The organism is Methylobacterium sp. E-025 (assembly GCF_022829705.1).
GTDB lineage: Bacteria > Pseudomonadota > Alphaproteobacteria > Rhizobiales > Beijerinckiaceae > Methylobacterium.
The window spans coordinates 1-55352 of record NZ_JAKSYR010000200.1 but is presented as its reverse complement, the minus strand read 5'-3'; the positions used below and the strand labels follow the sequence as shown (position 1 = coordinate 55352).

General features: G+C 71.9%; 53 protein-coding genes. 29 read left to right on the top strand and 24 right to left on the bottom strand.

What is annotated here, in order from left to right; genetic code table 11:
• Positions 1-251 precede the first annotated feature (251 nt).
• From MKK64_RS27750 to MKK64_RS27720, 7 genes are all read left to right on the top strand, one after another.
• Complete coding sequence (locus MKK64_RS27750) at positions 252-2237, top strand: acyl CoA:acetate/3-ketoacid CoA transferase (protein ID WP_243938968.1); 1986 nt, start codon at positions 252-254, stop codon at positions 2235-2237.
• 168 nt (positions 2238-2405) lie between these two features.
• Entirely contained in the window at positions 2406-2690 is a 285-nt protein-coding gene (locus MKK64_RS27745) for a hypothetical protein (protein WP_147858714.1), read from the top strand.
• 435 nt (positions 2691-3125) lie between these two features.
• The gene (locus MKK64_RS27740) at positions 3126-4004 is read left to right on the top strand and encodes an STAS domain-containing protein (protein ID WP_243938966.1); all 879 of its coding nucleotides are present in this window, start codon (positions 3126-3128) and stop codon (positions 4002-4004) included.
• 4 nt (positions 4005-4008) lie between these two features.
• Positions 4009-4410 carry an STAS domain-containing protein gene (locus MKK64_RS27735; RefSeq protein WP_147725694.1) on the top strand — a complete coding sequence of 134 codons (402 nt, stop codon included), beginning with the start codon at positions 4009-4011 and terminating at the stop codon, positions 4408-4410.
• Entirely contained in the window at positions 4391-4810 is a 420-nt protein-coding gene (locus MKK64_RS27730; protein WP_147725693.1) for an anti-sigma regulatory factor, read from the top strand. Before MKK64_RS27735 ends, MKK64_RS27730 begins: the two co-directional genes overlap by 20 nt.
• A gap of 2 nt (positions 4811-4812) precedes the next feature.
• Complete coding sequence (locus tag MKK64_RS27725; RefSeq protein ID WP_147842252.1) at positions 4813-5808, top strand: ATP-binding protein; 996 nt, start codon at positions 4813-4815, stop codon at positions 5806-5808.
• The gene (locus MKK64_RS27720) at positions 5805-7721 is read left to right on the top strand and encodes an ATP-binding protein (protein WP_243938964.1); all 1917 of its coding nucleotides are present in this window, start codon (positions 5805-5807) and stop codon (positions 7719-7721) included. The genes MKK64_RS27725 and MKK64_RS27720 overlap by 4 nt, the downstream gene beginning before the upstream one ends.
• Before the next feature lie 196 nt (positions 7722-7917).
• Here the strand turns inward: MKK64_RS27720 and gyrB are convergent, their stop codons facing one another.
• The 3 genes from gyrB to MKK64_RS27705 form a co-directional block, all read right to left on the bottom strand.
• Positions 7918-10395: a DNA topoisomerase (ATP-hydrolyzing) subunit B gene (gene gyrB / locus MKK64_RS27715; RefSeq protein WP_187274726.1), complete on the bottom strand. Its 2478-nt coding sequence runs from the start codon at positions 10393-10395 to the stop codon at positions 7918-7920.
• A 177-nt stretch (positions 10396-10572) separates the two neighbouring features.
• Entirely contained in the window at positions 10573-11532 is a 960-nt protein-coding gene (locus MKK64_RS27710) for an aldo/keto reductase (RefSeq protein WP_243938962.1), read from the bottom strand.
• A gap of 5 nt (positions 11533-11537) precedes the next feature.
• Positions 11538-12182, bottom strand: a complete 645-nt coding sequence (locus tag MKK64_RS27705) for an MBL fold metallo-hydrolase (RefSeq protein ID WP_147725689.1) — start codon at positions 12180-12182, stop codon at positions 11538-11540.
• 329 nt (positions 12183-12511) lie between these two features.
• Between MKK64_RS27705 and MKK64_RS27700 the strand changes: the two genes are divergently transcribed.
• Positions 12512-14863, top strand: coding sequence for a TonB-dependent receptor family protein (locus MKK64_RS27700; RefSeq protein WP_243938960.1), 2352 nt, complete (start codon positions 12512-12514; stop codon positions 14861-14863).
• A 57-nt stretch (positions 14864-14920) separates the two neighbouring features.
• Here the strand turns inward: MKK64_RS27700 and MKK64_RS27695 are convergent, their stop codons facing one another.
• The 4 genes from MKK64_RS27695 to MKK64_RS27680 form a co-directional block, all read right to left on the bottom strand.
• A complete protein-coding gene (locus MKK64_RS27695; protein ID WP_147725688.1) occupies positions 14921-15289 on the bottom strand; it encodes a hypothetical protein in 369 nt (122 codons plus the stop codon).
• Between the two features lie 58 nt (positions 15290-15347).
• On the bottom strand, positions 15348-17015 hold the full coding sequence (locus MKK64_RS27690) for an alpha-amylase family protein (RefSeq protein ID WP_147725687.1): 1668 nt from the start codon (positions 17013-17015) through the stop codon (positions 15348-15350).
• A 64-nt stretch (positions 17016-17079) separates the two neighbouring features.
• Positions 17080-17400 carry a BrnA antitoxin family protein gene (locus MKK64_RS27685; RefSeq protein ID WP_147725686.1) on the bottom strand — a complete coding sequence of 107 codons (321 nt, stop codon included), beginning with the start codon at positions 17398-17400 and terminating at the stop codon, positions 17080-17082.
• On the bottom strand, positions 17363-17629 hold the full coding sequence (locus MKK64_RS27680; protein ID WP_147842257.1) for a BrnT family toxin: 267 nt from the start codon (positions 17627-17629) through the stop codon (positions 17363-17365). Before MKK64_RS27680 ends, MKK64_RS27685 begins: the two co-directional genes overlap by 38 nt.
• Before the next feature lie 161 nt (positions 17630-17790).
• On the opposite strand from MKK64_RS27680, the gene MKK64_RS27675 reads away from it, so the two are divergent.
• Positions 17791-20799 carry a penicillin-binding protein 1A gene (locus MKK64_RS27675; protein ID WP_243938957.1) on the top strand — a complete coding sequence of 1003 codons (3009 nt, stop codon included), beginning with the start codon at positions 17791-17793 and terminating at the stop codon, positions 20797-20799.
• Between the two features lie 39 nt (positions 20800-20838).
• Positions 20839-21933 carry a hypothetical protein gene (locus MKK64_RS27670; protein WP_147844165.1) on the top strand — a complete coding sequence of 365 codons (1095 nt, stop codon included), beginning with the start codon at positions 20839-20841 and terminating at the stop codon, positions 21931-21933.
• Positions 21934-21969: 36 nt separating this feature from the next.
• Here MKK64_RS27670 and MKK64_RS27665 read toward each other — a convergent pair whose 3' ends face one another.
• Entirely contained in the window at positions 21970-22209 is a 240-nt protein-coding gene (locus MKK64_RS27665) for a hypothetical protein (RefSeq protein WP_147729075.1), read from the bottom strand.
• Positions 22210-22465: 256 nt separating this feature from the next.
• Between MKK64_RS27665 and MKK64_RS27660 the strand changes: the two genes are divergently transcribed.
• On the top strand, positions 22466-22714 hold the full coding sequence (locus MKK64_RS27660; protein WP_147844166.1) for a hypothetical protein: 249 nt from the start codon (positions 22466-22468) through the stop codon (positions 22712-22714).
• A gap of 221 nt (positions 22715-22935) precedes the next feature.
• A complete protein-coding gene (locus MKK64_RS27655) occupies positions 22936-23574 on the top strand; it encodes a hypothetical protein (RefSeq protein WP_243938955.1) in 639 nt (212 codons plus the stop codon).
• Between the two features lie 31 nt (positions 23575-23605).
• Here the strand turns inward: MKK64_RS27655 and trhA are convergent, their stop codons facing one another.
• Both trhA and MKK64_RS27645 read right to left on the bottom strand, forming a co-directional pair.
• The gene (gene trhA, locus MKK64_RS27650; protein WP_243938953.1) at positions 23606-24289 is read right to left on the bottom strand and encodes a PAQR family membrane homeostasis protein TrhA; all 684 of its coding nucleotides are present in this window, start codon (positions 24287-24289) and stop codon (positions 23606-23608) included.
• A 147-nt stretch (positions 24290-24436) separates the two neighbouring features.
• Positions 24437-25546 carry a COX15/CtaA family protein gene (locus MKK64_RS27645; RefSeq protein ID WP_243938950.1) on the bottom strand — a complete coding sequence of 370 codons (1110 nt, stop codon included), beginning with the start codon at positions 25544-25546 and terminating at the stop codon, positions 24437-24439.
• A gap of 371 nt (positions 25547-25917) precedes the next feature.
• Here MKK64_RS27645 and MKK64_RS27640 point away from each other — a divergent pair, with 371 nt between their 5' ends.
• Complete coding sequence (locus tag MKK64_RS27640) at positions 25918-26124, top strand: DUF2842 domain-containing protein (RefSeq protein WP_147729767.1); 207 nt, start codon at positions 25918-25920, stop codon at positions 26122-26124.
• Between the two features lie 74 nt (positions 26125-26198).
• The gene (locus MKK64_RS27635) at positions 26199-26576 is read left to right on the top strand and encodes a hypothetical protein (protein ID WP_147858710.1); all 378 of its coding nucleotides are present in this window, start codon (positions 26199-26201) and stop codon (positions 26574-26576) included.
• A 15-nt stretch (positions 26577-26591) separates the two neighbouring features.
• On the opposite strand, the gene MKK64_RS27630 is transcribed toward MKK64_RS27635, so the two are convergent.
• Positions 26592-27653, bottom strand: coding sequence for a polysaccharide deacetylase family protein (locus MKK64_RS27630; RefSeq protein WP_243938948.1), 1062 nt, complete (start codon positions 27651-27653; stop codon positions 26592-26594).
• A 298-nt stretch (positions 27654-27951) separates the two neighbouring features.
• Here MKK64_RS27630 and MKK64_RS27625 point away from each other — a divergent pair, with 298 nt between their 5' ends.
• The gene (locus MKK64_RS27625; protein WP_409568021.1) at positions 27952-29154 is read left to right on the top strand and encodes a GNAT family N-acetyltransferase; all 1203 of its coding nucleotides are present in this window, start codon (positions 27952-27954) and stop codon (positions 29152-29154) included.
• Positions 29155-29202: 48 nt separating this feature from the next.
• On the opposite strand, the gene MKK64_RS27620 is transcribed toward MKK64_RS27625, so the two are convergent.
• Positions 29203-31551, bottom strand: coding sequence for a GumC family protein (locus MKK64_RS27620; RefSeq protein ID WP_243938947.1), 2349 nt, complete (start codon positions 31549-31551; stop codon positions 29203-29205).
• A 190-nt stretch (positions 31552-31741) separates the two neighbouring features.
• Here MKK64_RS27620 and MKK64_RS27615 point away from each other — a divergent pair, with 190 nt between their 5' ends.
• From MKK64_RS27615 to MKK64_RS27605, 3 genes are all read left to right on the top strand, one after another.
• Positions 31742-32365, top strand: coding sequence for a polysaccharide biosynthesis/export family protein (locus tag MKK64_RS27615; RefSeq protein WP_147729466.1), 624 nt, complete (start codon positions 31742-31744; stop codon positions 32363-32365).
• A 183-nt stretch (positions 32366-32548) separates the two neighbouring features.
• Positions 32549-33745 (top strand): glycosyltransferase family 4 protein, encoded by a 1197-nt coding sequence (locus tag MKK64_RS27610; RefSeq protein ID WP_243938945.1) that lies wholly within the window; start codon positions 32549-32551, stop codon positions 33743-33745.
• Positions 33746-33893: 148 nt separating this feature from the next.
• Positions 33894-35426: an undecaprenyl-phosphate glucose phosphotransferase gene (locus tag MKK64_RS27605; RefSeq protein WP_243938942.1), complete on the top strand. Its 1533-nt coding sequence runs from the start codon at positions 33894-33896 to the stop codon at positions 35424-35426.
• Positions 35427-35515: 89 nt separating this feature from the next.
• Here the strand turns inward: MKK64_RS27605 and MKK64_RS27600 are convergent, their stop codons facing one another.
• The 9 genes from MKK64_RS27600 to MKK64_RS27560 all read right to left on the bottom strand — a co-directional run bounded on the left by MKK64_RS27600 (position 35516) and on the right by MKK64_RS27560 (position 44342).
• Positions 35516-35872, bottom strand: coding sequence for a hypothetical protein (locus tag MKK64_RS27600; RefSeq protein WP_147842831.1), 357 nt, complete (start codon positions 35870-35872; stop codon positions 35516-35518).
• Positions 35873-36069: 197 nt separating this feature from the next.
• A complete protein-coding gene (locus MKK64_RS27595; protein WP_409568020.1) occupies positions 36070-38622 on the bottom strand; it encodes a TonB-dependent receptor domain-containing protein in 2553 nt (850 codons plus the stop codon).
• Between the two features lie 267 nt (positions 38623-38889).
• Positions 38890-39525: a hypothetical protein gene (locus MKK64_RS27590; protein WP_243938938.1), complete on the bottom strand. Its 636-nt coding sequence runs from the start codon at positions 39523-39525 to the stop codon at positions 38890-38892.
• Complete coding sequence (locus MKK64_RS27585) at positions 39522-40427, bottom strand: ABC transporter permease (RefSeq protein WP_187274887.1); 906 nt, start codon at positions 40425-40427, stop codon at positions 39522-39524. Before MKK64_RS27585 ends, MKK64_RS27590 begins: the two co-directional genes overlap by 4 nt.
• Positions 40424-41197, bottom strand: a complete 774-nt coding sequence (locus tag MKK64_RS27580) for an ABC transporter ATP-binding protein (RefSeq protein ID WP_405044378.1) — start codon at positions 41195-41197, stop codon at positions 40424-40426. The genes MKK64_RS27585 and MKK64_RS27580 overlap by 4 nt, the downstream gene beginning before the upstream one ends.
• Before the next feature lie 17 nt (positions 41198-41214).
• Positions 41215-41451: a hypothetical protein gene (locus MKK64_RS27575; RefSeq protein WP_243938992.1), complete on the bottom strand. Its 237-nt coding sequence runs from the start codon at positions 41449-41451 to the stop codon at positions 41215-41217.
• Between the two features lie 14 nt (positions 41452-41465).
• On the bottom strand, positions 41466-41900 hold the full coding sequence (locus tag MKK64_RS27570) for a hypothetical protein (protein ID WP_147728360.1): 435 nt from the start codon (positions 41898-41900) through the stop codon (positions 41466-41468).
• A 47-nt stretch (positions 41901-41947) separates the two neighbouring features.
• Positions 41948-42931, bottom strand: coding sequence for a YVTN family beta-propeller repeat protein (locus tag MKK64_RS27565; protein ID WP_243938935.1), 984 nt, complete (start codon positions 42929-42931; stop codon positions 41948-41950).
• A 160-nt stretch (positions 42932-43091) separates the two neighbouring features.
• Entirely contained in the window at positions 43092-44342 is a 1251-nt protein-coding gene (locus MKK64_RS27560; RefSeq protein ID WP_243938933.1) for an ABC transporter substrate-binding protein, read from the bottom strand.
• A 145-nt stretch (positions 44343-44487) separates the two neighbouring features.
• Here MKK64_RS27560 and MKK64_RS27555 point away from each other — a divergent pair, with 145 nt between their 5' ends.
• From MKK64_RS27555 to MKK64_RS27525, 7 genes are read left to right on the top strand one after another with little or no spacing between them, the layout of a single operon-like run.
• The gene (locus MKK64_RS27555) at positions 44488-45039 is read left to right on the top strand and encodes a DUF3280 domain-containing protein (protein ID WP_243938931.1); all 552 of its coding nucleotides are present in this window, start codon (positions 44488-44490) and stop codon (positions 45037-45039) included.
• A 50-nt stretch (positions 45040-45089) separates the two neighbouring features.
• Positions 45090-45815, top strand: coding sequence for a (5-formylfuran-3-yl)methyl phosphate synthase (locus MKK64_RS27550; RefSeq protein ID WP_243938929.1), 726 nt, complete (start codon positions 45090-45092; stop codon positions 45813-45815).
• A gap of 2 nt (positions 45816-45817) precedes the next feature.
• A complete protein-coding gene (locus MKK64_RS27545; RefSeq protein ID WP_243938990.1) occupies positions 45818-46396 on the top strand; it encodes a uridylate kinase in 579 nt (192 codons plus the stop codon).
• Complete coding sequence (locus MKK64_RS27540; RefSeq protein WP_243938927.1) at positions 46393-47958, top strand: DUF6513 domain-containing protein; 1566 nt, start codon at positions 46393-46395, stop codon at positions 47956-47958. The genes MKK64_RS27545 and MKK64_RS27540 overlap by 4 nt, the downstream gene beginning before the upstream one ends.
• Positions 47959-47962: 4 nt before the next feature.
• Positions 47963-48586, top strand: a complete 624-nt coding sequence (locus MKK64_RS27535) for a DUF447 domain-containing protein (protein WP_243938925.1) — start codon at positions 47963-47965, stop codon at positions 48584-48586.
• Between the two features lie 17 nt (positions 48587-48603).
• On the top strand, positions 48604-49143 hold the full coding sequence (locus MKK64_RS27530) for an SRPBCC family protein (protein WP_243938988.1): 540 nt from the start codon (positions 48604-48606) through the stop codon (positions 49141-49143).
• Positions 49144-49175: 32 nt separating this feature from the next.
• On the top strand, positions 49176-50117 hold the full coding sequence (locus MKK64_RS27525; RefSeq protein WP_243939016.1) for a YncE family protein: 942 nt from the start codon (positions 49176-49178) through the stop codon (positions 50115-50117).
• A gap of 145 nt (positions 50118-50262) precedes the next feature.
• Here MKK64_RS27525 and MKK64_RS27520 read toward each other — a convergent pair whose 3' ends face one another.
• Together MKK64_RS27520 and MKK64_RS27515 are read right to left on the bottom strand one after the other, a co-directional pair.
• On the bottom strand, positions 50263-50463 hold the full coding sequence (locus MKK64_RS27520; protein ID WP_147729338.1) for a hypothetical protein: 201 nt from the start codon (positions 50461-50463) through the stop codon (positions 50263-50265).
• Positions 50460-51536, bottom strand: coding sequence for a hydantoinase/oxoprolinase family protein (locus MKK64_RS27515; RefSeq protein WP_279593405.1), 1077 nt, complete (start codon positions 51534-51536; stop codon positions 50460-50462). The genes MKK64_RS27520 and MKK64_RS27515 overlap by 4 nt, the downstream gene beginning before the upstream one ends.
• A gap of 14 nt (positions 51537-51550) precedes the next feature.
• Between MKK64_RS27515 and MKK64_RS27510 the strand changes: the two genes are divergently transcribed.
• The 4 genes from MKK64_RS27510 (at position 51551) to MKK64_RS27495 (ending at position 54640) form a co-directional block, all read left to right on the top strand.
• The gene (locus MKK64_RS27510) at positions 51551-52270 is read left to right on the top strand and encodes a HisA/HisF-related TIM barrel protein (RefSeq protein WP_243938919.1); all 720 of its coding nucleotides are present in this window, start codon (positions 51551-51553) and stop codon (positions 52268-52270) included.
• Between the two features lie 73 nt (positions 52271-52343).
• Positions 52344-52946, top strand: a complete 603-nt coding sequence (gene leuD / locus MKK64_RS27505) for a 3-isopropylmalate dehydratase small subunit (protein ID WP_147729235.1) — start codon at positions 52344-52346, stop codon at positions 52944-52946.
• 108 nt (positions 52947-53054) lie between these two features.
• Positions 53055-54260, top strand: coding sequence for a lytic murein transglycosylase (locus MKK64_RS27500; protein ID WP_243938917.1), 1206 nt, complete (start codon positions 53055-53057; stop codon positions 54258-54260).
• Positions 54257-54640: a RidA family protein gene (locus MKK64_RS27495; RefSeq protein WP_243938915.1), complete on the top strand. Its 384-nt coding sequence runs from the start codon at positions 54257-54259 to the stop codon at positions 54638-54640. Before MKK64_RS27500 ends, MKK64_RS27495 begins: the two co-directional genes overlap by 4 nt.
• A gap of 18 nt (positions 54641-54658) precedes the next feature.
• On the opposite strand, the gene MKK64_RS27490 is transcribed toward MKK64_RS27495, so the two are convergent.
• Positions 54659-54961 carry a hypothetical protein gene (locus MKK64_RS27490; RefSeq protein ID WP_243938913.1) on the bottom strand — a complete coding sequence of 101 codons (303 nt, stop codon included), beginning with the start codon at positions 54959-54961 and terminating at the stop codon, positions 54659-54661.
• Between the last annotated feature and the right edge of the window lie 391 nt (positions 54962-55352).

Below are 55352 nucleotides of genomic sequence, written 5' to 3'. Positions count from 1 at the left end.
CGTGCGGAAGCGCCGTGGGATGCCGAAGGCGCAGGGTTTGAATTCAATATTCTGCGCGTGGAAGAACGAGTTAATTTCAACGTCGCGACAAATAATGTTCGTTTGCAGGGCAGCCTTGGCTTGCCCTAACCTCCCCCCGAGCGGTCCCGCGCAGCCGAGCCGTCGCGGTCCGTCAAGAATAGAGCCTGAGCCAACAGGCGCCGCAAGGCAGTGGCCGCAAGACCGGAACGGTCGTCGGCAGGGAGAGTCGCGTGAAGAAGAACAAGATCGTCAGCGCCGACGAGGCGATCGCCCTCATCCGCACCGACGACGTCGTCACGACGACGGGCTTCGTGCAGAGCTGCATCCCCGAGGCGCTGCACGCGGCCCTGGAGAAGCGCTTCGTCGAGACCGGCGCGCCCGGCAACCTCACCCTGATCATGACCGCCGGCGCCGGCGACAGCAAAGGCCTCGGCACCGGGCGCCTCCACCACGAGGGCCTGCTCGGGCGGGTGATCGCGGCGAACTTCGGGCGGATGCCCAAGGTGGCGCAGGCCGCGCAGGACAACCGCATCCGCGGCTACAACCTGCCGCAAGGGGTGATCTCGCAGCTCTACCGGGCCTGCGCCGCCGGCCAGCCCGGCCTGTTCTCGAAGGTCGGGCTCCACACCTACGTCGACCCGCGCCACGGCGGCGGCCGCGTGAACACCCTGACGACCGACGAGATCGTCAAGGTCGTGGAGGTCGAGGGCGAGGAGTGGCTGTTCTACCGGGCCACCAAGATCGACGTCGCCTTCATCCGCGCCACCAGCGCCGACCCGTCGGGCAACCTCTGCGTCTCCAAGGAGGCGCTGACGCTGGACAACCTCGCCCAGGCGATGGCCGCCCGCAACAACGGCGGCATCGTCATCGCACAGGTCGAGCGCATCGTCGAGCAGGGCTCGATCAAGCCCAAGGACGTGCGCGTCCCGGGCATCCTGGTCGATTGCGTCGTGGTGGCGCCGCCCGAGCAGCACCGCATGAACTACGGCGTGCAGCACGACGCGGCGCTCGCCGGCGAGATCCGCGTGCCGGTCACCGGCCTGAAGCGGATGACGCTCGACGCGCGCAAGATCATCGCCCGCCGCGCCGCGTTCGAGCTGCCGCCGAACGGCGTGGTCAACCTCGGCGTCGGCGCGCCCGAAGGCATCTCCTCGATCGCCAACGAGGAGAAGGTCACCCCCTACATCACCCTGACGACGGAGGCCGGCGCCGTGGGCGGCGTGCTCGCCTCGGGCTCGAGCTTCGGCGCGGCCACCAACGCCGACTCGATCATCGACCAGAACCAGATGTTCGACTTCTACGACGGCGGCGGCCTCGACATGACCTGCCTCGGCATGGCCGAGTGCGACGGCGCCGGCAACGTCAACACCAGCCGCTTCGGCGGGCGGCTCAACGGCTGCGGCGGCTTCATCAACATCTCGCAGAACGCGCGCAAGGTGGTGTTCGCCGGCACCTTCACCTCCGGCGGCCTCGTCACCGAGATCGACGAGGGCCGCCTGCGGATCGTGCAGGAGGGCCGCTCGCGCAAGTTCGTCGGATCCGTCGAGCAGAACACCTTCAGCGGGCCGTTCGCGCAGGAGCGGCGGCAGCCGGTGCTCTACGTGACGGAACGCTGCGTCTTCAACCTGACCCAGGCCGGGCTGGAGCTGATCGAGGTGGCGCCGGGCATCGACATCGGCCGCGACATCCTCGCCCACATGGACTTCACGCCGGTGATCGAGAACCCGATCCCGATGGACCCGCGCATCTTCCGCGACGAGCCGATGGAGTTGCTCGCCGACCTCCTGAACCTCAACCTGCCCGACCGGGTGAGCTACGACCCGGCGCGCAACCTGCTGTTCGTCAACCTCGAAGGCTGGCAGGTCCGCTCGAAGGGCGACATCGACGCGCTGCGTCAGGTGCTCGAGACCGCCTGCCTGAAGGCCGGGCAGCGGGTGAACTCGGTGGTCAACCACGACGGGTTCCGCATCGGCGAGAACCTCTACGACGACTACGCCGAGATGATCGAGTACCTGTCGAAGTACCACTACCTCACGACGACGCGCTACGCGACGAGCGCCTTCCTGCGCCTGAAGATGCAGGAGGCCCTGAGCCGCCGCGGCCTCGCCCCGCACGTCTTCGAGCGCCGCTCGGAGGCGCACGCCTTCCTCGAAGCCGCCGAGCGCGAGGCCGCGCAGGCCGATGTCGGCGAGCGCCCGCTCCGCGCGGCCGAGTGATCGGAGGTCCGGCCGGACGCCGGGACGCGAGCGTCGGCGCCCGGATCCTGCGCGTCTCGGCCAAGTCGGGTCGAGCCTGAAGGCTCGGCTCATCAAGATGGCGGAAGCATCGATCGGACGCATGCCTGTCATCGAACCCGTGACGGGAACTCCGGGCGACGAGCACGCTTGGCTAAGTCTGATGTCGGGGGCTGCCGCGACGCCGGATCGAATCCGTCGATCGGGCAGGGTCGCCGGGACGCAGCCCTGCCCGACGCCGAAAGCGAGACGACCGTGCCCTTCTTCGAGAGTCGTTGGCTCTACGCCTCGCCCGTGAACGCGACCGAGCGGCATCTCGGCCGCACGTTGCGCGCGATGTACGAGGCCCTGCCGACGCCGCCGCCCTCCGAGCAGCTCTGCACGCTGTTGCGGAAGCTCGACGACGCCGTCGCGGCGGCCGATCCGACGCCCTGACGGGTCGGAGGCCGCCCTCGACCGGCGGGCCGCGCAGCGCGCCGTCGGTCTCCGCTTCGTCCGAGGCGTCACCGGGTTCCACGGGCAAGCCGCCGTCCGCCCGGACGCTGGCGCCCGACCATGAGCGCCGTCTCCTCCACGCCGGCCGGACGTCGTCGCCGACGCGATTTCTCCGGCTCTGCCAAGCGCTTGGCCAAGAGCTTGGCCAAGCTCTTCAAAGTCACGCAGCACCTCAAATCCAGGCGGCGCCTCGCCGCATCCGTCTCGCGGCGCGCGAGGACGGTCCGGGCCGATGATGGTTCCGGGCGTGGGAAATCTTTCTTTTCACTGATCCGAATGCAAGCATTGCCCCGAGAGAGACCGGACTTGGCGGCGATGCAGCCTATCGAAACGGTCACGACCCAGGTAGATGCTGGATCACGACAGGGGGAAGACATGACGCGTATCGATGGCGCCGAGGTCCTGAAGCGGACGCTCGCGGACGACGAGGCTGCCATCCTCGATGCCTGGACCGTGTCCCTCCGGGAGGGGACATCCCTTCAGAGCGGCCGCATCCGCGAGGCCGAGCTCCAGACCCAGGCCAGGGCGGTCTATCGCCAGCTTCGGGACGCTTTCGCCGCGGGCGGGCTCGACGCCGACGCGGAGGGCTTCGCCCAGCTCCGCGACACCCTCGCCGACATCTCGCGCTCGCGGGCGATCCAGGGCTTCACGCCGACCGACACGGCCAACTTCGTGTATTCTCTCAAGCCGCCGGTCTTCGAGGCCCTCGAGAAGGCCCACGCGACGGACGCGGCGACGCTGGCGGCGGGGACCCGGGCCGCGAGCAGGGTGCTCGATCGGCTCGGCCTGCACACCATGGAGGTGTTCCTGGCCAGCCGCGAGGAGGTGATCGGGCGCCAGGGCCAGGAGATCGCCGAGCTCTCGACCCCGGTGGTCCGGCTCTGGGACGGCATCCTCGCGCTGCCGCTCATCGGCACCCTCGACAGCGCCCGGACCGGCGTCGTGATGGAGAACCTGCTCCAGGCGATCGTCGACGAGGAGGCCGAGATCGCCATCATCGACATCACCGGCGTGCCGACCGTCGACACCCTGGTGGCGCAGCACCTGCTGAAGACCGTCGCGGCGGCGCGGCTGATGGGCGCCGACTGCATCGTCTCCGGCATCCGGCCCCAGATCGCCCAGACCATGGTCCATCTCGGCGTCGAGCTGAACGTTGTCTCGAAGGCGACCCTGGCCGACGCCTTCGCCGTCGCCCTGAGGCGGACCGGCCGCAAGGTGGTGCGCCAGCAGGCCTCCATCGAGGGACGCGGCTGACGCCATGGACCGCATCCCGATCCTCAAGCTGGGTGGCGCCCTCATCGTCACCATCCAGGTCGACATGCACGACCGCCTCGCCCTCGCGCTGGAGGAGGACCTCACCGCGATGATCGCGCGCACCGGCGCACGCGGCGTCCTGCTCGAGATCTCGGCGCTGGAAATCGTCGATTCCTTCATCGGGCGCATGCTGGTGAGCATCGCCGCCGTCTCGCGCGTCCTCGACGCGGAGACGGTCGTGGCCGGCATGCGGCCGGCGGTCGCCATCACCCTGGTCGAGCTCGGCCTGGAGCTGACCGGCATCAAGACCGCCCTCAACGTCGAGCGCGGCATGGCGCTGATCCAGGCGCGGCTCGCCGAGGAGGAGGACGGCTGCGGGGGCGACCGTGAAGGCCACGAAGGCTGAGCCCCCGAAGGCCGAGACCCTCGCGATCCGCTCGGGCGACGACGTCGTGCGGGTGCGCCAGCGGGTCCGCGCGCTCGCCGTCGAGATCGGCCTCGGGCTCGTCGACCAGACCAAGATCGTCACCGCCGCGAGCGAGCTCGCGCGCAACACCCTCGACTACGGCGGGGGCGGCCACGTCCACGCGGAGATCGTCCAGGCCGGGACGCGCAGGGGCCTGCGCCTGACCTTCGAGGATCAGGGCCCCGGCATCGCCGACATCGATCAGGCGATGACCGACCACTACACTTCCGGCGGCGGGCTCGGCCTCGGTCTGGGCGGCGCCAAGCGGCTCTCGAACGAGTTCCACATCGCGTCGACCCCCGGAGCCGGCACCCGCGTGACGATCGCGCGGTGGAAGTGAGCATGCACCGGATCACCGTAACGGAAGCGAGCCAGGTGGCCGAGGCGCGGCGGCGCGCCGTCGCCGTGGCGCAGGGCATCGGCTTCGACGAGACCGCGGCCGGACGCGTGGCCCTGGTCGTCACCGAGCTCGCCACCAACGTCGTCAAGTACGGCGTGCCGGGCGAGGTCCTGGTGGGCACCTACGAGGACGGGACCGGCTCGGGGGTCGAGATCCTCGCCCTCGACAAGGGCAACGGTTGCCAGGATCTCGGCCTCGCCCTGCGCGACGGCCATTCCACCGGCGGCAGCGCCGGCGAAGGGCTCGGCGCGGTGCGTCGCCTCTCCGACGCCTTCGACATCGTCTCCCGGCCCGGCCTCGGCACCGCGGTGCTGGCGCGCCTGTCGATCGACAGGACACGCACCCCGGACGGCGTGCCCGGCTTCGGCGCGGTGACGGTGCCGCTGAAGGGCGAGACCGCCAACGGCGACGCCTACGCCGTGCGCGAGCGCGACGACGGCTGGACCGCCATCGTGTCGGACGGCCTCGGCCACGGGCCGGAGGCCGCCAAGGCGTCCGAGGAGGCCCTCAAGCTGTTCCGGCGCCATCGCGACGAGCCGCCCGCGGCGATCCTCGCCGCCATCCACGCGGGCCTCTCCCACACCCGCGGCGGCGCGATCTCCGTCGCGCGCTACGCCCGGGATCGCGCCACCCTCGCGCTGGCCGGCATCGGCAACGTCGCCGGGGCGGTGGTCTCCGGCGCGGCGATGAAGCGGACGGTCAGCCTGGCCGGGACGGCCGGCCACGCGGCCCGGCGGATCCAGGAGTTCGAGTACCCGATGCAGGCGCGGGACCTGTTCGTGCTCTGCTCCGACGGCATCGCGACGGGCTGGTCCCTCGACGCCCATCCGGGCCTCGCCGGCGCCCACCCGACCCTCGTGGCCGGGGTCATCCTGCGCGACTTCGCCCGCGCCCGCGACGACGCCACCGTGCTCGTCGTGCGGGGGGATCCGGCATGAGGTGGCCGCTGCTCTCCAGCCTGGTCGAGCACGAGGACGACATCATCGCGGTGCGCCAGCGGGTGCGCGGGCTGGCCGAGCGCCTCGGCTTCGGCGTCCAGGACCAGACCCGGATCGCCACGGCCCTGTCCGAGATCGCCCGCAACGCCTACGGCTACGCCGGCGGCGGACGGGTCGAGTACGGCCTCGACACGGTGGAGGGCGGCCAGATCCTGCTGATCCGCGTCCGCGACGCGGGGCCCGGCATCCCGCATCTCGATGCCATCCTGGAGGGGCGCTACCGCTCGACCACCGGGCTCGGCATCGGCATCACCGGGTCGCGCCGGCTGATGAACCGCTTCGAGATCGAATCCGTCGTCGACCACGGCACGATGGTGACGTTCGGGATGCGGCTGCCGTTCGGCTCCGAGACCTTCACGGGGCGCCGGCTGACCACCCTGGCCGACGACGTCGCCCGGGCCCGGACGGACGAGCCGGCGACCGCCATGCGCGAGCAGAACCGCGAGCTCCTGCGCAGCCTCGCCGAACTCGCCGAACGCGAGGAGGAAGCCCAGCGCCTGAACCGGGAGCTGTCCGACACCAACCGGGGCGTGGTGGCGCTCCACGCGGAGCTGGAGGCGCAGGCCGCCCTCCTCCGCGAGGCGGGGGCCCTCCTCGAGAGCCAAGTGGCGGCCCGCACCGCCGAGCTCGCCGCGGCGAACGCCCGGCTCCTCGCCGAGGCGGCCGAGCGCGAGCGGATGGAGCAGGACCTCCGGCAATCGCAGAAGCTCGAGGCGGTCGGCCAGCTGACCGGCGGCGTGGCGCACGACTTCAACAACCTGCTGACCATCATCCGCTCGTCCGTCGACTTCCTGCGCCGGCCGGACCTGCCCGAGGACCGGCGCAAGCGCTACATGGACGCCGTCTCCGACACGGTCGACCGCGCCGCCAAGCTCACCGGGCAGCTCCTGGCCTTCGCCCGCCGGCAATCCCTCAAGCCGGAGGTGTTCGAGGTTGGGGCGTGCCTGAACGGCGTGGCCGAGATGCTCGACACCATCACCGGCGCGCGCATCCGCGTCCGGGTCGAGGCGTCGGACAGGCCGGCCCTGGTGCGCGCCGACCTCAACCAGTTCGAGACGGCCCTGGTGAACATCGCCGTCAACGCCCGCGACGCGATGGACGGCAGCGGGACGCTGACGATGCGGGTGGCGGCCGGGCAGGCCATGCCGACGATCCGGGGCCATGCCGGCTCGCGCGGGCCGTTCGCCGCGGTCTCGCTCGCCGACACCGGCTCGGGCATTCCCCTCGACGTGCTCGGGCGCATCTTCGAGCCGTTCTTCACCACCAAGGACATCGGGCGCGGCACGGGGCTCGGGCTCTCTCAGGTGTTCGGCTTCGCCAAGCAGTCCGGCGGCGACGTCGACGTGACGAGCGAGATCGGCCGGGGCACGACCTTCACCCTCTACCTGCCCGAGGTCTCGTCGGAGGCGGTCGAGGCCGCCGTCGCCGACCCCGACGCCGCCCTGTCGCCGGCGGGGCTGGGCCAGCGCATCCTGCTCGTGGAGGACAACCTCGAGGTCGGCGCCTTCTGCTCGCAGATCCTCGAGGACCTCGGTTACGCGCCCGAATGGGTGGTCAACGCGGAGGAGGCGCTCGCGCGCCTCGGGACGGACGGGGCCGGCTTCCGGGCCGTCTTCTCCGACGTCGTCATGCCCGGCATGGGCGGCATCGAGCTCGCCAAGGCGTTGCGCCTCCGCATCCCGGCCCTGCCGGTGGTGCTGGCCTCGGGCTACAGCCACGTGCTCGCCCGCGAGGACAGCCACGGCTTCGAGCTGCTGCACAAGCCCTACTCGGCCGCGCAGGTCGGCCGGGTCCTGCGCCGGATCATCGGCACCGCATCCCCGGCCCCCGACCCCCCGGAGCACGGCCGATGACGCAGGATCAGACGGCGCCCGCCGCGCTGTCCGAGCGCGACCGCTCGCCGCCCTCGCGAAGTACGGGATCCGCGACAAGCTCGACATGCGCCGGGCTCTCGGCGCGAACGGGCTGTCCTGACATCCGATACGGCGGACACCGAGGTCCGTGGGAGCGTCGTCCGGCCGTCGGCCGGACGCGTCTCGCACCGACGGATCACACGTCGAGGTTGGCCACGCTGAGCGCGTTCTCCTGGATGAACTCGCGCCGGGGCTCGACCACGTCGCCCATCAGCTTGACGAACAGGTCGTCGGCGTCGGTGGTGTCCTTGACCTTGACCTGGAGCAGCGAGCGGATGTCGCGGTCGAGCGTCGTCTCCCACAGCTGCTGCGCGGTCATCTCGCCCAGGCCCTTGTAGCGCTGGAGCTGGAGCCCCTTCCGGCCGAACGCCATCACCGCCTCGAACAGCGCGACCGGCCCGTGCAGGACCGTCGATTCGCCCTTGCGCGAGAAGGTGACCGGCTCGCCGTAGATCTCGCGGAGCGCGTCGGCGCGGTCGGCGAGGCGGCGCGCCTCCTGCGAGGCGATGAGGCCGGCATCGAGCGTCGCGACCTGGCGCACGCCGCGCAGCGTGCGCCCGAAGACGTAGCCGCCCTCCGACGCCTCGCCCTGCCAGCCCTGCTCGATGTCGTCGGCGATGGCGTCGAGGCGCCTGGCCGTGACGTCGGCCAGGACCTCGGCCTCGCCCGCGTGCTCGGCCGCCTCCGGCCGGAAGGCGCCGGCCAGCACCGCCTGCTCGACCACCGAGCGGTCGTAGCGGGTGTGCAGGCCGAGCAGGATGCCGCGGAAGGTGCGGGCCTCCTCGACCAGCGTCTTGAGCTGCGGGCCGCCGAAGGCCGCGCCCGAGGCCAGCGTCAGGGTCGCGCCCTCGACGCCCTGGTCGATCAGGTAGTCCTCGAGGGCGCGCTCGTCCTTGAGGTAGAGCGCCTTGCGCCCGCGCTCGGCTTTGTAGAGCGGCGGCTGGGCGATGTAGAGGTGGCCGCGCTCGATCAGCTCCGGCATCTGCCGGAAGAAGAAGGTCAGGAGCAGGGTGCGGATGTGCGAGCCGTCCACGTCCGCGTCGGTCATGATGATGATGCGGTGGTAGCGCAGCTTGTCCGGGTTGAAGCCCTCGCGGTCGGTCGAGGACCGCCCGATCCCGGCCCCGAGCGCGGTGATCAGCGTGCCGATCTCGGCCGAGCCGAGCATCCGGTCGGCGCGCACGCGCTCGACGTTGAGGATCTTGCCCCGCAGCGGCAGCACCGCCTGGAAGGTGCGGTCGCGGCCCTGCTTGGCCGAGCCGCCGGCCGAGTCGCCCTCGACCAGCAGGATCTCGCACTTGCTCGGGTCGCGCTCCTGGCAGTCGGCGAGCTTGCCCGGCAGCGAGGCGATGTCGAGCGCGCCCTTGCGGGTCACGGTCTCGCGCGCCTTGCGCGCGGCCTCGCGGGCCGAGGCCGCCAGGATCACCTTGCCCATCACCGACCGGGCCTGGGACGGGTTCTCCTCCAGCCAGTTCGACAGGCCCTCGTTCAGCACGTTCTCCACCGCCGGGCGCACCTCGGAGGAGACGAGCTTGTCCTTGGTCTGCGACGAGAACTTCGGGTCCGGCACCTGCACCGAGATCACCGCGGTCAGGCCCTCGCGGCAATCCTCGCCGGTGAGGGTGATCTTCTCGCGCTTGGCGATGCCCGACGATTCCGCGTAGCCGGTGATCTGGCGGGTCAGCGCGGCGCGGAACCCCGCCATGTGGGTGCCGCCGTCGCGCTGCGGGATGTTGTTGGTGAAGGGCAGCACCGTCTCGTTGAACGAGTCGTTCCACCAGAACGCCACCTCGACGCGGATGCCGTCGCGCTCCGAGCGCACCATGACGGGCTTGGACACGCCCTCGATCGGCTTGCGCGAGCGGTCGAGGTAGCGCACGAACGCCTCGATCCCGCCCTCGTAGTACAGCTCCTCGCGCCGGTGCTCGGGGTGGCGCGCGTCGGTCAGCACGATCCGGACGCCGGAATTGAGGAAGGCGAGCTCGCGCAGGCGCTTCTCCAGCGTCGCGAAGTCGAACTCGATCATCGTGAAGGTGTCGGTGGAGGGCAGGAAGCTGACCTCCGTCCCCTTCCGCCCGTTGCCGGGGCCGAGGACCTTGAGCGGGGCCACGGCGTCGCCGTGGCGGAACTCCATCGTGTGCTCCTTGTCGTTGCGCCAGATGCGCAGGCGCAGCCACTGCGACAGGGCGTTGACGACCGAGACGCCGACGCCGTGCAGGCCGCCCGAGACCTTGTAGGAATTCTGGTCGAACTTCCCGCCGGCGTGGAGCTGGGTCATGATGACCTCGGCCGCCGAGACGCCCTCCTCCTTGTGGATGTCCACCGGGATGCCGCGGCCGTTGTCCGAGACCGTGCAGGAGCCGTCGGCGTTCAGTGTCACGGTCACGAGGTCGGCATGGCCCCCCAGGGCCTCGTCGATGGCGTTGTCCACCACCTCGTAGACCATGTGGTGCAGGCCCGAGCCGTCGTCGGTGTCGCCGATATACATGCCGGGGCGCTTGCGCACGGCATCCAGGCCCTTGAGCACGCGGATCGACTCCGCGCCGTAGGCGTCGACGAATTCGGCGGGGGGCACGGCGCCCTGGGACAGGTCGTTCGGGTTCTGGTCAGACATCAAGGTCCTCGGGCAGGCGGGTCCGAGCGCGAGGGTCCGGCGCCCGCTTGGGAGCAGCCCCGCCTGCGATTCGATCAGTCCGCCTCATATAGGCGTTCCGCCTTGAAATTGCATCGTTTCCAGGCTTGCACGGCCTGGCTCGGTCCCGTGTTCTGACGCGGCCGCCTTAACGTCGGGTTAGGCCTGAATCCCGCCGGCCGTCGCCGCGTCGAGGCGTGCGATCGCATCGGGAGGGAGGCGCAGCGTGGCGGCCCCGATCAGCTCGTCGAGCTGCGCCACCGAGGTCGCGCTGGCGATCGGCGCGGTGATGCCGGGGCGCGCCATGATCCAGGCGAGCGCCACCTGCGCCGGGCTGGCGCCGTGCTCGGCGGCGACCGCATCGAGCACGCCGAGCAGCGCGAAGCCCTTCGGCGTCAAGTACTTCGACACCCGGTTCTCGCGGGCGCGGCCGGCAGCGGACTCCGCCGAGCGGTACTTGCCGGTGAGGAAGCCGGCCGCGAGCGAGAAGTAGCCGATCACGCCGAGCCCGGCCTCGCGGCAGACCGGCTCGAGCTCGGCCTCGTAGCCGCGCTCGGCCAGGCTGTAGTCGGGCTGCAGGCATTCGTAGCGCGGCAGGCCCGCGCGTTCCGCGACGGCCAGCGCCTCGCGCAGGCGCGCGGCGGAAAAATTCGAGGCGCCGATCGCCCGCACCTTGCCCGCCTGGATCAGGCGCTCGTAGGCGCGCAGCGTCTCCTCCTGCGGGGTCGCCGCGTCGTCGGCATGCGACTGGTACAGGTCGATCCGGTCGGTCCGGAGCCGGCGGAGCGAGGCCTCGCAGGCCTCGGCGATGCGCGCGGGCGCGAGGCCGGTCCTGCCCTCGCCCATGTCCATGCCGACCTTGGTCGCCAGCACGACCTTGTCCCGCGTGCCGCGCGCGGCGAACCAGCGGCCGATCACCGCCTCCGACTCGCCGCCCGCATGCCCGGGGGCCCAGCGCGAGTAGACGTCGGCCGTGTCGACGAAGTTCAGGCCCGCGTCGACGAAGCGGTCGAGGATCGCGAAGGACGTGGTCTCGTCGGCCGTCCAGCCGAAGACGTTGGCGCCGAGGCACAACGGGGCGACGGACAGGCCGGAGCGGCCGACGGGGCGCGTTTCCATGGCGCTCAACCCTGCAGGAACGGGTTCGAGACCCGCTCCTCGCCGAGCGTCCCGGTGGGTCCGTGGCCGGGGATGAAGGCGAGGTCGTCGCCGAGCGGCAGCACCTTCTCGCGGATCGCGCGGATGAGCTGGTCGTGGTTGCCGCCCGGCAGGTCGGTGCGCCCGACCGAGCCCTTGAACACCACGTCGCCGACCAGGGCGAAGCGCGCGTCGCGGCTGACGAACACCACGCTGCCGGGCGAATGGCCGGGGGCATGCAGGATGTCGAAGGCCAGCGGCCCGACGGTCACCGCGTCGCCCTCGTCGAGCCAGCGGTCGGGCACGACCGCGCGGGCGCCGTCGATGCCGTAGTTGGCGCCGGTCTCGGGCAGCGAGTCGAGGAGGTAGCGGTCGGCCTCGTGCGGGCCCTCGATCGGCACGCCGAGGCGCTCGCGCAGCTCGGCCGCGCCGCCGGCATGGTCGATATGCCCGTGCGTCAGCAGGATCTTCTCCACGCTCACGCCCTGCTCGGCGATCGCCGCCTCGATCCGGTCGAGGTCGCCGCCGGGATCGACCACGGCGCCGACCTTGGTCGCGGCATCCCAGATCAGGGTGCAGTTCTGCTGGAAGGGCGTGACCGGGATGATCCCGACGCGGGGCGTGCCTGGCATGGTGGTCCGTTCACCGAGTGGAGGGTGGAAGCGCCGCCCGTTCTAACCCCGATCGGGTCGAGCCGCACCCCGGGGGCGGCCGCACCGCAGGAGCGCTTGTATCCGAAATGCGACGGCTCGGCCGATTCATCGCGCGTGCGCCGCCGCCGGCTGGTTGGTTGACGGTGCAACCGATACAACTTTGTGCACAATCCTTCGTCCGTCTCGCCTTCCTCCATCTCGCCTTCGTCCGTCTCGCGGATCTGCGCCGTGCCCGTGCCGCCCGCCATCGTCGACATCGCCGCGTGGTTGCCGGTCGCGCCGTGCGTCGACCGCACCGGGTGACCGCGATGGCGTTCCGGCGCTTGCGGGAGCGCGTCCGCCTCCGCCGGATCGTGCCCGCCCTGATGCTGGCCCAGCTCGTATCCGCGGCGGCTGGGGCGGAGGCCGCGGCAAGGCCGGAGGCGGAGGTCCGATCCGGATCGGACGACGGCGTCACCCTCGACACGCTCTCCGTCGTCGGCGAGGCCCGCCCCGACGAGCCCCGCGACTTCGGCGTGTCCGCTCCGCCCGGATCGGCCCCGAGCCCGATCGAGACCCCCGTCGGCCAGGTGGTGACGTCGATCGGGCGCGCGGGCGCGATCGACGACCGGCCGCCGACGGGGATCGGCGCCGTGCTCGCTAACAGCCCCGGCGTCACCGTCCGCCAGGGGCTCGGCGGCCGCGACGTGGTGATCTCGATCCGCGGCAACAACGCCCGCTCCACCGGCATCACCCGCAACATGGTGGTGCTGGAGGACGGGTTCCTGGTGACGCAGGCCGACGGCGCCTCGCGCTTCGACCTGTCGGATCCCCGCGCCTATTCGCGGATCGACGTGTTCCGCGGGCCGCAATCGGCCCTGTTCGGTAACTACGCCAGCGGCGGCGCGCTGGCCTTCCGCACCCGCACCGGCCGCGAGATCGACGGCGCCGAGGTCGCGGTCGACGCCGGCAGCTTCGGCGTCCTCAACACGTCCTTCGCCGTCGGCCAGGCGAGCGGCCCGTTCGAGATCAGCCTGTTTTCCAGCGACGCGCGCGGCAACGGCTACCAGGGCCATGCGAGCTTCGACACCCAGACCGTCAACCTGCTGGCGAGCTACACCCCGAGCCCGGACGACCGCTTCACCCTCAAGGTGATCGACAACGTGGTCTCCACCGGGCTGCCGGCGCGCGCGTCGCTGAACCAGTTCACCCTCAACCCGTACCAGCGCGGCTGCGAGACCGCCGCGACGGCGGCGCCCGGCTGCGCGACGGTCGCGATCCTGCGCAACGGCATCTTCGGACGGACCGTGGCGGTGACCGCCGACGAGGGCGGCTTCGGGCGCGACGACCGCCGCACCGTCGTCGCCGGCCGCTGGGAGCACGACGTCGACGCGCAGACGACCTGGCGCGTCCAGGCCGGCTACGACGAGCGCCGCTACGACCAGCCGTTCTACACCCTGGCGGGCCGCGCCAGCCTGCCCTCGGTCAACCTCGCCGCCGACCTGACCCGGCGCGGCGAGCTGTTCGGGCTGGCCGCCACCGGCTACCTCGCGCTGAGCTACGACACCATCGACATCCGCGCGCCCACCTTCAACCGGGCGGCCTACGGGGGACCGCGGATCGGCGCGCCGATCGGCCTGCAGGAGGCGATGCAGGACAACCTCGGCGGCCGGGCACGGGCCGAGATCGCCGTGTCCGACCGCTGGACCGCCGTGCTCGGGATCGGCGCGACGCGGACCGCGATCGCCGGGCGCAACACCACCTTCGCCTACACGGCCGCCGGCGCCGCCTCCGCCGTCACCGGGGTCGACCCGACCTACGTCAACGTCGCGCCCGACCTGATCCTCGTCTACCGGCCGGATGCGGACTGGGCCCTGCGCGGCCGGGTCGCCGCCGGCTACGCGACGCCGTCGGTCGGCAACCTGTTTGTCACGCCGGCCGGCATCCCCGGCGACAACACCGGGCTCCGGTCGCAGCGGAACCTCGGGTTCGACCTCGGCGCGGACTGGTCCCCGACGGCGGGCGTGCGCGTCAGCCTCACCGGCTTCTACGAGCTCTTCCGCAACGAGCTGGTCGGCCAGTCGCCGGGGGCGGGGCTCCTGTCCTACACCTTCAACGTGCCGGCCTCGGAGCACCGCGGCATCGAGCTCGGGGCGGAGGCGGCGCTCGGCTCGGGCTGGCGCGGCACGCTGGCCTACACCTTCGACGCCCAGGTCTACACGCGGTTCGTCGAGCGCCTCGCGGCCGGCCCGCTCACCGCCGCGTTCGACCGGGCCGGCAACCGCATCGTCGGCGTGCCGGAGCACCAGCTCCTCGCCCGGATCGGATACGACGTGCCGGCCGGGCCGCTCGCCGGCCTCGGCGCCTACGCCGAGGCGGTGGCGCAGGACGGATCCTTCCTCGACAACGCCAACCTGCTGCGGGTGCCGGGCTTCGCGGTCCTGAACCTCAACGTCCACTACGCGACGGCGCTCGTCGGCGACGTCCGCCGCCTCGACCTCTACGGCGAGGTCCGCAACGTCCTCGACACCGCCTATGTCGGCGCCGCCAACCCGCTGGCGAACACGCTGAGCCCCGTCAGCGGCCTGCAGAACGGCCGCGCCGTGCTCGCGAACACGAGCGGCACGATCTTCGCCGGCCCGCCGCGGACCTTCATGACCGGGATGCGGCTGCGATTCTGAGCCTCGTCGCGCGCGGTCGATGGCGCGCGCGGGAGGACGATGCTCTCGGGGTCTCGCTCAGTCGGCCGCCCCGCCCTTCGGCCGGCGGAAGCCGTCGTGGAGCGCCAGCATCTCCGCCATGCCCAGCGCCCGGCTGCTCCAGCGGGTCTCGGCGGTGTTCACCTGGGTGAAGCGGTCGTGCGAGCGGCCGCCATAGGCGCCGAACAGCACCAGCGCCTCCGCGCCGTCGGGCGCCGGGCGGTCGATCCGGTAGGAGGGCGGGCCGCCCTTCGCGGTCACCCCGATCCGCACCACGGCGTCGCCGAAATGCTTCTGGCACATCCGCATGGTGGCGAGCACCGCGCGGAGATAGGCCTCGCCGTCCTCGAGGTCGGGCAGCACGTCGGCGATGGTCGCGTCGGGCGAAAGTGGGGGGCGTCGGGGCATCGGGTTCTCGCTTCCCGGTCTCCCCTACTCTGCCGCGGCGGCAAGCGCGAGGCGCCGGTCAGGTCGGCTTGCGCTTCAGAAGCGCGTCGAGCCCGCCGACCCGGAACCAGTGATAGCCGTAGCCCTCCAGGTAGAGGCCGTGGCGCCCGGCATCGTCCGCCTCGCTGCGCTCGCCCGTGAGCAGGTCGATCAGCAGCAGGCCGTCCGGCGCGGGGACGCCGGTGTCGAGCGCGACCTCGGTCGGGCCGGGCCCGAGGTTGTGGAGGCACAGCACCGCGTTGCCGCGCCAGTCGTAGCGGAGCGCCAGCACGGCCGGCTGGCCGGTCTCGAGCGCGGTGACATCGCCCCAGCCGATCTCCGGCGCCTCCTTGCGCAGGCGGATGATGCTCTGCATCCAGTTGAGGAGCGAGCCGGTCTCGTGGCGCTGGTCCGCGACGTTGACGTGCGCGTAGCCGTAGGCGCCGTGGTCGATCGGCGGCATGGTCGGCGTCGCCGACCGGGTGAAGCCGCCCTGCGCCTCGGGCGTCCACTGCATCGGCGTGCGGGCGCAGTCGCGCTCCTTCAGGGTCAGGTCGTCGCCCATGCCGATCTCGTCGCCGTAGCGCAGCACCGGGGTGCCGGGCAGCGTGAACATCAGCGAGTAGGCCAGCCGGATGCGGCGCGGGTCGCCGTCGAGCATCGGCGCGAAGCGGCGCCGGATGCCGCGGTCGTAGAGCTGCATGCCCTTGTCGGGGCCGAACCTCTCGAAGACGGTCTGGCGCTGCTTCTCGGTGAGGCGACCGAGGTCGAGCTCGTCGTGGTTCCTCAGGAAGATGCCCCACTGGCAGGAGAGCGGCCGGGGCTTGGTCCGCTCGATCGCCTTGACGAGCGGCCGCGCGTCGTGGGCCGCCAGCGCGTAGAAGGTCGCCTGGTTGACCTGGAAGTTGAACATCATGTGCGCGCGGTCGGCGTCGTCGCCGAAATAGTCGAGGTCCTGGCGGGGCAGGATGTTGGCCTCGGCCAGGATGATCGCGTCGCCCTTGCGCCATTGCAGGAACTCGCGGAAGTCGCGCAGCATGTCGAACTGCTCGCGCGGCGCGCCCGTCACGTCGGCGCCCTTCTCGGCGATGACGAAGGGCACCGCGTCCATGCGGAAGCCCGAGACCCCGAGCTCGATCCAGAAGCCCATGATCTTCAGGATCTCGGCCAGCACGGCGGGGTTGGCCGTGTTCAGGTCGGGCTGGAAGTCGAAGAAGCGGTGGAAGTAGTAGGCGCCCGCCGCCTCGTCCCAGGTCCAGGTCGTCGTCTGGACGCCGGGAAACACCATGCCTTCGTCGGCGTTGGCCGGCTTCTCCTTCGACCAGACGTACCAGTCGCGATAGGGCGAATCCGGGTCGGAGCGGGCGGATTGGAACCAGCGGTGCTGGTCCGAGGTGTGGTTGACCACGAGGTCGATCAGCACCCGCAGGCCGCGCTGCTTGGCGGCGTGGGTGAAGGCCACGAAGTCCCCGAGCGACCCGTAATCCGGGTCGACCCCGTAATGGTCGGCGATGTCGTAGCCGCCGTCGCGCTTCGGCGAGGGCTGGAACGGCATCAGCCACACCGCCGTGACGCCGAGCCCCTGGAGGTAGTCGAGCCGCCGCTCCAGCCCGGCGAAATCGCCGATCCCGTCGCCGTCGGCATCCATGAAGGTGGCGACCGACAGGCAGTAGATGACGGCGTTCTTGTACCAGAGGTCGGTGATCATCGGGCCTCGCGAGGTCGAAGGGGGCCCGACGCGCGCGGCGGGACGGAGGAAGCCGGCCGGTCCGCTACTTCCGCGCATGCTCCATGTAGGCGCGCAGCACGGCGTTGATCCGGGTCTGATATCCGCGTCCCTGGCCCTGGAAGAAGGCCAGGACGTCGGCGTCGAGCCGGATGGTCATCGGCTTCTTGCGCGACTCGGGGTGGAACACCGCCTTGCTCCAGTCGATCTCCAGCCCCGCCTCGTCGGGGTCGGAGGCGACCGCGGCCTCAACCTCGGCATCGGTCATGGCCTTCACGGCCTCCCAGTCTGTCCGGTCCTCGCCGTCCCTCCGCATCGCGGTCAGTTCCTCAGCCGTATAGCTGACGATATGCGGCTCGTTCCTCATGACGTGCCCTCCGGAGTGAGATCGCGCGACGCCGATCGCCGCGCCATGTCCAGACCAGGGCGACGAACACCCCGTCGAGTTCGGCGACGGTGATCATGCGCGGCTCGGGCGCATGCGTCGACGGCAGGTCGAGCCGGGCGCGACCGTCGAACAGGAGGTCCGCCCTGACGAAATCGAGCCGGTGCTTGGCAAGGTTGCCGAGCCGCTCGGCCTCGTCCCACTCGAACATCGCAGCGCACCGTAACGTGTCCATACGAAGCGTCAATACGCAGCCGCGCACAAGCCCGGGGCGAGGCACGCTCCTTAAAACAGCCGCGTTGTGCACGCCCTGTTCAGGGCGACGCCCGCAGGTTCGGGGCGCACGTGGAAGAGCCCGGTGCCCCGGATTTCATGAACACCATCCTGATCAAGCTGTTCGCGACCGCCCTGACGCTGAGCCAGGTCACGACCAAGCCCGATGCGGTAAGGACCCGGTTCGACCCTGCCGTCGACGGTCCGCAGGTCGTGCAGATCCTACGCGACGGCTGCGCGCACATGCGAAAAGCCTTCGACATCGAGGACATCAACCTCGACGAGCTGATCTCCACCGCGATGGAGGACCCGAGCGCGGTGGCGGGGCCGGCGGCGCCGAAGATCCTGCACGGGCTCGACATCGGCGAGCTGAACACGAGCTACAAGCAGTTCTGCAAGGGCGAGAACCCCAAGGCCTCGCCGTTCGACGCCCGCGAGGTGATCGAATTCTACAACAAGGCGACCACCGACCTGCCGACCGCCGAGGCCCTGCGCGACAAGGCGCTGCCGGGCATGACCCGCATCCTCGACGCCTCGGGAAAGCCCTTCGCCGAGACCTTCGAGCCGAACGGCCGCCGCCTCGTCGTGCCGATCGGCGACGTGCCGCAACTGGTCCGACAAGCTTTCATCGCCGCCGAGGACAAGCGCTTCGAGAGCCACCACGGCATCGACGAGCGCGGGGTGATCCGCGCCTTCATCGGAAACCTCGCCGCCCCGGGCCGCCCGGCCGGCGGCTCGACCATCACGCAGCAGGTGGTGAAGAACCTCTCGGTGGGCGACGACGTCACCTACGAGCGCAAGATCCGCGAGATGATCGTCGCCTCCCGCCTGGAGCGCATCCTCGGCAAGCCGCAGATCCTCGGGCTCTACCTCAACGGGATCTATCTCGGCCGCGGCGCCTACGGCATCGAGATGGCCGCCAGAAGCTATTTCGGGAAGTCGGTGGGCGAGCTCACCCTGCCCGAGGCGGCGCTTCTCGCCGGCATGCCGAAGGGCCCCAACTTCTACAGCCCCGACAAGTACCCCGAGCGCGCCCGCGAGCGCCGCGCCTACGTGCTCGCCCGCCTCAAGGAGGAGGGGGCGATCACCGAGGCCGAGATGGCGGCGGCCGTCGCCTCCGACCTCGGGCTGAAGCCGATCGAGACCGCGCGGCGGGATTCCGGGTTCTACGTGGTCGATCATCTCACCCGCGAGGCCCGCACCTTCGCCGGCCTCGATTCGCTCACCGCTTCGTCCTTCACCGTGCGCTCGACCATCAATGCCGGGCTCCAGCGGGCGGTCGAGGGCGCGCTGCAGGACGGGCTGGCGAATTACGAGCGCGGCACCGGGCGCCAGACCTTCTCCGGGCCGGAGTTCAACCTCGCCGACAGCGTGCGCAAGCTCGGGGCGGCGACGCCCGCCCCCGAGGCGGCGCCGCAATCGCTGCCGGGCGTGACCGGGGCGGAGGCGAAACCCGAGGCGGCGAAGGCGGCCGTCGGCAGGCCGGCGCGCGGAAAGCCGGTCGCCGCGGCGGCGCCCGCCGAAAAGCCGGTGTGGCTGCGGGCGCTCGAGAGCGCCCGGCCGGTGCTCTACGACGTGCGCTGGCCGCTCGCCGTGGTGCTGGAGACCGGCCGCAACGGCGTGAAGGTCGGGCTCGGCGACGGCCGCGTCGCCCTGCTCGACCCCGGCATCGCCCGCGGCAGGCTGCAGCCGTACGACGTCGTCCGGGTGAAGCTGCGGGACGGCAAAGGTCTGCGCGCCGAGATCCGCGTGAAGCCGTCGGTGCAGGGCGCGGCCCTGGTGCTGGAGAACCGCACCGGCCGCATCCTGGCGATGGCCGGCGGGTTCTCCTACCCGGCGAGCCAGCTCAATCGCGTGACGCAGGCGGTGCGCCAGCCCGGCTCGACCCTGAAGCCGCTGACCTACCTCGCCGCGCTGAACGCCGGCCTGCAGCCCAACACCCTGGTGATGGACGCGCCCGTGACCCTGCCGCCGATCGGCGGGGTCGGCGACGCATGGTCGCCGAAGAACTACGAGGGCGGCGGCTCCGGCCCGACGACCCTGCGGCGCGGCCTGGAATTCTCCAAGAACCTCGTCACCGCCCGCCTCCTCCAGGGCGGGATCGCAGACAAGGCGCCGGCCAGCCTCAAGCGGGTCTGCGACATCGCCCTGGAGGCGCAGATCTACGCCGCCTGCGAGCCGTACTACCCGTTCGTGCTGGGCGCCCAGCCGGTGCGGATGATCGACCTCGCCGGGTTCTACGCCGCGGTGGCCAACGAGGGCGCCCGCACCGCGCCCTACGCCCTCGAAGGGATCGAGCGCGACGGCAGGACCGTCTACGCCCACGCGGCCCGCGAGCCGGTGCGGATCGGCTCGGCCGACCGGGTCGCGTTCTACCAGCTCAAGACCATGCTCCAGGGCGTGACCAACCACGGGACCGCGGCGGCCCTGGCGCGGGTCTCGCAGTTCGTGGCCGGCAAGACCGGCACCTCGGAGAACGAGAACGACGCGTGGTTCGCCGGCTTCACCAACGAGGTCACGGTGGTGGTCTGGGTCGGCTACGACAATGCCGACGGCACCCGCAAGACGCTGGGCCGCGGCCAGACCGGCGGCCACGTCTCCGTGCCGATCGCGTCCGCGATCTTCCAGGCCGCCTGGGCCAACGGCGTGGCCAAGACCCCGCTGGCCCCGCCCTCCCCGGAGGCGCGGCAGATGCTCGTCGACCTCTCGATCGACCCGCGCAGCGGGCAGCGCGTCTCGGGCGGCGGGTTCACCGAGCACTTCCGCAAGGCCGCCGACGGCCGCATGGCCGACACGCAGTACAAGCTGCTGCCGCGCGAGAACGCCTACGCGATGCGGCCGGACGCGGAGGACGGCGACCTCTCGGGCCTCGAGGACGGCGCCGACGTCGCCGGCGACGCCTACGGCAACCGCGCGCCCGATGCCGACCTGCTCGACCCGTTCGGCGACCGGCGCCCGGCGATGCGCAGCCGCCGGGCCCAGGGCGACCTCGACGGCGGCTCCCGGCTCTGGCCCGGCCAGACGGCGCGCTCGCCCTTCGGCGACGACGATGCCCGGCCGCGGCGGCGCGACCCCGATTACCTGTTCGGCGACGACCCGCGCTACTGACGCCGCCGCCCCTCCCCCTTTCCCATCGAGGTTCCTTTCGTGCGGATGCAGCTTCCGGCTCGCCTTGCCCTGCCCTTGCTCGTGCTCCCGGGGTTCGTGCTCTCGGGCGCCCCATGCGCGATGGCCCAGGCGCCGGCACCGTCGCCCGCGCAGCCGGGCATGGCGGCGACGCCGGCCGCCGCCGGGCGGATCCGCGAGGTCGCCTCGATCACCGCCGTCGATCCGACGACGCTCAAGCCCGGCGCGATCCTGGTGAGCGACCACCGCGACAACCCGTCGACGCCGGAGAACGGCTTGACGCCCTACCTCGACTGGGTCCGGACCAAGCCTGCGGAAGCGGCCGCGCTCTCGCCCTTCCCCGGCTACAAGGAGCCGGACTACACCACCACCGTGAACGGCGTGGCCAAGCCCCGGCACGAGACGCTGAAGGTTTACGTCGCCGAGGGGCGCTTCGTGGTGGCGCGGCCTCCCGAGGCGATCGACCTCGCGGCGCTGGCCCGTCTCGGCTTCGTGCAGGCGATGGACCCGGCGATCAAGCACAAGGCCCTCGACCCCGCCGACGTGACGCCGACCAAGGACCCCGCCGCGGCCTTCGCCCGCCGTCCCGACCGCCCGTGGTGCGAGCCGGGCACGGTCTGCATCGAGTCGCGCTACGACCTCGAGGGCAAGCTGCCGCTCGGCGTGAAGCTCGCCAACAAGCTGGAGGAGGGCGGCGCGAAGAAGATCGCCGAGTTCGTGACGTTCCAGAGCGAGCTGCGCACCCTCGCCCCCGATCGGGCGGCCGGCCTCGGGGCGCTGACGAAGGTCGACACCACCGTCACGGGCGGGCTGGAGCAGACGATCTTCTGGGTCAACCAGATCCTGCGCTTCGGCAAGTTCCTGGCGGTGTTCCAGCCGATGCCGGGCGACCCGACCAAGACCGTCGTGACCACCTACATGGCGCTGGCGATCAAGGGCGACGTCCTCGACCGCAAGGCGGAATACGCCCGCGTCCCCGTGCTCAGGAACCTGCTGCCGGCGCAGGTGCTGATGGGCAATTCGAGCTTCAACACCGGCACCTCGATCAGCGCCGGCCTGCCGACCTACGCCCGCAACCGCATCGCGGCCTTCGCCGACGCCCTGGCCAAGCGCTAGGGCGCCCCGGGCCGCGGGTGCGGAGCGATCCGGGGATCAGTAGCCGCGGTTGGCGATCGAGGGAATCGAGGGCTGGGTGTACAGGCGGTTCACGTCGGGCCGGGTCTGCGTGCCGTTGGTGTCGTTCGAGCGCCGGTAGTTGTCGGTGTTGAAGGTCTCCGCCAGGCCGCTGCGGCTGTCGGGGCCGTCGACGCTGTTGCAGGCGCCGAGGCCGCCGACCAGGGCGGCCGCGAGGGCGAAGGGAGCGAGTGTCTGAACGGTCGGGACGAGGCGCATCGCGGGTCCTGGGGCGTGATCGGGAGGGAAGGCGCGGGAATGACGGGCCGAGGTGTCGGGCCAGTGTGTCCGCGTCAAGGCAGTGCCGATCGCGTGAATCGGTTGCCGGGGATGTGATGTCGCCCGGCCACGGAAAAGTCACCACGGCGTGGCTTTGCGGCCGCGAAACCGGGCATTCGTGTGGAGGAGCGGCGGTGCGACCCTGGCCAAGCGGGCGCGTTCCGGCGACAACGACCGTGATGAGCCGAAAGCCTTCATGAGCAACGTCCTGCCCTTCCGCCCGCGCACCCCCGTGCAGCAGCTCGCCCGTTGCGAGGTCGTCGCCGTCGCCGGAGACCTTCTCACGCTGCTCGAGCAGCTCGAGGACGTCAGCGCCCGCGCCGCCGCCATGGGCCGCCCGGCGCTCGAGGTCGAGCGCACGGTCCAGCACCTGCTCGACGCGGTCAGCGCCGTCGAGCGCGCGCTCGACTGCATCGGCGAGGGCGAGCAGGCCGCGCCGGCCTGACGCCCGACGCAGCAACCGCCGACATCCGTCCGGACGTTTCGCGCGACCCGATGCGATCGGGCGCGCGCCTTCCGTCGTGCGTTCGACCGGTGCGCCCGCCCGCGAATTCGCGTGCAAACTTCGCGGAACTGTCGCGTTTAAGTTGCCGTTAACGGGGTGTCGCATCGCACGCGCCGTGCGGTTCACCTCATTTCTCTGCCCGCGCATCCTTGGAGGGATCGATGACGTCGTCCTTGAACCGTCGCGTCCTCGCCACCGTGCTCGCCGGTGGCCTCGTCGCCGGCGGCGTCGCTCAGGCGCAGGCGGCCGAGCTCGGCTTCTTCGAGGCGCTGTTCGGTGGGGCCCGCCCGGCGGCGCAGGCGCAGGCGCCCGAGCCGAGCCAGCCGGCCTATTCCGGCGGCGCGTACCGTCCGCGCATCCGCCGGGCGATGTCGCCGCGGCTGCGGCTGCGGCCGCGGACCCGCTACGCCGCCCTGCCCGCCGCGGAGCCGCTGAAGGTGCGGATCACCGACCGCCAGAAGCCGATCGACATGACGGGCGGCGCCGCCGCCGCCCTGATGAAGGACGAGACGCTGCGGCCCGGCGACATCGTGGTGTTGAGCAGCGGAGCCCGCGTGTTCACCGGCGATCCCGATGCGGCCCACACGATGCGCGACTTCGCCCCGGTCGAGCGTTCGGCCTACGTCGATCGCGGCACCCGCAAGCAGCTGGCGGCGCTGATGGCGCCCGCTTCGGCGCTGCCGGCCGACCAGGCGCGCAAGTTCGTCGAGCGGCTGAAATCCACGCCGCGCACGCCCGCGACCCTGATGCCGCAGCAGGCCTCGATGCGCGTCATCAGCCCGTGGACGGTGGCGCCCTGAGGCGCCGACCGATCCTGTCATTCGCGGAGGATCAGCTGACCGCGGCGCCGGTCAGGCTCGCCCAGACCGTGCCGTAATGGCAGGCGGCGGCCGCGAGCACAAAGGCGTGCCAGATCGCGTTCTGGAACGGAAGCTTGCGCCAGACGTGGAAGATGACCCCGACCGAGTAGAGCAGGCCGCCGACCGCGAGCATCCACGAAGCGGTCGGCTGCAGCGCCGCGATCACCGATTCGTAGGCGAACAGGCCGCACCAGCCGAGGAGCAGGTAGAGGCCGATCGACAGCCGGTCGAAGCGGCCGGGCAGCAGCAGCTTCACCGCGATGCCGATCCCGGCCACGATCCACACGAAGGCGAGGAGCGCCCACGCCGTCGGCCCGGTCCCGACCAGGGCGACGAGCGGCGTGTAGGTGCCGGCGATCATCAGGTAGATCAGCGCGTGGTCGGCGCGGCGCAGCAGCCATTTGCGCGGGCCGACCGGGTAGAGGTTGTAGGTGGCCGAGACCGCCAGCATCGAGACCAGGGCGGTGGCGTAGACCGCCACCGCGACCCGCTCGGACGTGCCGAGATGCTCCGTCAGCGCCATCGACACCAGGGCCACCGCCCCGGCGAGGCCGAGGAGCACGCCGAGGCCGTGGACCACCCCGTCGGCGACGATCTCGCGCGGCGTATAGTGCCAGGTGAGACCAACCGGTCGTCCGTCTTCGGCCAGGAACATCACAGCCTCCTGCAACGCATCGAGGCTAAGCCGTTTCGATGACACTCGTTCCACCGGCAGACCACGCAGCGCCGAGCCGTCCCGACTTTTCCACCGATCAGGCTCAACATTCATCCTGAATCGGGGAAGCGGGCCTCCGAGCCGCCATCAGGCGCCGCGTCCGGCGAGCGCCTCGAAGCCGAACGGGGCGATCGCCGGGCCGGTCGTGCGCGTCGCGCGCACGAGGCCGCGGCTCAGGCGCGCATGGACGGTCGCCATCACCAGGACGGCCATCGCCAGCACCTGGTGCGCCAGGGCCGCCCAGAGCGGCACGGCCATCAGCAGCGTCGCGATGCCGAGCCCGGCCTGAGCCACGGCGAGCCCGGCGACGCCGGTGGCGCGCCGCGCGACCGCGCTGCCCGGGGCGGCGACCCGCGCGTCGGCCGCGTGCGCGAGGGCGACGGCGAGCAGCAGGTAGGCGGTCAGCCGGTGGTTGAGCTGGACCAGGGTGACGTTGTCGACGAAGTTCTCGATCCAGGGCCTGACCGAGAACAGCGTCTCGGCCGGCGGGATCAGGGCGCCGTCCATGGTCGGCCAAGTGTTGTGGACGAGACCGGCATGGGAGCCGGCGACCAGGCCGCCGAGGAAGATCTGCGCCAGCACCAGCACCGGCAGGGCGAGCGCGACCGCGCGCAGGCGGAGTCGGGCCGGGGCGACGCTCTCGCTGCGCTCGCCGGCGGCGAGCCAGACGAGGCCCGCCAGGATCAGGCTGGCCATGGTGAGGTGCAGGGCGAGCTTGATCGGCGCCACGGCGGTCATGCCGGGTTGCAGCCCCGAGGCCACCATGATCCAGCCGATCGCGCCCTGCGCGCCCCCGAGGATGCCGAGCGTCAGCAGGCCGAGGCCGAGGCGCCGGCTCAGCATGCCGCGCCACCAGAACGCGATCAGCGGCAGGAAGAACACCAGGCCGACGATCCGACCGAGCAGGCGGTGCCCCCATTCCCAGAAATATAGCACCTTGAAGTCGGACAGGCCCAGGCCCTGGTTGAGGATGCGGTACTGCGGCGTGTCGCGGTACTTCTCGAACTCGGTCGCCCAGTCGGCGGCCGAGAGCGGCGGCACCACGCCGGTCACGGGGCGCCACTCGGTGATCGACAGGCCGGACCCGGTCAGGCGCGTCGCGCCGCCGACCGCCACCATCGCGACGACGAGGGCAGCGAGCAGGTAGAGCCACGTGCGGACGGCGCCTTCGCGGCGCGGGGATTCGGCAGGCCTCATCGGGGCGTCGTCGCTCGGATCGGTGACAGGGCGCCACCGGGTTAGGCAAAGCCGGCGCCCGCGGCAACGTCCGGCGTTGCCGCACGCGCGCGGACCGCGGCGGGACGGCGTCGACAGGGTGATCGCGTGAAGCCGCCCGGGGCGGCTTCACGGCGCGAAGAGCGCCGCGCGGAGCGGGGTCTTCAGGACGAATGTCGTGAAGACCGTCGAGCGAAGCGAAAGCCCAAGCCCGCGGAGGCGGGCGCCGGCGATTGAGGCCAGCTGAAAACAAGGGCGATCGCTTTCAGCGATCGCCCTGACGGCGCCGATCCGACGCGTTGCCATCGCCGGCCGCCGGCGCTACCCCCCGGGGCGAGCATCAAGGGAATCGCATGCGCCGCCGCACCCGCACCCTGATCGGGACGATCGGGATCCTGGCCTTCGTCATCGTCTACGCGCCGCTGGCGATGGCGCTGGCCGACAGCCGCATCGCCGAGGCGCCGGCCCTGCTCCAGACCGTGCTCTACAGCATCCTCGGCATCGCCTGGATCTTCCCGCTGATGCCGCTGATCAAGTGGATGGAACGACCGGACCGCTGACGGCGCCCGCGTTTTCGCCGCACTCGGGGGCGAGAAGCGGCCGAACCGCGCCGCTTCGCTCGCAGATGTCCTTCATGCCCCTCCCGAAACCGTCCCCTGCCCTCGCCGGGTTGCTCCTCCTGTGGCTCGGCGGCACCGCCCTGGCCCAGGGGACGCCGCGTTCGGTCGGCGAGTGCGAGCGCCTGAAGAACGACCTCGCCTACAACCAGTGCCTGGCGATGTTCGGGCCGGCGGCCAAGAACGTCGCCGGCGGCTACGCGGCGGGCGAGACCCCGCCCGCGCCCGCCCTGCCCGCGACGGCGGCGGTCGCGACCCAGGCCGACGAGCCGGCCGAGGAGGCCCGCGGCAGCCGGCGCGGGCGCTACCGCGTCCGCCGCGGCCGCCAGAGCGCGGTGTTCACCGCGGGCAGCAGCGAGGGCCGGTCCTACCGGCACCGCCGCCGGCGGCGGTGACCGCGTCCGCCGGGCTCACGCCACGTTGAGGCGTCGGCCGCGGTTCCAGGCGAGGAAGGGCACGCCCGAGAGCAGGCCGGCCAGCGCCGCCCGCGACTGGTGGCAGCCGTTGACCGAGACCCGCGGCAGGGCGTGCAGGTGGCCGGCATGGTCGGGGAAGAGGTGGCCCGGCCGCGTCGTCACCGCGGTCTCGAAGCCGAGGTCGCGGGCGAGCGCGAATTCCCGCGCGCCGGCCGACGTCGGATCACCGACCGGATAGGACAGGTGCCGCACCGGCCGCGCCAGCTCCGCCGCCAGCCGGTCGCGACCCTCGCCGATCTCGCGGAGCGCCGCCTCGGCCGCGTGCTTGGCCAGCATCGGATGGCTGCGCGTGTGCGCGCCGAAGGTCACCGCCGGGTCCCGGCCCAGCGCCCTGAGGTCGTCCCACGACAGGCAGAGCTCGGCGGCGACCGCGCCGGGGGCGATGCCCGCCTCCCGGCACAAAGCCGCGATCCCGTCGAGCAGCCGCGCTTCCGAGCCGCTGCGCAGGTCGCGGTAAACCGCCTCGAAGGCGAGCGCCTTCTCCTGCGGGCTGCGCGCCGGCAGGTCGACCGTCCGCGTGCCGATCGCGACGCGGATCCGCTCCAGCCGGCCGATCGCCCGCTCCAGCTCGATCCACCACAGCCGCCCGGTCTGGTCGGCGAAGTCGCTGGTGACGAACAGCGTCCACGGCACGCCGTGGCGGCGCAGCACCGGCAGGGCGTGCTCGACGTTGTCGCGGTAGCCGTCGTCGAAGGTCAGCACCGCGAAGGGCGGCCGGTAGCGCGCGGCGGCGAGGCGCTCGGGCACCTCGTCGAGGCCGACGACTTCGAAGCCGCGGGCGTCGAGCTCGCGCAGCGTCGCGTCGAGGAAGTCCGGCGTGATCGAGAGCAGGCGGTTCGGCGCGTAGGGACCCGGCGCCTCCGGGCTGACATGGTGGAAGGTGAGGATCACCCCGAGGCCGCAGGCGGCCGGCGCGAGCCAGCGGTCGGCCCCCGTCGCCGAGACGGCCCGGAACCCGGCCTCGAACAGCCGGTGGCGGTTTCGGGACGACAGCATGGCACCGCCTCGATGGGGCAAGATCGATGAAGCAGAAGCGGGACGTCGCAGGCGATGCCGCGCGCCGCGTCGCCCGTTCCTTGTCCCGCTTCGATGTAAACAAAGGCTGAGGTTTCACCGGCGATCCCGGGACCCGAGGCGCGTCGCAACCATGCGTTAGCCACGTCGTCGCTTGGGCGGCGCCGATGCTTCGATCGCACCGCGCCGTACACCCCGGCTTAGGAGCGTGCGCACGAGAACTGGCGCCCGAGACCGATGGTTTGCTGCCTCCGCGAGAGGCCGGCGCGAGGGATGGGCGATGACGGTTCTGGCACGCGGCCCGATGAACCGGGATCTCGCAGGAGCGATCATGGCCCGCGCGGGCGCCCGATCCGGCCTGACCGCCGAGGTCTTCACCGAGCTCGATGCCGTCGAAGCGCTGTGGCGCGGGCTCGAGGCCGACCCCGCCTGCCTCGCCACGCCCTACCAGCGCTTCGCCTGGGTCCGCGCCTATGCCGGCGCGGCCGTCGCCCCCGGCGCGCTGCGGATCGTCGTCCTGCGCGATGCCGCCGGCCGGCCGCGCATCCTGCTGCCGCTGGCGGTCGAGCGCCGCCGCGGGATCGCGATCGCCCGGACGCTCGGCGGCGACCACGCCAACTACCACCTGCCGCTCTTCGCCGCCCGCGACGCCGCCGCGGTGCCGGCCGAGGACGTGATCGCGGCGCTCGGCCTGGTCGGGCGCGCCGCCGGCATCGACGTCTACGCGCTCGGGCACCAGCCCCGCACCTGGGACGGGGCGGTCAACCCGCTGGCGATCCGCGGCGAGGCGGCGCCGAGCGACGGCTACGGAATGATGCTCGGGCCCGATCCCGAATCGACACTCAAGCGCGCCTTCAGCGCCGACGCGCGCAAGAAGCTGCGCTCGAAGGAGAAGCGCCTCGTCGAGGCGCACGGCGCCCTTGCCTACCGCAAGGCCGCCGACGGCGCCGAGGCCGCGCGGTTCCTGTCGGCCTTCTACGCTCAGAAGGCGGCACGCTTCGCCGCGATGGGCATCGCCGACCCTTATGCCGACCCCGCGATCCGCGCCTTCCTCACGGCCGCCACCGCGGGCAAGAACCCGGCGGTCGAGATCCACGCGCTGGTGCTGGAGGCGACCGGCCGCGTGCTCGCGACCTTCGGCGGGGCGGTCGACGGGGCGCGCTACAGCGGCATGATGACGGCGTTCGACGCCGACCCCGAGATCGCCCGCTTCAGCCCCGGCGACCTGCTGCTCCACCACCTCGTGCGCGACCAGGCCGCGCAGGGGCGCCGCGCCTTCGACCTCGGCGTCGGCGAGGCCCGCTACAAGGCGAGCGTCTGCGACGAGACCATCCCGCTGGTGGAGGCGACGCTGCCGGTGACGCTGCGAGGCCACGCCTACGGGTTCGTGGCGACGCGGCTCACCCGGCTCAAGCGCCGGATCAAGCGCGATCCGCGCCTGTTCGCCCTCGTCCGGCGCCTGCGGCGGATGAAGGCCGGTTGAAGCGGCTCGAGGCCCCGCCGTCTCCGCGCGGAGACGGCGGGGCTCCGGTCACGCCGCCGACAGGCGCAGCGCCATCGGCTCGGTGCGGACGGCGCGGGCCTGAGCCGGCCGGTCCTGGGCGACGAGGACCTGGCCCGCGCCGGAATCCTCGGCGCTGGCGAACAGGTCGCCAAGATCGGGATCGTCGAGGGCCGCGTTCGAGGCGATGATCACGCTGTCCATCAGGCCGCCGAGGGCGGGGAGCAGGGCGTGCGCGCCCGGCTCCGCCCGCAGGCGGCAGACCACCCAGTCGTAGGCCTCGGCCATCGCCTCGACGGTGATCGCCACCGCGTCCGGCTCCTCGAGCAGCACCTCGGTCTCCAGCGAGCCGGCGGCGATCCGGTGCAGCCCGGAGCCGCGTTCGGCCTGGATCACGTCGAGGAAGGCGGCCTCCCCGGCGACGAGATCCGTCAGGCCCGGCGCGTCGGCGTCGGAGGCCGGTCCGTTCAGGTCGACCGAGAGCGCGGAGGCCCGGCCCGAGAGCGCCGCCTCGATCGCCTCGACGAGGCTCGGGCCTGCTGCAGGCCGGCCGGGGCCGGCGGTCTCGACGACGAGGAGGGTGCGCCCGCTGCCGGCACGCGGACCGGCTTCGAGGCGGGCGATCAGCGGGGCGAGATCGAACGCCGCGGCGCGGGGCGGCGCCGGCTCGGGCGTCGCGGCGACGGGCAGGACGGGTTCGGGCGAGGCTTCGGCCTCCTCGGCCGGCGCTTCGGCCGCCGCGGAATGGGCCGACGCGCGCCCGGCCGATGCCGGCTCGGGAAAGGCAGGGTCGGCAAAGCGCGGCGCCGCGTCGCGCGGCGCGGTCTCGGCCGCGGCCCAGTGGGCGGGGGGGACGGCCTCGGGGAAGGCGAAGCGCTCGGGCCGCTCGGCCGTGGCGTGCGCATCGGCCGCCTCCGCCTCACGCTCGCGCCGCCCGCCGCCGGTCGGATCGGACAGGAGGTGGCGGGCGATGACCGCGCCGGCGGCGAGCATCAGCGTCAGCAGGGTGGCGAAGGCGACGATCGGCAGCTTCTTGGGGAAGGACGGGATCTCCGGCGTCACCGCCCGCGAGATGATGCGCGCGTCGGCCGGCGTCGCGCTCTCGCCGTCGCGGGCGGCGGCCTCGCGGTAGCGCGACAGGTAGGATTCGAGCTGCTCGCGCTGGACCTTGGCCTCGCGCTCGAGGGCGCGCAGCTGGATCTCGCTGGTGTTGCCCTTGACCACCACGTCGCGCTGGCCGTCGACCGCCGCCTGCAGGCTCTCGACGCGGGAGGCCGCGATCTTGGCGTCGTTCTCCAGGGTGCGCCCGACGCGCTCGGCCGAGGCCTTGATCTGGGCGTCGAGATCCTGGAGCTGCGCTGTCAGCTCCTTGATGCGCGGATGCGCCGGCAGCAGCGTGCGCGATTCCAGGGCGAGCTGCCCGCGGATCGTGATGCGGTTCTCGACGGTGCGCCGGATCACCTCGTTGTTGGCGACGTCCGGGATCTCGAAGGCGCGCCCGTCCTTGATCATCACCTTGACGGCCTTCGCCCGGCCGGCGAGATCCGCCTTCAGGATGCGGGCCTGCGACAGCTGGGTCGAGAGCTCGCCGAGCTGCTGGGCGTTGAGCGGCTGGCCGGTGGCGCCGGTGGAGCCGACGAGGCCGTTGCCTGCGCGGTAGGCCTCGACCCGCGCCTCGGCCTCGGCGACGCGCTTGCGCAGGCTGTCGATGTTGCCGCCGAGCCAGGTCGAGGCGTAGCGCGCGGTGTCGACCTTGGCCGCCTCCAGGGCCGCGATGTAGAGCTCGGAGACGGTGTTGGCGCCCTTGGCCGCCAGCTCCGCGTCCTTCGCGCGGAACTCGACCGAGAGGATGCGCGACTTGCCCGCCGGGAAGACCAGCAGCCGCTCGAAATAGGCTTCCAGCACCCGGTCCTCGGCCGGACGGTCGAGGGGGTTCTTGGCGAGCCCGAGCATCATCAGGGTGCGCTGGGCCGGGCCGATGGTGCCGGCGCTCGGATCGAATTCCGGGTTGCCGACGAGATTCAGCCGGCGGATCGCCTCGCGGGCGAGGTCGCGCGACATCATCACCTGGACCTGGCTCGCCACCGCCTGCTCGTCGATCGGCGGGACCTGCTCGGCGCGCTCGGAGGCGGTGCGGGCGAAGGCGGCCTCGCGGCTCTCCAGCAGCAGCTTGGCCTCGCCGGTGTAGCGCGGCGACACCACCTGGACGAACACCGTCGACAGCCCCGCGACGACCAGCGTCGGCACCGCGATCCAGTGCCAGGACCGGCGCAGCAGCGCGGGAACCTGGGCCAGGCTGATGCCGTCGGCCGGGGCCGGCCTTTCGGCGAAAGCCGGCCTCTCGCTGAAGGCGGCCGCGCGCGGGGCGATTCGGGACATGGCACGATCTCTTGGCGATGCCGGGCCGCGACTGTGCCCGCGCATCAACACGTGAGATCAATAGAACCTGTTAAGGTTGCCTGAGAGTTAAGGCCGGCCCGATGCGGACTGCTCCGACGCGGGGCGACAGCATTTCTTAACCTTAACGGATTACGCCACGACCGATCAGGCAATCACGACGGCTGTGGTGATGAACCGACGCGTACTCCTCCTCGTCCTCGCCGCCAGCCTCGGGCTCGGCGGCTGCCTGCGGCCGGACTACCGGACCGCCCAGCTCGACGCCACCGGCACCGGCTCGATCGGCGCGCGCTACCCGCTCGCGGCCGGCGACAAGCTCCGCGTCATCGTGTTCGGGCAGGACAACCTGTCCAACATCTACGCGGTCGACGGCGGCGGGCGCATCGCGATGCCGCTGATCGGCGTCGTCCAGATCGGCGGGCAGACCACGGGGCAGGCCGCGCGCACCATCGAGGCCAAGCTCGCCGCCGGCTTCGTGCGCGAGCCGCACGTCACCGTCGAGGTCGACGCCTACCGCCCGTTCTACATCCTGGGCGAGGTCACCACCTCGGGGCAGTATCCCTTCGTCAACGGCATGACCGTCGAGACCGCGGTAGCGATCGCCGCCGGGTTCGGCCCGCGGGCGGCGCGCGACTACGCCGTGCTCACCCGCGAGGGCAAGGGCGGCGCCGCCTCCGGCCCCGGCCTCGAGCCGACCAACGAGGCCGGCCGCGAGGGACTGGTCTCGGGCATCGTGCCGATGACCTATCCCGTGCGCCCCGGCGACACGATCGTCATCAAGGAGCGGTTCTTCTGAGGCGCCCGCTCGTGCGAAGGGGATGGAAGCCGGCGCGTTAGGCGACCGTTGACCCTCGCATCGGGAAAAGGCGGCGCCGCGGCCCGGCCGATTCGGGCCGGCACCCGCGCTTAACCGGCTGGACAGGGCCGGCATGGCACGCAGGCGAGGCCGGCCGAACGCGCCGGCCTGGAGACGTCCGCCGTGACCCCGTCCGTCAGCCCTTCGGATGCCGAGCCCCGCCGCATCCTGCACGTGTTCCGCGCGCCCGTCGGCGGCCTGTTCCGCCACGTGGTCGACCTCGCACGGCTCCAGGCCGCGGCCGGCCACCGCGTCGGGATCGTGTGCGACGCGACCACCGGCGGCGAGCGCGCCGTCCGGGCGCTGGCCGATCTCACGCCCTGCCTCGCCCTCGGCGTCACCCGGATCCCGATGCGGCGCAACCCGCACCCGTCCGACCTCGCCTGCCTGCGCGCGGTGGCGGCCCGCGCCGACGCCGCAGCCGCCGACGTGCTGCACGGGCACGGCGCCAAGGGCGGCGCCTACGCCCGCCTCGCCCACGTTCCCCGCGGCCGGCCCGTGATCCGCGCCTACACCCCGCATGGCGGCAGCTACAATTACCGGCCCGGCAGCCTGCTGCACCGGGTCTACATGGGCGCCGAGGGTCTCCTCGCCCGCCGGACAGACGTGTTCCTGTTCGAGAGCGAGTACGTCGCCGGGCGCCACCGCGCCTATGTCGGCACCCACGGCCGCGTCAGCCGCATCGTCCACAACGGCCTGAGCGAGGCCGAGTTCGCGCCCGTGACGCCGGCGGCCGACCCGTTCGACCTGCTCTACGTGGGCGAGCTGCGCGACGCCAAGGGGCTGCCGATCCTGCTTCAGGCCCTGGCGCTGCTGCGCGCCGAGGGCCGCCGGGTCCGGCTGTTGATGGTCGGCTCGGGCCCGGATGCCGGGCAGCTCCAGGCCAAGGCCGAAGCCCTCGGCCTCGCCGGCGCCATCGCCTTCGAGCCGGCCCAGGCGATCCGCTCCGTCCTCGCCCGCGGACGGATCATGGTGGTGCCGTCCTTCGCCGAGTCCCTCCCCTACGTGGTGCTCGAGGCCGCCGCGGCCGCCCAGCCGCTGGTCGCCACCGATGTCGGCGGCATCCCCGAGATCTTCGGCTCGGCCGCGGGTGATCTCGTCCCGGCCCGCGATCCGATCGCGCTGCAGCGGGCGATCGCCCGCGTCCTCGACGAGGCGCCCGAGAGCCGCATCGCCCGGTTCCGGACCTTGAGCGACTCGGTGCGCCAGCGCTTCTCGATGGAGCGGATGGGCGCCGACGTGCTCTCGGGCTACGCCGCCGCCTTCCGGGCCCGCCGCCCCGCGGCGTCCGCCGAGCCGGTCCGCGTCGGGGCCGCCTGAGCCCCGGACCCTCGCACGAACGTGATTCCCGTCCGTCGCGGGCGCGCAGAAGGACGGGGGCGGCGCCTGCAGCTTTAAGTAATCCGATAGGTCGGTTTGAGACACTTCCCGGCAGGAACTAGCCCGCTGGACTGCTGGGAAGCGACCGATGAGTGCCTTCGACGTCCGTGATCTTCTGAAGGTCGCCGGACACGGCGAGACCGCGGCGGCCCGCTTCGCCGAGCCCGCGCCGCAGGCGGCGCCGCTGGCCGAGACGGTCTCCGTCCTCCCGGCGCAGGCGATCTCGCCGGTGGTGATCGCAGGGCTGGTGCGGGCGGCGGAGTTCGTCCTGATCGGCTGCCTCGGCGCGGGCCTGCACCTGACGCTGCTGCGCGGCGTGGTTCCGTTCGGGCTGACCTATGCCGGGGCGGTCGTCGCGGTGGCCGCCCTGGCGATCGCCGCCTTCCAGGCCGCCGGCACCTACCGGATCGGCGCGTTCCGCACCTTCTTCAAGACCGCGATCAAGATCTCGGCCGGCTGGATGCTCGCCTTCCTCCTGGTGGCGACCGGCCTCGTGCTGGCCAAGGTCGCCGACCATTACTCCCGCCTGTGGCTGGCCGCCTACTTCGCCGGCGGCCTCGGCCTGCTGCTGACCGGCCGGTTCGTCCTGTCGCGCGTGATCGTGGCGCAGACCCGGAAGGGCCGTTTCGACCGGCGCACCGCGATCGTCGGCGGCGGCAAGGCCGCCGAGGAGCTCATCGCCGCCCTCGAGACGCAGAGCGAGGGCGGCATCCGCATCGTCGGCGTGTTCGACGACCGCAACGACGACCGCTCCACCGACGTGGTCGCCGGATACCCGAAGCTCGGCACCGTCAGCGACCTCGTCGCCTACGCCCGCGCCACGCGCCTCGACCTGATCGTGTTCACGATCCCGATCTCGGCCGAGGGGCGCATCCTGCAGATGCTCTCGAAGCTCTGGGTCCTGCCGATCGACATCCGCCTCTCGGCGCACGCGACGAAGCTGCGCCTGCGCCCGCGCAGCTACTCCTATCTCGGCTCGGTGCCGGTGCTCGACGTGTTCGACCGCCCGATCGCCGACTGGGACGTGGTGATGAAGACGGTGTTCGACCGCGCGGTCGGCCTGCTGATGCTGGCCGCGCTCGCCCCGGTGATGATCGGCGTCGCGCTCGCGGTGAAGCTGACCTCGCGCGGCCCGGTGTTCTTCCGGCAGAAGCGCCACGGCTTCAACAACGAGCTGATCGACGTGTTCAAGTTCCGCTCGATGTACGTCGACGCCTGCGACGCCACCGCGGCGAGGATGGTGACCAAGGGCGATGCGCGCGTGACCCCGGTCGGCCGGTTCATCCGCAAGACCTCGCTCGACGAGCTGCCGCAGCTCTTCAACGTGATCAAGGGCGACCTCTCCCTCGTCGGCCCCCGTCCGCACGCGCTGCAGGCGAAGGCCGCCAACACGCTCTACGACCAGGTCGTCGACGGCTACTTCGCCCGCCACAAGGTCAAGCCCGGCATCACCGGCTGGGCCCAGGTCAACGGCTGGCGCGGCGAGACCGACACCAGCGAGAAGCTCCAGCGCCGGGTCGAGCACGACCTGTACTACATCGAGAACTGGTCGGTGCTGTTCGATCTCCAGATCCTGCTGACCACGCCGTTCGCCCTCTTCAGGACCGAGAACGCGTACTAACCGGGCCGGGGCAGGCGGGACCCGGAAAACGAAGACAGGGCGGCTCGCGAGAGCCGCCCTGTCCGTTCGTTGCGGACGCGGCGAAGCGGCTACGGCAGCGCGCCGGCCTTCTCCTTGGCCTTCATGATGGTGTCGCGGCAGGCATCGGCCTTGCCGGCCTTGTCCTCGCCGCGCGCCTTCTCGACGAGGTCGCGAGCCTCCTTCACGCCGCCGGCGGTGGAGGTCGTCGACGGGTCGCTGGGCTTGCCCCCGGGCGGCGCGGACAGCGCCTTGTCGGAATTCGACGAGGTCGTGCCGCCCGCCGGCTCCTTGCCGGTCACCTTTTCCGCGCCGGCGCTGTCGAGGCGCCGCTCCAACGTCGCGATCTCCTCGGAGCAGGAGCTCGCGAAGGCGGGCGCCGCGGAGACGAGGAGGAGGGCGGCCGAGACCGCGTGGACCAATCGCATGAGAACTCCCTGAAGCTTTTCGCGCGGGCACGTGGCCCGCGTCGTTTCGGTTGCAGGGGGCAAGCGACGAAGCGCGACCGTGTTCCGGTGGCGTGAGGCCGCAGGCCCGCACGCGCCCCGCCGAACGCGAAGGGGGCGCGGACCTCCCGGTCCACGCCCCCCGCCTCCCGGGCCCGCGGGGAAATCGATCCGCGCGGTCAGTACTTGCGGATGATCGGCTCCGCCATCGGGACCGGATCGGGGCCGAAGGCGTAGCGGATGCCGCCGTAGATCGAGAGCGGCTGCGCCAGCGTCGTCGTGCGCGGATCGTTGATGGTGAGGTTGCCGGCGACGGGCCCGCGCTCGGCGAAGGTGCCGAAGTTGGCGTAGCGGTTGTTGGTCAGGTTGGTGATCAAGCCGAAAACCTGAAGGTTCGGCGTGACTTGGTAGGTGGTGTTGAGGCCGAGCACGAGGTAGGCCGGCAGCTTCGGGTTCAGGTTCGACTCGTCGCCGCGATAGTAGGCGGAGGAGAAGGCCTGGAGGTTCATGCCGAAGCGCCAGCCCGGCAGGACGAGGTAGTCGAAGCCGACCTTGAACTGGTGGTTGGGGATCAGCGGCACCTGGTTGCCGCGGGTCACGGCGATGGCGCCGTCGTCGGCCAGGGGGTTGTTGGGCGAGGACAGGGTTCCGTTGAACTGGAAGGTGGCGTCGATCAGGGCGTAGTTGGCGTAGACCGAGAGGTCGCCGCGGGTGTAGTCGGCCGCGACCTCGATGCCCTGCCGCTGGGTCGCCGGCACGTTGACGAAGTAGCCGCGCGCCGCGTTGCCGGGGGTCGCGAGCTGGATGATGTCGTTGGCGAGATCGGTGCGGAAGGCGCCGACCTTGTAGGTCACGAGGCCGCCCTCGTAGACGTTCGGGATCTGGCCGCGGATGCCGACCTCGTAGGTCTGTGCGGTGACCTGCTTGAGCGGCGGGTCGGCGACGAGCGAGTTCGGCAGCAGGCAGGGCCGGTCCGGGTTGGAGCAGGCGGTCTCGAGCGGCGTCGGCGCGCGGTTCGATTCCGAGTAGCCGCCGTAGAGCGACAGGCCCGGGGTGAAGCGGTAGGTCAGGCCCGCCACCGGGTTGATCTTGTTGTAGTAGTAGGTCCCGTTCACGTCCGGCGAGAAGCCGGTCTGGTCGGTCGTCGTGAGGCGGGCGAAGTTCAGGCGCGCCCCGGCCGTGAGCGACAGCGCGTCGGTCACGTCGAACGTGTCCGTCGCGTAGAGGCCCATGTAGAGGTTCGAGCCGATGACGTTCGAGGGCGCGATGCCGAGCGCGGCCGCGGTCCGCAGCTGCGTCGTGCCGAGGCCGGGGATGGTGCCGTAGTACGGGTTGTTCGGATCGGTGGTCACCCGCAGATCCGGGTTGATGACGCCCAGCGTGCTCGACGACTTGAAGCTGAAGTCCGCGACGTCGATGCTGCCGCCTACGACGAAGCTATTGCCGAAGCCGAAGATCTTGTCGCGGTTGGCCGCCTGGAGCGAGCCGCCGTAGCTCGTCGCCTCGGTCCTGGTCACGTCCAGCGTGCCGTAGGGCACGTTCGGGGTGAAGGGGATGCGCCGGTTGTTGGCGCCGAGGATGGTGAACTGGTTGCGGAAGGCGAGATTGGACTGTCCCGGCGCCTGGGCGAAGCCGTCATCCTCGAAGCAGAGGAAGCCGCGGTTGCTCGACTGGCGGCTGCAGTTCTCGAAGTTGCCGTCGTTGCCGTCGACGTAGGTGTTGCTGAAGCGGCGGAAATAGGCGTTTCCGGCGAGATCCCAGGTCGGCGAGATGTCGACGCGGCCGGTCACCTGCATGGTGCCCATCTCGGTCGTGGTGGTCTGCGGGAAGGTGAAGATCGCCCGCGGGTCGACATGGGTGAAGTCCACCGGGGTCGCGGCGGCCGCGCCGAAGAAGGTCCGCGCGAAGTTGCCGATCAGGTGGAACTCGGAATCGAGGGTGCGGTAGCCGAGGTCGGTGTAGAGGCGCCCGATCGTCGACGGGCTCTCGTAGCGCCATCCGCGGTCGTTGAGGCCGTCGCCGTTGAAGTAGAAGCTCCACGGCCCGATCACCTTGCCGTACTCGAGCGAGCCGGCGATGCGGCCGTCCGAGCCGCCGAGCGCGGTGACCTCCGTGCCCTGCCAGGTGAAGCCGTTCTTCATCTGGATGTTGACCGCGCCGCCGATGGCGTTGAGGCCGAACACCGGGTTGCCAGTGACGATGTCGATGCGCTGGATCGCCGTCGGCGGGATCAGGTCGAACTGGACGGTGTCGCCGAAGGCCTCGTTGATGCGCACGCCGTTCTGGTAGACGGCCAGGCCCTGCGGCACGCCCTGCACCGGCGAGGCGGTGAAGCCGCGGTAGTTCACGTCGGTGCGGTTGGAGTTGCCCTGCGAATCCGAAAGGTTGAGGCCGGGCGTGCGCCGCGCCAGCGTGGCCACCGCGTTGAAGGTGCCGCGATCGATGTCGAGGTCGGCCGCCGTGACGGTCTCGACCGTGCTCGGGATCTTGTAGAGCGGCTGCTCGCCGCCGCGCAGGCGCGGCAGGCCGGCGGAGGAGAGCGGCGCCGCGCTCGGCGACACGACCGGGGTCGCGCCGAGCGGCGGGGCGGCCAGCGTGCTGCCCGAGCCCGACCCGCCGACCGGGGTCGTCGCCACGACGCTGATCTCCGACAGCGTCACCGAACTCTGTGCGTAGGCTGCACCCGGCAGCAATGCCACCGAGGCGATCAGGCTTCCGCGAAGCGCCCGCATTGTCATTCCCCAACCCCGAACCGTCGAACAGCGTGCCCCCTCTGCGGCGGGCTTGCCCAGCACTCATGCAAGGCGCGTCGAGATCGGACAATCGCGGGACGGCCGTGATCCGGCGGAAAACGCCGCTCACGGGGCCGTTACGCGCGGAAACGGATGACCCGTGGTCCGCGTGCAACAGATTTTCTATGTCTCATCAAAGACTTAGGGAGTGTTCGGCAATGCTGCCCGGGACGATTCGGCAGCCCGGCTCCGGGTCACCGGGCGGCGTCAGAGCCTGGCCTGGATCTTCTTGGCGATCTCGCCGAGGCGCTGCTCCAGGAGCTGCGGCACCTCGCAGACGTAGGTCAGCGACTGGCTGCGCTCCTGGAAGATGCGGCGATCCCAGGCGAACTTGGTCTCGATGTCGGATTGCTCCTTCGAGACCTCGCGGGCGTCGGCCGCGCTCGGGCCGTCCTTGGTCTGGCTGATGGTGTCGGCCTCGTCGCGGATGCGCTCGGCCATGCGGCGCTGTCCCTGCGCGTAGCGCGCGATCCCGCTCATCACCTTGTCGCGCTCGCCGTTGATGACCTCGAACACGCCCGCATAGACGTGGGCGAGGCCCTTGGCCTTGTCGGCCGCCGGCACCTTGGCGACGTAGGCGTCGATCAGCGGATCGACCTCGGTGAGCTCGGTCCGGCGGGAGGCGAGCTTCTGCGCCAGCACCGCGGCGTCGTTGTCGTCGCCCCAGGCGCCGGCGGCGGCGATGTCCGGCCCGGTCCAGAACTGGCCGGGGCTCAGGGTCGCGACCTTGCGCTGGACGCAGGGCCAGTCCGGGTCGGTCCTGGGCTGCGCCAGCGCGGGCGCGGCGAGGCCGGCCAGGGCGACGCCGAGGGCGGCGAGGGAGCAGAAGCGGGAAGCGATCATGACGGGTCTCCGGCCGGGCCGCCGCGCCGGGCCATGATGCCGCGGCCGGGATCGTAGGCGACGACGGCGAGGGTGAAGAAGGCGAGGGTCACGCCGAGCACGACCGCGCACGAGACCGGCTCGAACTGCCCGTAGAGGGCGAAGCGCACGAGCTGGACGGCGTGGGTGAAGGGATTGCACTGGCAGATCCAGTATAGCGTCTCCGAGGATTCGCGGATGCGCCAGAGCGGGTAGAGCGCCGACGAGGCGAAGAACATCGGGAAGATCACGAAGTTCATCACGCTGGCGAAGTTCTCGAGCTGCTTGACCATCGACGACAGCAGCAGGCCGATCGAGCCGAGCATCAGCCCGGCGGCGATGAAGGCCGGCAGGGCCGCGAGGTAGCCGACGGCCGGGATGTCGAGGTCCCAGAACCAGGCGATGGCCAGGAAGGCATAGGCCTGCACCACCGAGACGGTGACGCCCGCGATCAGCTTGGCGAGCAGCAGCAGCCAGCGCGGATACGGGCTCGTCAGCAGCACCTTCATCGAGCCGACCTCGCGGTCGTAGACCATCGAGAGCGAGGATTGCATGCCGTTGAACAGCTGGATCATCACCGCCAGCCCCGGCACCACGTAGACCTCGTAGAGCACGTAGGTCTGGTACGGCGGCTCGATCGACACGCCGAGGGTGTTGCGGAAGCCCGCCGCAAAAATGAACAGCCATACCAGCGGCCGCACCAGCGCCGAGAAGAACCGCTCCTTCTGGTTGAAGAAGCGCAACAGCTCGCGCCGGACGATGCCGCCGAGGCAGATCAGGTAGCCGACCCCGTCGAGCCGGCCGAGATGGGCGGGCGGGCGCGTCGCGTCCGCCGCCACGGTGCGGGCGTCGACCGCCGTCGGCGTGCCGATGGGCGTGCTCATGCAGCCTCCCTCGCCGGCTTGGCCGGCTCGGCCACGAGCCGGCGGAACGCCTCCTCGAGGGTTTCATCGGCCCCGCCGATGGTGCCGGCCCGTCCGCGCGCGACGATGCGGCCCCGGTGCAGCACCACCGCGTCGTCCTCCGCCGCGATCTCCTCGAAGATGTGGGTCGCCCACAGCACCGAGAGCCCCTCCTCGCGCACGAGCGCGCGGACGATCGCGACGATGTCGGCCCGCGATTCGAGGTCGAGGCCGACGGTGGGCTCGTCGAGCAGCAGCAGGCTCGGATGGTGGACCAGCGAGCGCGCGATCTCGATGCGGCGCGACTGGCCGCCGGAGAGCGTCCGCACCTTGTCGGCGCGCCGGTCCGCCAGCCCGACCCGGTCGAGCAGCACCGCGATCCGCGCCTTGGCGGCCTTGCGCGCGATGCCGTGAAGCGCCGCGTGATAGAGCAGGTTCTGCTCGACGGTGAGGTCGGTGTCCAAGGTCCGTGCCTGGAACACCACGCCGAGGCGGGCGAGCGCGCGCGACGGCTCGCGGTCGAGGGCGTGGCCGAAGATCGCGACCCGGCCGTGGCGGTTGTTGTAGAGCCGGGTGATCAGGGAGAACAGCGTGGTCTTGCCGGCGCCGTTGGGCCCGAGCAGCGCCATGAAGCGCCCGCGCTCGACGGTGATCGACACGTCCGACAGCGCCCGGCGCGCCCCGAAGCTGTGGCTGACGTCGGCCACCTCCAGCGCTGGGGCCTCGCCCGCCGGACGCCCGCCCGCACCCATCGCCCGAGCGCCCTCGCTCATCGCCCGAGGACCCTTCTGGCGTCGCCGACCGCGTCGAGGCACTCGTCGAACTCGCCCTCGCCCTGCTCGCGCTCGGCCACGCGCAATGCCTTCCTCAGCTTCGGCAGCGCCGCCTCGGGCGGGTTCTGCGCGAGCGCATCCCTGATCATGGCGATGCCGTCCGCGCAGGCGGCCTTGTCGTCGGCCAGCGCCGGCGTGCTCAACAGGAGGCTGGCGAGAAGAAGCGTCCGCATCATTCCACCGTGCGTCATTTCACAGTGATCGTGCCGGCGACGCCCTTCGACTCCAGGCCGCGGGCTTCCCAGGTGTACTTGCCCGGCTTGATCGCCACGAACTCGATCGCGATCTCGCCCGGATCGTCGAACTCGAGGTGATCCGGCGGGCCGCCGCCGTGGATCTCCTTGTGCTCGATGACGATCTGGTTCCACCAGATGTAGCGGAAGAACTCGGTCGCGTAGACCTTGTACTCCTGATGGCCCTTGGCGATGATCCGCAGCCGGTAGGCCTTGCCGGATTCGAGCTCGATGTCCTTGTTCTCGACGACGAAGTCGTTGCCCTCCTCGTTGCCGAGGACCAGGTCGGGCAGGGTCTCGCGCTTCTTGGTGAGATCGAGCGCGACGGCCGGGCCGGCCGCCAGGATCGCGGCCAGCCCCAGCGCCGCCCATCGAAGACCTCGTGTCATCCTGTTCCCCCCGCGCTGCCGTTCGCGGCAGTCGTGCTTGCGAAAACTCAGTTCGGCGAGATCGCCACGCCCCAGGGCAGCAGGCCGACCGGGATGCTCTTGACCACCTTCTCGGCCGCCACGTCGACCACCGAGACGTCGTTGGAGGTGCCGTTGGTGGAGAACAGCAGCGACTGGTCCGGCGTGAAGGCGAGCTGCCACACCCGCTGGCCCACCGGCAGGTACTTCTGCACGTCGTAGGTCTTGGCATCGATCACCGCGATGCGGTTGGCGGGCCCGAGGGCGACGAAGGCCTTGGTCCCGTCCTGGGTGATGCGGATGCCCACCGGCTGGATCGCCTCGTCGTTCACGCTCGGGATCTTGAAGGTGATCTTCTTCACCACGCGCCGCGCCGCCACGTCGATCACGCTGACCGTGCCGCCGACCTCGGCCGAGACCCAGAGGAACTTGCCGTCCGCCGTGAACTCGGCGAAGCGCGGACGGGCGTCGACCAGCACGTTGTCGATCACCTGGAAGGTTTTGGTGTCGATGAAGTGGGCCATGTTGGTGGTCTCGGAGGTGTTCACCAGGATCTTGCCGTCCGGCGACAGGCCCATGCCCTCCGGCTCGACGCCGACGGGGACCTCCGCGAGCACCTTGTTCTTCTCGATGTCGATGATCGTGACCTGGCTGTCGTCCTCGTTGGCGACGTAGAGCGGGTTGCCGCTGCGATCGAGGATGAACTGCTCGGGATCGGGGCCGGAGCGCAGCGAGCGCACCACCTTGCCGGTGGCGGTGTCGAGCACGTCGATGCGGTCGTCGTCGCTGGCGCAGACGAAGACTTCCTTGCCGTCCTTGCTCACGGTGATGCCGCGGGGGCGGCGCCCGACCTTCCAGGTCGCCGTCACCGCCATCGTCGCGGTGTCGATCACGCTGACCGAGTTGCCCTTCTCGTTGGAGACGTAGACCGTGTAGGCCTGCGCCGGCACCGACGCCAGGAGCGCCGCGCCGAGCGCGGCGAGCCCCAACCCTGCTCTCACGCAGCGGTCCATTCGCGATCCTCCCCCTGGCCTGGCGGCAAGCTTGGCACTCTGGCGGTGCCGAAATCCCGACGGACGACAGTGTAGTGCGTTTCGTGCCCGCGGCGAGGGCGACGGAACCGCGCTGCGGACTTCACGCGGCGGAACGCCGTCCTCGTGCGTCCCGGCGCGCTCACTGGAACTTGCAGGTCGTCTCGGGCAGGTCGGTCCCGAGGGTGTCGAGCGGCGTGCGCTGGTGCAGGAAGCCCTGCTCGGGCGCCACCGAGACCAGGGCCTTCGGCTGCACCACGATCAGCGGCTGGCGCAGCTGGTGGTCCCAGGGGCGGAAGCTCAGCGACACGCCCTTGTAGGCGGAGAGGGCGAAGGCCGGGTCGCTCAGGTAGGCGGCCAGCACCGCCGGGTCGGCGGTCTTGCGGTCGGTCTCGGCATTGCTGACGACGCGGATCGCGGCCCAGACCTGGTAGTCCAGCGGACGCATCAGCCGGCCGGAGAGGCGGCGGAAGCGGTTCTGCGCCTGGGCGGCGCCCCAGGTCTCCAGCACCGGCGACCAGGTGGTGGCGACGAGCCCCTGCGTGCCGCCGACGGGCCGCGGGTCGACGGTGCGATAGGGGACGTAGTCGCCCCAGTCGGCCTCCTCGTCGGCCACGATCGCCATGTCGTAGTCGAGCCCGCGGGTGAAGACCATCGCCTCGGCGCGGGTCGGCGTGTCGCCGCGCGCTTTGGCCAGGGGCCCGAAGGTCCAGGGCTTCTCAGCCGTGATCTTGAGAGCGAACTTCCTGGCCGAGTTGCGCATCGCGTCGGCATAGAGCTTGTCCGCGTCGGTCGGGCCGACGATCAGGAACAGCTTCCGCCAGCGCATCACGGTGAGGTACTGCGCCAGCGCGTCGGTCTGCATCGCCCGGCTCGGGGCGACGTGGAACACGTTCCTGCGGCAATCGGCACCGCGCAGGCGGTCGTCGGGGGCCGCCGCGTTCAGCACCACGGCGCCCTTGCCGTCGGCGCGTGCCGCCTCCGAGACGGCGAGCACCTCGTCGGCCGGCAGCGCCAGGACGAGGAAGCGGATGCCCTTGCCGAGCAGCGCCTTCGCCGCGTCGACCGCGCTCGGGCCCCCCTCGGTGAGCGCGATCTCGTCGAGGGCGTAGCTCTGCTTGATGAAGCGGCCGGTGGTGTTGTTGTCGGCGATGGCCATCTTCGCGCCGGCCAGGCCCTCGTCCTCGGGCGCGGCCTCCGCGTCGTAGGAGGACGGCGCGGGCTGCGGCCGGTAGATCAGGCCGACATGGGTGGCGGCCGGTTCCGCGGGCGCGGCCGGCGCGGCGGCGGGCTCCTGGGCTGCCGCCGGGCCGGCCAGCGCCAGGGCGAGCAGCGCCGCAGCACCGAGGGAACGTGCAGGATCGTGCAGGATGGCGTGCAGGGAGGCGTGCATGGGGGCGGGACGTAACAGCATTCCGGGCGCGGACTCAAACGTTAAGCGCGCGCCGATCATTGCCAAAATTCCCCGACGCGCGACCTTATGCCGGGATGCGGCCGGCGTTGCGGCCGGCGCCGATGCCTCCGACCGGAGTTCCGTCATGATCCTTCGCGGCACGATCTTTCGCGACGGCGCCTTTCGCGCCTGCCGCCTCGCGGTTCCCCTCGTGCTCGCCGCCTGCCCTCCGGGCGCGGCGGCGGCCGAGCCGTCGAAGGCCGCGGTCTTCCCGGTCGAGCTGTTCGATCCGGGCGTCGTCGGCGGCCGCAAGGCCCGGCCCGACGAGGCGCGCAAGCTCGCGCTGGTCACCGACGAGCTGCGCGGCGCGCTCAAGGACAAGGGCGGCCTGGAGCCCGTCGACACCGCGCCGCAGGCGGCCGAGGTGAGCAAGCAGGGGCCGCTCTACAAGTGCGACGGCTGCGCCGCCCCGATCGCCAAGGCCCTGGGTGCGGATCTCGCCGTGACCGGCTATGTGGAGAAGGGGTCGGGCCAGATCTTCAACCTCAACGTCGTCATCGCCGACGCCGCCACCGGCAAGGTGGTGCGCGGCGGGCAGGTGGTGATCCGGGCCGACACCGACGACACCTGGACGCATGCCATGCGCTGGATCGTCAAGAACCGCCTGCTCGCCGAGCCCCTGCCCGGCAAGTCGTGATGTCGTCCGGCGCCCGCGCCGCCCCCGAGCCATCCCCGTTCAGGTCGCCCGTGTCCGAGTCCGCACCTCCGTTTCCGACAAATCCCCTCCCCCGCCTCCTCGTCAGCGTCCGCGACGCCGCCGAGGCCGAGGCCGCGATCCGCGCCGGGGCCGACCTGATCGACGCCAAGGACCCGGAGAACGGGGCGCTCGGCGCCCTCCCCCCGGAGACCGTCCGCGCCATCGTCGCGCGCACCGCCGGCCGCGCCGCCACGAGCGCGGTCGCCGGCGAGCCGGCGGCGGCGGAGCGGCAGGCCGCGATCCGCGCCATGGCGGAGACCGGGGTCGGCTGGGTCAAGGTCGCGGTCCGCCCCGACTGGCTCGCCGATCCCGCCTCCCTTCGCGCGGCCGGCGCGGCCGCGCCCGGCCGACTCGTCGCCGTGCTGTTCGCCGAGGACGACCCCGCGCCGGACTGCGCGCCGCGGCTCGCGGCGGCGGGCTTCATCGGCGCGATGATTGACACGGCGGTCAAGGACGGGCGCCGCCTGCCCGGCCTGATCGACGGGGCGCGCCTGGCCGCCTTCACCGCCGCGGCCCGTGCCGCCGGGCTGCTGTCGGGGCTCGCCGGATCGCTGCGCGTCGGCGACATCCCCGGGCTCGCCGCCCACCGCCCGGACTATCTCGGCTTCCGCGGCGGCCTCTGCCGCGACGGCGACCGCCGCAACGCCCTCGACGCGCAGCGGATCGCCGAGGCCGTGCGGGCGCTCCGCCGGCCGCCCGCGCGAGACGCGGCGTGAGCGTGCACACCGTCGTCAAGGTCGGCGGCAGCCTCTGCGCCGACCCGGCACGCCTGCAAGCGCTGCTCGCCGCGCTCGCCGACGGCGCCTTCGGCCCGTGCCTCGTCGTGCCGGGCGGCGGCGCCTTCGCCGACGCGGTGCGGCTCGACCAGGCGCGTCTCGGCTTCGACGACGCGGAGGCGCATCGCCGCGCGCTCGATGCGATGAGCCGGATGGCGGGGTGTTTCCACGCCATCGAGCCGCGCCTCCTTCCCTTCCCCCTCCCCCGCAAGGGGGGAAGGGAGAGCGCCGTATCGGCTATCTGGGACCCCATCGCCCTCCGCGCCGGCCATCCGGACATCCCGGAATCCTGGGACGTGACCTCCGACAGCCTCGCGCTCTGGGCGGCGACGCGGATCGAGGCCGCCCGCTGCATCCTGGTGAAGTCCGCCGACGCCCCGGCGGGCGCCGACGCGTGCGACCTCGCCCGGATCGGCCTCGTGGATGCCGCGTTCCCGGCCTTCGCCGGCCGCTACCGCGGCGCGGTCTCGATCCTCGGCCCCGCCGGCGCGCGGCCGGTCCACGCGCGGGCCGCCGCATGAGCGCCGCGCCCGAGCACCTGGTCTTCGTCACCGGCAAGCTCGCCCGCGCGCGGCTGGAGAAGGTCGCGAGCGCCCTGCCCCCGGAGCGGTTCGCCTGGAGCATCGCCGATTCCGGGGTGAAGGTCGCCGCGCTGATGACCGAGGAGATCATCAAGCGCCGCGTCACCCTGCCCGAGGGCGCCACCCGCATCATCCTGCCCGGGCGCTGCCGGGCGAACCCGGAGGCCTTGGCCGCGCATTTCGGCCTGCCGGTCGAGCGCGGCCCCGACGAGATCGTCGACCTGCCGGCCCATCTCGGGCTCGCCGGCCGCAAGGTCGACCTGTCGCGCCACGACCTGCGCATCTTCTCCGAGATCGTCGACGCCTCGAAGATGACGGCCGCCGAGGTGGTGGCCAAGGGCCTGGACCTGGCGCGCCGGGGCGCCGACGTGATCGACCTCGGCGGCCTGCCGGACACCGATTTCCCGCATCTCGAGGATTGCGTGCGCGGGCTGAAGGCGCAGGGCCTCAAGGTCAGCGTCGATTCCTTCTCGATCGACGAGCTGCGCCGGGGGGCGGCCGCCGGGGCCGACTTCCTGCTCAGCCTCAACGAGGAGACGCTGGACCTCGCCTTCGAGACGGATGCGGTGCCGATCCTGGTGCCGATGCGGCCCGACGACCTGCCCTCCCTCGACCGCGCGATCGCGCGGATGGTGGAGGCGGGGCGCCCGTTCATCGCCGACCCGATCCTCGAGCCGATCCATTTCGGCTTCGTCGACTCGATCGCGCGCTACCGCGCCACCCGCGCGCGCTGGCCCGACATCGCGATAATGATGGGCACCGGCAACCTCACGGAGCTGACGGAGGCCGACAGCCTTGGGATCACCGCGCTCCTCGTCGGGATGTGCTCGGAGCTGTCGATCGGCAATGTCCTGATCGTGCAGGTCTCGAACCACACCCGCCGCACGGTCGAGGAACACGATGCCGCGAGGCGGGTGATGTTCGCGGCCAAGGCCGACGCCGCGCTGCCGAAGGGCTACGGCCGGGCACTTCTGGCACTTCACGACAAGCGTCCCTTCGTGCAAACGCCCGACGAGATCGCGGCCCTGGCGGCGCAGGTCCGCGACCCGAACTACCGGATCGCGGTCGCCGAGGACGGGATCCACCTCTACAACCGCGACGTCCACAAGGTCGGCACCGACGCGATGGCCTTCTTCACCGACCTCGACGTCGCCAGCGACGGCGCCCACGCGTTCTACCTCGGGGGCGAGCTGACCAAGGCCGAGACCGCGTGGCGCTTAGGCAAGCGCTACGTGCAGGACGAGCCGCTCGACTGGGCCTGCGCCGCCGACGCCGAGGTCGAGGACACCACCGCCTTCAAGAAGGCCGGCCATACCAAGCATTCCGGCCCGGACGCGCCGCAGGGCGCGCGCGACGCGCAGGTTCCGGCCGAGGCCGGCGCCTCGGCGCCCCGCACCATCGCGCCGGACGCGGCCGCGGCCGAGGCGTCGGTGTCGGAAACGCCCCGGGCGCCCGCGCAAAAGCTCGTCTGCGGCAAGCTCGTGCCGGCCGGGGAGGCCTGAGCCGGTGCCGCTGATCCTCGAGACGATCGTCACGACGCTCTCGCGAGAGGGCGCCCTGCACCTCGTGCCCTTCGGCCTGATCGCGGAGGGCGACGACTACGTGCTGGCGCCGTTCCGGCCCTCGCCGACGATCCTCAACCTCGAGGCCAACCCCTGCTTCTGCGCCTCGAGCCCGCGCGACGTGCGGGTTATCGCCGGCGCGGTCACCGGGCGCCGGGACTGGCCGACGGTGGCGTGCGACCGCATCCCGGGCCGGCGCCTCGCCGACAGCTTCGGCCACGCCGAGTTCGAGGTCGCGGCGGTCGAGGCCGACCCGACCCGACCGCGCTACCGCGGGCGCCAGGTCCACGCGGCGGCGCACGCCACGTTCATCGGCTACAACCGGGCGCAGGCCGCGGTGCTGGAGGCGGCGATCCTCTCGACGCGGCTCCACATGCTGACGCCCGACAAGGTCATGGCCGAGATGCGCTATCTCGCCATCGCGATATCCAAGACGGCCGGCCCGCGCGAGCGGGAGGCCTGGGACTGGATCGAGGACAAGGTCGCCGCCCATCTCGGGACGGACGGCCGCATCCTCGCCGACACCGCCGCCGCACGAGACGGCGGATCAGGAGAGACACCCCCATGAGGATCGAGCTGCCCATGATGAGAAGACTGGCACTCACGAGCGCCGTGGTGATCGCCGCGGTGGCGGCGACCACGGCCCAGGCCCACGGCCCGACCCGCAAGAAGGTCGAGGAGACCGTCGAGATCAACGCCAGCCCGGACAAGGTCTGGAAGGTGATCGGCAACTTCCAGGACATGAGCTGGCTGCCGCTGGTCGAGAAGACCGAGGGCAAGGAGGGCAACACCCCCGACAAGGCCACCCGCGTCCTCACGCTCAAGGGCGGCGCCACCGTCGAGGAGAGCCTGTACAAGTACTCCGCCGAGAAGATGAGCTACTCGTACCGGATCACCAAGGTCGACGTGAAGACCCTGCCGGTGAACGATTACTCGTCCACGCTCAAGGTCGAGGCGGACGGCGACGGCAAGTCGAAGGTGTCGTGGGACGGCGCGTTCTACCGCGGCTACATGAACAACGATCCGCCGCCCGAGCTAAACGACGAGGCCTCGCAGAAGGCCGTGCGCGGCCTCTACCGCACCGGTCTCGACGCGCTGAAGGCGCAGGTCGAGAAGGGCTCTTGAGCCGTTCGATCACACCGCGACGCGGAGGCCGGCTGCGCGCCGGCCTCTCGCTCGCCCTCGCCCTGTGGCTCGTGCCGCTTGCCGCGCGCGCCGCCGAGGCGGTGGTCACGGTGCAGGGCGACAACGCCGTCGACGTGATCGACCTCGAGGCCGGCACGATCCTGCAGCGCATCCCGGTCGCCGGCTCGCCCGCCGGCATCGCGCTCTCCCCCGATCGCAGGACCGCCTACGTGACCTGCCCCGACGCGCCGGGCATCGCCGTCGTCGACCTGACCGCGCGCAAGGTCGCGCAGGTGCTGGCCCTTCCGGGCGGTCCGCTCGGCATCGCGGTGAACCCGAGGAGCGGCGCCGTCTACGTCGCCGACTGGTACGCCAAGCGGGTGTTCGTGCTGGTGCCGGGTGAGGCGGGCCTCAGGCTCGACGGCGAGATCGCGGTCGGGGCCTCGCCGTCGGGCATCGCGGTGACGCCGGACGGCGCGACGCTGCTGGTGGCCAACCGCGAGGCGGACACGGTCTCGGTGGTCGACGCCGCGACCCGCCGCGAGACCGGGACGATCGCCGTCGGCCATCATCCCTTCGGCATCACCCTCGATGCGCAAGCCAAGCGCGCCTACACCGCCAACGTCACCGGCGACGACGTGTCGGTGATCGACCTCGCCGCGGCGCGCGAGGTCGGCCGGGTGAAGACCGGCCAGCGCCCCTACGTGATCGCCCTGACGGGGGAGCGCGGCTTCGTCACCGACCAGTATTCCGGCACCGTCACGGTGTTCGATCCTGCCACCCTCGCCCCCGTGACCCGGATCGAAGTCGGCGACCACCCCGAGGGCATCGCCGCCACCGCCGACGGGCGCTCGGTGATCGTCGCCAACTGGGGCTCGAACACGCTCTCGGTCATCGACGCGCGGACGCTGACGGTGACCCGCGAGATCAAGACCGACGACAGCCCGCGGGCGTTCGGGGATTTTCTGCGCTGACGTCGCGCCGGGCGGAAGCCTGACGTGGCGCGGGTCCCTTCTCCCAGGGGGAGGAGGACAGGATGAGGGGCGTGAGTTTTCCGGAGCGGTCACGCCCCTCACCCCAACCCTCTCCCCGTGGATGAGGGCGTGGTCCTGCGGTCGATCACGCCGCCTCGGGCGGCTCGCCGTCCTCCGGGCCCTCCGGCGCGTGCAGCATGTCCTCCAGCTCGTCGATCAGCCGGTCGATCTGGTCGGGCGTCGCCAGCACCTTGACGGTCTCGCCGTCCTCGGTGGCGAGCGCGAGCTCGATATGCGGGCCGACCCGGGCGGTGAGGACGCGGGCGAGGATCTTCAGGGCGCTCATCGGTCTTCCTTCGAAACCAGCGTGTCGGCGGAGAGCAGCGCGACGGCGAGCGCCGGGCCGCAGGTGGAGGCCCAGTCTGGCCGGCCGGCGATGCGATCCGCCAGCACCTCGGTGAAGGGCAGGCAGCGCCGGCCGAGGCGCCGGGCGAGGGCGTCGGCCAGGAAGGCGCCCGCGCCGCAGGCGATCACGGGGGCCGCGGCCGGGATGTCGGGGCGCGAGAGCAGGGTGGCGGCCGCGTCGTGGAGCAGGCGCAGCTGCGCCTCGGCGAAGTGGCCGGCAAGCGTCCGCCAGTCCTCGTCCGTCCCCTCCCCGCGGTCGCGGCCGATCATCCGGGCGAGCCGCGTCTCGCTTTCGGGCACCGACTTGCCCTTGCCGTCGCCGCTCGCCTGCTGGTCGGCGCCCTCGGGAAGGTCGCCGGTGATGCGGTGGACGTCGGCCGCGTGCGCGAAGGTCTCGGACATCAGCCGGGTGCGGCGGCCCCGGAACGGCGCATGGTCGGAAAGCGCCAGCAGCGGCGTGCGCACGACGCCGGTATAGACGAGCTCCCCCGTCTTCAGCCGCTCGGCGTCGCTGTAGCCGGCGGCGGCGGCGCGGCCTCCGACGATCGGGATCAGGTCGGCGGTGGTCGAGCCGACGTCGACGAGCAGCGCGTCGGGCACGTGCCGCCCGAGCAGGGCCGCGGTGGCGTGCCAGTTCGCCGAGGCGATCTCCGCGGCGTTCGGCTCCGCATCCCGCGGCGCGACGAAGCCGGCGCGCCCGGCATAGATCGCGACCTCGCCGGCCAGGTGCGTCGCCGCCCAACCCGCGAGCTGCGCGACGCCGTCCGTCCGGTCGGCGAAGCAGTCGGTGAGCTCGCCGGTCATCGTCACGGCGTGCGCCGCCTCCCCCCGCGCCCAGTTGGGCAGCCCGGCGAAGGTGGCGTCGAGGGCGGGCAGCCCGCGCCAGAGCGGGCACGGCGCCTGCACCACCGCGCGGACGATGCCGCCCTCGACCAGCGCCGCCTTGACGTGCACCCCGCCGAGATCCCATCCGATCGTCCTGGCAGGGCGGGGAAGCGGATGCGCGGCGGGCAAGGGCGATCTCACTGATGGGCGACGCAGAGGGCGAGGGCGCGACGACGCCGTTCGCGGTGATTCCGGTGATCGACCTGCGCCACGGGCGGGTGGTGCGGGCACGCGCCGGCGAGCGACAGAGCTATGCCCCGATCGAGACCCCGTTGGCAAAGGGCTCGGCGCCGGCCGACATCGCCCGCGGCCTCCTCGCCGCGGTCCCGGCGCGGACGCTCTACGTCGCCGACCTCGACGCGATCGTCGATCGTGCCCCGCCCGACCTCGGGGCGCTGGCGGCGATCGCGCGGGCCTGCCCCGGCATCGGCCTCTGGGTCGATGCGGGCTTCGCCGAGGCGGCGACGGTCGAGGCCTTCCTCGCCGCCGGGCTCGGCCGCCCCGTGATCGGCAGCGAGAGCCAGGCCGACGAGGGCCTCGTCGTCCGCCTCGGCGACCGGGCCGTGCTCTCGCTCGACAGCCGCGGCGCGAGCCGGCTCGGGCCGCCCGGCCTGCATGCGGATGCCCGCCACTGGCCGCCGGAGGTGATCGTGATGACGCTCGCCCGCATCGGCGTCGGATCGGGGCCGGACCTCGCCGGGCTGGAAGCCGCCGCGCGCCTGGCGCCCGGCCGCCGGATCTACGCCGCCGGCGGCGTGCGTGGCCCGGACGACCTCGCCGCGCTCCGTCGCGCCGGGGTCGCGGGCGCCCTGGTCGCGTCGGCGATCCATGACGGCGCCCTCCGCGCCGGGGACCTGCCCTGAACCTTCCGGCCGTGGCACGCCGCTGCTAGGGTGCCGGCAGGCACCGAGCGAAACGCGACAGACGGCAAGACCAATGGAAAAATTCACCACCCTGGAGGGCGTCGCGGCGCCCATGCGGATCATCAACGTCGACACCGACCGGATCATCCCGAAGCAGTACCTCAAGACGATCAAGCGCACCGGCCTCGGCAAGGGGCTGTTCGCCGAGATGCGCTACCGGGACGACGGCTCGGAGAACCCGGACTTCGTGCTCAACCAGCCGGCCTACCGCAACGCCAGGATCCTGGTGGCGGGCGACAATTTCGGCTGCGGCTCGTCGCGCGAGCACGCGCCCTGGGCGCTGACCGATTTCGGCATCCGCTGCGTGATCTCGACGAGCTTCGCCGACATCTTCTTTAACAACTGCGCCAAGAACGGCATCCTGGCGATCGTGGTCTCTCCGGAAGACCTCGAGAAGCTGTTCGAGGATGCCGAGCGCGGCGCCAACGCCACCCTCTCGGTCGACCTCGAAGCGCAGACCATCCGGGGCCCGGACGGCGGCACGCTACACTTCGACATCGATCCCGGCCGCAAGGAGAGCCTGCTCAACGGCCTCGACGAGATCGGCCTGACCCTCAAGCGCGCCCCGAAGATCGACGCCTACGAGGACAAGCTGGCCGCGCGCGGCTGGGCGTGAGCGCGGCCGGACCGCGGGGGAGCGTCCGCACCGCGATCCGGCCTTAAGCCTGCGTTAACCGTTCCCTCATCAGGCTCCGGCGCCCCGGACACCATGCGAGCGACGACGATGCGGCGAGACTCCTGGCAGCGATCCTCCCGCAGGCCGATCCTGCCGTGGCTCGCCCTCGCCTGCCTCACGGCGACCGGCGCGCGGGCCGACTTCCAGTCCTGCCTCGCCGGCCTGCAGCAGCAGGCGGCGGCGCAGGGCGTGTCGGCGCAGGCGTTCCGCAGCGCCACCGACGGGATCAGCTTCGACGACAAGGTGATCGAGCTCTCCCAGGCGCAGCCCGAGTTCAAGACGCCGATCTGGGACTACATGGCGGCCCTGGTCGACGACGAGCGCGTCGACGACGGCAAGGCGGCGATGCGCCAGTACGGGCAGGCCCTGGCGCAGGCCGAGGCCCGCTACGGCGTCGACCGCTTCACCATCGCCGCGGTCTGGGGCGTGGAATCGAACTTCGGCAAGAACCTCGGCAAGATGCCGCTGGTGCAGTCGCTGGCGACGCTGGCCTGCTCCGGCAACCGCCGCCGCGACTTCTTCCGCGGCGAGCTGATGGCGACGCTGAAGATCATCGACCGCGGCGACATCGAGCCCGGGCGCCTCACCGGCTCCTGGGCCGGCGCCTTCGGCCAGACCCAGTTCATGCCGACGACCTACCAGCGCCTCGCCGTCGACCTCGACGGCGACGGCCGCCGCGACGTGGTCGACTCGGTGCCCGACGCCGTCGGCTCGACCGCGAACTTCCTGCACGTCGCGAAGTGGTCGAACGGCCAGGGCTGGGGCTACGAGGTCAAGCTGCCGACCGGCTTCAACGCCGGTGCCGCGGGGCGGAAGAACAAGAAGCCGGTCGGCCACTGGGCCGCGCTCGGCGTCAAGCGCATCGACGGGCGCCCGCTCTCGGCCGAGGGTCCCGTCGGCATCATGATCCCGGCCGGGATCGAGGGGCCCGCCTTCCTCGTCACCAGGAACTTCGACGCGATCTACTCCTACAACGCCGCCGAATCCTACGGGCTCGCCATCGCCGTGCTCTCCGACCGCCTGCGCGGCCGGCCCGGCATCCAGGCGGAGTGGCCGACCGACGACCCGCCGCTGTCGCGGGCCGAGCGCCGCGACCTCCAGGCCCGGCTGACGGCGCGCGGCTACGACGTCGGCGAGCCGGACGGCAAGGTCGGCGCCAAGACCCGCGACGCGATCAAGGAGATCGAGCGCAGCCTCGGCATGCCGCAGACCGGCCGTCCGGGCGCGAAGGTGCTGGAAGCGTTGCACCGGTGAGCCGGCGCCTGATCGGCTCGGGCTCGCCGTTCGAGGCCGCCTACGGCTATTCGCGCGCGGTCGTGACGGGCAGCTTCGTGTTCGTCGCCGGCACCACCGGCTACGATTACGCGACGATGACGATGCCGGAGGAGGCCGCGGCGCAGGCCGAGGCGTGCTGGCGCACGATCGCATCGGTGCTCGCCGAGGCCGGATCCGGCCTGGAGCGCATCGTGCGGGCGACCTACTACGTCACCGATCGGGCGGATGCCGAGGCGGTGCTCGCGGTCTGCGGCCGCGTGCTGGCCCAGGTCCGGCCGGCCGCGACGCTCCTCGTCGTCGCCGGCCTGCTGCGCCCCGAGATGAAGCTCGAGATCGAGGTCACGGCGACCTTAGGGTGAGACGGTTGCGCCGCCCGATCAGTAGGGCGTCCCGTAATACGGCCGGCGGACCGGGCGGTAGCGGTCCTGGACGGGACGGCCATAGCCGTCGCCGTACGCCCCGAGATAGGGATCGAGCCGCGGATCGCGGTAGTTGCCGTTGTTGACGCCGGCCGAGCGGTCGTTGCCGTTCAGTGCCGCGTAGGGCGAGAGGCCGCTGCCGCTGTCGCTGCCACCGCCTCCACCGCCGCCGCGCGAGAGCACGGCGCCGGTCGAGCCGATGATGAGGCCTGCCGCCAGCACGGCCCGAACCATCTTCCGCGTCGTCGTCTTGACTGCCATCGTCGCCTCCCGATCTCGCTGCGTGCCGGATCCAGGCGAAAAACCGGTCGCGGCGACGCGAGGTTCCCGAAGGCCGGGGGCGGCGAAAGCGCCGACCTTCTCTCCGCCACCGGTCGTCGACGCGGCAGGGCCCGTCGCCCGGGATTCGAGCAGACCCCGATTACCCCCGGCGGCGACGGCGGGACGAGATGGCGTCGGGGCGAGCCGATGGCTCAGCCCGGCCACCGGAGCCTGCGCCGGACGACGCCTAGTGCCGGTAGCGTTCGGCGAGGGCCATGAGGGCTCCGGCGAGCTCGGTGAGGTTGGCCGAGGCCGCCTCGACCTCGCGGGTGCCGGCGGCGGTCTGCTGGCTCGCCTGGCGGATGTTCTGCAGGGCGCCCATCACCTGCTC

Bases quoted from the DNA above. Each gene is read 5' to 3' on its own strand.
- MKK64_RS27740 (WP_243938966.1), top strand. From the start codon at position 3,126: ATGACGCGTATCGATGGCGCCGAGGTCCTGAAGCGGACGCTCGCGGAC.
- MKK64_RS27735 (WP_147725694.1), top strand. From the start codon at position 4,009: ATGGACCGCATCCCGATCCTCAAGCTGGGTGGCGCCCTCATCGTCACC.
- MKK64_RS27725 (WP_147842252.1), top strand. From the start codon at position 4,813: ATGCACCGGATCACCGTAACGGAAGCGAGCCAGGTGGCCGAGGCGCGG.
- MKK64_RS27720 (WP_243938964.1), top strand. From the start codon at position 5,805: ATGAGGTGGCCGCTGCTCTCCAGCCTGGTCGAGCACGAGGACGACATC.
- gyrB (WP_187274726.1), bottom strand. From the start codon at position 10,395: ATGTCTGACCAGAACCCGAACGACCTGTCCCAGGGCGCCGTGCCCCCC.
- MKK64_RS27710 (WP_243938962.1), bottom strand. From the start codon at position 11,532: ATGGAAACGCGCCCCGTCGGCCGCTCCGGCCTGTCCGTCGCCCCGTTG.
- MKK64_RS27705 (WP_147725689.1), bottom strand. From the start codon at position 12,182: ATGCCAGGCACGCCCCGCGTCGGGATCATCCCGGTCACGCCCTTCCAG.
- MKK64_RS27700 (WP_243938960.1), top strand. From the start codon at position 12,512: ATGGCGTTCCGGCGCTTGCGGGAGCGCGTCCGCCTCCGCCGGATCGTG.
- MKK64_RS27695 (WP_147725688.1), bottom strand. From the start codon at position 15,289: ATGCCCCGACGCCCCCCACTTTCGCCCGACGCGACCATCGCCGACGTG.
- MKK64_RS27690 (WP_147725687.1), bottom strand. From the start codon at position 17,015: ATGATCACCGACCTCTGGTACAAGAACGCCGTCATCTACTGCCTGTCG.
- MKK64_RS27685 (WP_147725686.1), bottom strand. From the start codon at position 17,400: ATGAGGAACGAGCCGCATATCGTCAGCTATACGGCTGAGGAACTGACC.
- MKK64_RS27680 (WP_147842257.1), bottom strand. From the start codon at position 17,629: ATGTTCGAGTGGGACGAGGCCGAGCGGCTCGGCAACCTTGCCAAGCAC.
- MKK64_RS27675 (WP_243938957.1), top strand. From the start codon at position 17,791: ATGAACACCATCCTGATCAAGCTGTTCGCGACCGCCCTGACGCTGAGC.
- MKK64_RS27665 (WP_147729075.1), bottom strand. From the start codon at position 22,209: ATGCGCCTCGTCCCGACCGTTCAGACACTCGCTCCCTTCGCCCTCGCG.
- MKK64_RS27660 (WP_147844166.1), top strand. From the start codon at position 22,466: ATGAGCAACGTCCTGCCCTTCCGCCCGCGCACCCCCGTGCAGCAGCTC.
- MKK64_RS27655 (WP_243938955.1), top strand. From the start codon at position 22,936: ATGACGTCGTCCTTGAACCGTCGCGTCCTCGCCACCGTGCTCGCCGGT.
- trhA (WP_243938953.1), bottom strand. From the start codon at position 24,289: ATGTTCCTGGCCGAAGACGGACGACCGGTTGGTCTCACCTGGCACTAT.
- MKK64_RS27645 (WP_243938950.1), bottom strand. From the start codon at position 25,546: ATGAGGCCTGCCGAATCCCCGCGCCGCGAAGGCGCCGTCCGCACGTGG.
- MKK64_RS27640 (WP_147729767.1), top strand. From the start codon at position 25,918: ATGCGCCGCCGCACCCGCACCCTGATCGGGACGATCGGGATCCTGGCC.
- MKK64_RS27635 (WP_147858710.1), top strand. From the start codon at position 26,199: ATGCCCCTCCCGAAACCGTCCCCTGCCCTCGCCGGGTTGCTCCTCCTG.
- MKK64_RS27630 (WP_243938948.1), bottom strand. From the start codon at position 27,653: ATGCTGTCGTCCCGAAACCGCCACCGGCTGTTCGAGGCCGGGTTCCGG.
- MKK64_RS27625 (WP_409568021.1), top strand. From the start codon at position 27,952: ATGACGGTTCTGGCACGCGGCCCGATGAACCGGGATCTCGCAGGAGCG.
- MKK64_RS27620 (WP_243938947.1), bottom strand. From the start codon at position 31,551: ATGTCCCGAATCGCCCCGCGCGCGGCCGCCTTCAGCGAGAGGCCGGCT.
- MKK64_RS27615 (WP_147729466.1), top strand. From the start codon at position 31,742: ATGAACCGACGCGTACTCCTCCTCGTCCTCGCCGCCAGCCTCGGGCTC.
- MKK64_RS27605 (WP_243938942.1), top strand. From the start codon at position 33,894: ATGAGTGCCTTCGACGTCCGTGATCTTCTGAAGGTCGCCGGACACGGC.
- MKK64_RS27600 (WP_147842831.1), bottom strand. From the start codon at position 35,872: ATGCGATTGGTCCACGCGGTCTCGGCCGCCCTCCTCCTCGTCTCCGCG.
- MKK64_RS27595 (WP_409568020.1), bottom strand. From the start codon at position 38,622: ATGCGGGCGCTTCGCGGAAGCCTGATCGCCTCGGTGGCATTGCTGCCG.
- MKK64_RS27590 (WP_243938938.1), bottom strand. From the start codon at position 39,525: ATGATCGCTTCCCGCTTCTGCTCCCTCGCCGCCCTCGGCGTCGCCCTG.
- MKK64_RS27585 (WP_187274887.1), bottom strand. From the start codon at position 40,427: ATGAGCACGCCCATCGGCACGCCGACGGCGGTCGACGCCCGCACCGTG.
- MKK64_RS27580 (WP_405044378.1), bottom strand. From the start codon at position 41,197: ATGGGTGCGGGCGGGCGTCCGGCGGGCGAGGCCCCAGCGCTGGAGGTG.
- MKK64_RS27575 (WP_243938992.1), bottom strand. From the start codon at position 41,451: ATGCGGACGCTTCTTCTCGCCAGCCTCCTGTTGAGCACGCCGGCGCTG.
- MKK64_RS27570 (WP_147728360.1), bottom strand. From the start codon at position 41,900: ATGACACGAGGTCTTCGATGGGCGGCGCTGGGGCTGGCCGCGATCCTG.
- MKK64_RS27565 (WP_243938935.1), bottom strand. From the start codon at position 42,931: ATGGACCGCTGCGTGAGAGCAGGGTTGGGGCTCGCCGCGCTCGGCGCG.
- MKK64_RS27560 (WP_243938933.1), bottom strand. From the start codon at position 44,342: ATGCACGCCTCCCTGCACGCCATCCTGCACGATCCTGCACGTTCCCTC.
- MKK64_RS27555 (WP_243938931.1), top strand. From the start codon at position 44,488: ATGATCCTTCGCGGCACGATCTTTCGCGACGGCGCCTTTCGCGCCTGC.
- MKK64_RS27540 (WP_243938927.1), top strand. From the start codon at position 46,393: ATGAGCGCCGCGCCCGAGCACCTGGTCTTCGTCACCGGCAAGCTCGCC.
- MKK64_RS27530 (WP_243938988.1), top strand. From the start codon at position 48,604: ATGAGAAGACTGGCACTCACGAGCGCCGTGGTGATCGCCGCGGTGGCG.
- MKK64_RS27520 (WP_147729338.1), bottom strand. From the start codon at position 50,463: ATGAGCGCCCTGAAGATCCTCGCCCGCGTCCTCACCGCCCGGGTCGGC.
- MKK64_RS27510 (WP_243938919.1), top strand. From the start codon at position 51,551: ATGGGCGACGCAGAGGGCGAGGGCGCGACGACGCCGTTCGCGGTGATT.
- leuD (WP_147729235.1), top strand. From the start codon at position 52,344: ATGGAAAAATTCACCACCCTGGAGGGCGTCGCGGCGCCCATGCGGATC.
- MKK64_RS27500 (WP_243938917.1), top strand. From the start codon at position 53,055: ATGCGGCGAGACTCCTGGCAGCGATCCTCCCGCAGGCCGATCCTGCCG.
- MKK64_RS27490 (WP_243938913.1), bottom strand. From the start codon at position 54,961: ATGGCAGTCAAGACGACGACGCGGAAGATGGTTCGGGCCGTGCTGGCG.